The organism is Pseudomonas sp. B5(2017) (assembly GCF_002112825.1).
Classification (GTDB): Bacteria; Pseudomonadota; Gammaproteobacteria; order Pseudomonadales; family Pseudomonadaceae; genus Aquipseudomonas; species Aquipseudomonas putida_Z.
Genome location: NZ_NEIR01000001.1, coordinates 228,325 through 285,033 on the forward strand (window position 1 = coordinate 228,325; position 56,709 = coordinate 285,033).

The 56,709-nt window shown below is 62.6% G+C and carries 50 protein-coding genes (2 of these 50 cut by a window edge); 23 read left to right on the forward strand and 27 right to left on the reverse strand.

Going from position 1 to position 56,709, the window contains the following annotated elements:
• Window positions 1-430, forward strand: the 3' portion of a protein-coding gene (locus CAG00_RS01110; RefSeq protein WP_085663228.1) for a DUF4225 domain-containing protein. Its footprint begins 284 nt before the window's first position; only the last 430 of its 714 coding nucleotides appear in the window; its start codon lies beyond the left edge, outside the window; it ends in the stop codon at window positions 428-430.
• Window positions 431-823: 393 nt separating this feature from the next.
• On the opposite strand, the gene CAG00_RS01120 is transcribed toward CAG00_RS01110, so the two are convergent.
• The gene (locus CAG00_RS01120; RefSeq protein ID WP_085663229.1) at window positions 824-1,861 is read right to left on the reverse strand and encodes a sensor domain-containing diguanylate cyclase; all 1,038 of its coding nucleotides are present in this window, start codon (window positions 1,859-1,861) and stop codon (window positions 824-826) included.
• A 213-nt stretch (window positions 1,862-2,074) separates the two neighbouring features.
• Between CAG00_RS01120 and glsB the strand changes: the two genes are divergently transcribed.
• Entirely contained in the window at window positions 2,075-2,983 is a 909-nt protein-coding gene (gene glsB / locus CAG00_RS01125; RefSeq protein WP_085592323.1) for a glutaminase B, read from the forward strand.
• 975 nt (window positions 2,984-3,958) lie between these two features.
• On the opposite strand, the gene CAG00_RS01155 is transcribed toward glsB, so the two are convergent.
• Window positions 3,959-4,867, reverse strand: a complete 909-nt coding sequence (locus CAG00_RS01155) for a LysR family transcriptional regulator (protein WP_085663231.1) — start codon at window positions 4,865-4,867, stop codon at window positions 3,959-3,961.
• A gap of 136 nt (window positions 4,868-5,003) precedes the next feature.
• Between CAG00_RS01155 and CAG00_RS01160 the strand changes: the two genes are divergently transcribed.
• Entirely contained in the window at window positions 5,004-5,828 is an 825-nt protein-coding gene (locus tag CAG00_RS01160) for a phytanoyl-CoA dioxygenase family protein (RefSeq protein ID WP_025338554.1), read from the forward strand.
• An 80-nt stretch (window positions 5,829-5,908) separates the two neighbouring features.
• Entirely contained in the window at window positions 5,909-7,300 is a 1,392-nt protein-coding gene (locus tag CAG00_RS01165) for an amino acid permease (RefSeq protein WP_085663232.1), read from the forward strand.
• 155 nt (window positions 7,301-7,455) lie between these two features.
• On the opposite strand, the gene CAG00_RS28975 is transcribed toward CAG00_RS01165, so the two are convergent.
• Together CAG00_RS28975 and CAG00_RS01175 are read right to left on the reverse strand one after the other, a co-directional pair.
• Window positions 7,456-8,256: a DUF6708 domain-containing protein gene (locus tag CAG00_RS28975; protein WP_256578924.1), complete on the reverse strand. Its 801-nt coding sequence runs from the start codon at window positions 8,254-8,256 to the stop codon at window positions 7,456-7,458.
• A complete protein-coding gene (locus CAG00_RS01175) occupies window positions 8,253-11,471 on the reverse strand; it encodes a T6SS effector BTH_I2691 family protein (RefSeq protein WP_085663234.1) in 3,219 nt (1,072 codons plus the stop codon). The genes CAG00_RS28975 and CAG00_RS01175 overlap by 4 nt, the downstream gene beginning before the upstream one ends.
• Before the next feature lie 245 nt (window positions 11,472-11,716).
• On the opposite strand from CAG00_RS01175, the gene CAG00_RS28745 reads away from it, so the two are divergent.
• Together CAG00_RS28745 and CAG00_RS01180 are read left to right on the forward strand one after the other, a co-directional pair.
• The gene (locus CAG00_RS28745; protein WP_167506594.1) at window positions 11,717-11,884 is read left to right on the forward strand and encodes a hypothetical protein; all 168 of its coding nucleotides are present in this window, start codon (window positions 11,717-11,719) and stop codon (window positions 11,882-11,884) included.
• Between the two features lie 96 nt (window positions 11,885-11,980).
• Window positions 11,981-12,160 carry a hypothetical protein gene (locus CAG00_RS01180; protein ID WP_176240842.1) on the forward strand — a complete coding sequence of 60 codons (180 nt, stop codon included), beginning with the start codon at window positions 11,981-11,983 and terminating at the stop codon, window positions 12,158-12,160.
• 452 nt (window positions 12,161-12,612) lie between these two features.
• Here the strand turns inward: CAG00_RS01180 and CAG00_RS01190 are convergent, their stop codons facing one another.
• From CAG00_RS01190 to CAG00_RS01225, 7 genes are all read right to left on the reverse strand, one after another.
• Window positions 12,613-13,377 (reverse strand): hypothetical protein, encoded by a 765-nt coding sequence (locus CAG00_RS01190; protein ID WP_085663237.1) that lies wholly within the window; start codon window positions 13,375-13,377, stop codon window positions 12,613-12,615.
• Between the two features lie 64 nt (window positions 13,378-13,441).
• A complete protein-coding gene (locus CAG00_RS01195) occupies window positions 13,442-14,719 on the reverse strand; it encodes a bifunctional O-acetylhomoserine aminocarboxypropyltransferase/cysteine synthase (protein WP_013972022.1) in 1,278 nt (425 codons plus the stop codon).
• Between the two features lie 117 nt (window positions 14,720-14,836).
• The gene (locus tag CAG00_RS01200; RefSeq protein WP_085663238.1) at window positions 14,837-15,274 is read right to left on the reverse strand and encodes a hypothetical protein; all 438 of its coding nucleotides are present in this window, start codon (window positions 15,272-15,274) and stop codon (window positions 14,837-14,839) included.
• A gap of 63 nt (window positions 15,275-15,337) precedes the next feature.
• A complete protein-coding gene (locus CAG00_RS01205) occupies window positions 15,338-16,027 on the reverse strand; it encodes a hypothetical protein (RefSeq protein ID WP_046614039.1) in 690 nt (229 codons plus the stop codon).
• A gap of 180 nt (window positions 16,028-16,207) precedes the next feature.
• Window positions 16,208-16,924 carry an aspartate/glutamate racemase family protein gene (locus tag CAG00_RS01210; protein ID WP_085663239.1) on the reverse strand — a complete coding sequence of 239 codons (717 nt, stop codon included), beginning with the start codon at window positions 16,922-16,924 and terminating at the stop codon, window positions 16,208-16,210.
• Window positions 16,921-20,406 carry a DUF917 family protein gene (locus CAG00_RS28750; protein ID WP_176240843.1) on the reverse strand — a complete coding sequence of 1,162 codons (3,486 nt, stop codon included), beginning with the start codon at window positions 20,404-20,406 and terminating at the stop codon, window positions 16,921-16,923. The genes CAG00_RS01210 and CAG00_RS28750 overlap by 4 nt, the downstream gene beginning before the upstream one ends.
• Before the next feature lie 138 nt (window positions 20,407-20,544).
• Window positions 20,545-22,302, reverse strand: coding sequence for an OPT family oligopeptide transporter (locus tag CAG00_RS01225; RefSeq protein WP_085663240.1), 1,758 nt, complete (start codon window positions 22,300-22,302; stop codon window positions 20,545-20,547).
• Window positions 22,303-22,544: 242 nt separating this feature from the next.
• Between CAG00_RS01225 and CAG00_RS01230 the strand changes: the two genes are divergently transcribed.
• Window positions 22,545-23,738 (forward strand): ATP-binding protein, encoded by a 1,194-nt coding sequence (locus tag CAG00_RS01230; RefSeq protein WP_085663241.1) that lies wholly within the window; start codon window positions 22,545-22,547, stop codon window positions 23,736-23,738.
• 172 nt (window positions 23,739-23,910) lie between these two features.
• Window positions 23,911-24,072, forward strand: coding sequence for a hypothetical protein (locus CAG00_RS28755; RefSeq protein ID WP_024086757.1), 162 nt, complete (start codon window positions 23,911-23,913; stop codon window positions 24,070-24,072).
• Window positions 24,073-24,152: 80 nt separating this feature from the next.
• Here the strand turns inward: CAG00_RS28755 and CAG00_RS01235 are convergent, their stop codons facing one another.
• Complete coding sequence (locus CAG00_RS01235; RefSeq protein WP_085663242.1) at window positions 24,153-25,124, reverse strand: GlxA family transcriptional regulator; 972 nt, start codon at window positions 25,122-25,124, stop codon at window positions 24,153-24,155.
• Between the two features lie 130 nt (window positions 25,125-25,254).
• Here CAG00_RS01235 and CAG00_RS01240 point away from each other — a divergent pair, with 130 nt between their 5' ends.
• The gene (locus CAG00_RS01240; RefSeq protein ID WP_085663243.1) at window positions 25,255-25,896 is read left to right on the forward strand and encodes an HD domain-containing protein; all 642 of its coding nucleotides are present in this window, start codon (window positions 25,255-25,257) and stop codon (window positions 25,894-25,896) included.
• Window positions 25,897-26,078: 182 nt separating this feature from the next.
• Here CAG00_RS01240 and CAG00_RS01245 read toward each other — a convergent pair whose 3' ends face one another.
• The 3 genes from CAG00_RS01245 to CAG00_RS01255 form a co-directional block, all read right to left on the reverse strand.
• Window positions 26,079-27,128: a 5'-nucleotidase gene (locus CAG00_RS01245; RefSeq protein WP_085592344.1), complete on the reverse strand. Its 1,050-nt coding sequence runs from the start codon at window positions 27,126-27,128 to the stop codon at window positions 26,079-26,081.
• A gap of 84 nt (window positions 27,129-27,212) precedes the next feature.
• Window positions 27,213-27,704 (reverse strand): DUF1543 domain-containing protein, encoded by a 492-nt coding sequence (locus CAG00_RS01250; RefSeq protein ID WP_085663244.1) that lies wholly within the window; start codon window positions 27,702-27,704, stop codon window positions 27,213-27,215.
• Window positions 27,705-27,916: 212 nt separating this feature from the next.
• The gene (locus tag CAG00_RS01255) at window positions 27,917-28,831 is read right to left on the reverse strand and encodes a LysR substrate-binding domain-containing protein (protein WP_085663245.1); all 915 of its coding nucleotides are present in this window, start codon (window positions 28,829-28,831) and stop codon (window positions 27,917-27,919) included.
• 94 nt (window positions 28,832-28,925) lie between these two features.
• Here CAG00_RS01255 and CAG00_RS01260 point away from each other — a divergent pair, with 94 nt between their 5' ends.
• The gene (locus CAG00_RS01260) at window positions 28,926-30,101 is read left to right on the forward strand and encodes an MFS transporter (RefSeq protein WP_085663246.1); all 1,176 of its coding nucleotides are present in this window, start codon (window positions 28,926-28,928) and stop codon (window positions 30,099-30,101) included.
• 153 nt (window positions 30,102-30,254) lie between these two features.
• Here CAG00_RS01260 and CAG00_RS01265 read toward each other — a convergent pair whose 3' ends face one another.
• On the reverse strand, window positions 30,255-30,878 hold the full coding sequence (locus CAG00_RS01265; protein ID WP_015269931.1) for a glutathione S-transferase family protein: 624 nt from the start codon (window positions 30,876-30,878) through the stop codon (window positions 30,255-30,257).
• A gap of 197 nt (window positions 30,879-31,075) precedes the next feature.
• On the opposite strand from CAG00_RS01265, the gene CAG00_RS01270 reads away from it, so the two are divergent.
• From CAG00_RS01270 to CAG00_RS01280, 3 genes are all read left to right on the forward strand, one after another.
• On the forward strand, window positions 31,076-31,378 hold the full coding sequence (locus CAG00_RS01270) for a DUF3077 domain-containing protein (protein ID WP_025338583.1): 303 nt from the start codon (window positions 31,076-31,078) through the stop codon (window positions 31,376-31,378).
• 78 nt (window positions 31,379-31,456) lie between these two features.
• Window positions 31,457-32,179: a hypothetical protein gene (locus CAG00_RS01275; RefSeq protein WP_085663247.1), complete on the forward strand. Its 723-nt coding sequence runs from the start codon at window positions 31,457-31,459 to the stop codon at window positions 32,177-32,179.
• A 111-nt stretch (window positions 32,180-32,290) separates the two neighbouring features.
• Window positions 32,291-33,211, forward strand: coding sequence for a LysR family transcriptional regulator (locus CAG00_RS01280; protein ID WP_085663248.1), 921 nt, complete (start codon window positions 32,291-32,293; stop codon window positions 33,209-33,211).
• A gap of 472 nt (window positions 33,212-33,683) precedes the next feature.
• Here CAG00_RS01280 and CAG00_RS01290 read toward each other — a convergent pair whose 3' ends face one another.
• Window positions 33,684-34,988: an MFS transporter gene (locus CAG00_RS01290; protein ID WP_075044788.1), complete on the reverse strand. Its 1,305-nt coding sequence runs from the start codon at window positions 34,986-34,988 to the stop codon at window positions 33,684-33,686.
• 266 nt (window positions 34,989-35,254) lie between these two features.
• On the opposite strand from CAG00_RS01290, the gene CAG00_RS01295 reads away from it, so the two are divergent.
• From CAG00_RS01295 to CAG00_RS01305, 3 genes are read left to right on the forward strand one after another with little or no spacing between them, the layout of a single operon-like run.
• Window positions 35,255-36,418: an iron-containing alcohol dehydrogenase gene (locus tag CAG00_RS01295; protein WP_085663250.1), complete on the forward strand. Its 1,164-nt coding sequence runs from the start codon at window positions 35,255-35,257 to the stop codon at window positions 36,416-36,418.
• 21 nt (window positions 36,419-36,439) lie between these two features.
• Window positions 36,440-36,754: an NIPSNAP family protein gene (locus CAG00_RS01300; protein WP_013972037.1), complete on the forward strand. Its 315-nt coding sequence runs from the start codon at window positions 36,440-36,442 to the stop codon at window positions 36,752-36,754.
• Between the two features lie 33 nt (window positions 36,755-36,787).
• On the forward strand, window positions 36,788-37,564 hold the full coding sequence (locus tag CAG00_RS01305) for an SDR family oxidoreductase (RefSeq protein WP_085663251.1): 777 nt from the start codon (window positions 36,788-36,790) through the stop codon (window positions 37,562-37,564).
• Window positions 37,565-37,703: 139 nt separating this feature from the next.
• On the opposite strand, the gene CAG00_RS01310 is transcribed toward CAG00_RS01305, so the two are convergent.
• The 5 genes from CAG00_RS01310 to CAG00_RS01330 form a co-directional block, all read right to left on the reverse strand.
• On the reverse strand, window positions 37,704-38,639 hold the full coding sequence (locus tag CAG00_RS01310; protein WP_025338590.1) for a cyclase family protein: 936 nt from the start codon (window positions 38,637-38,639) through the stop codon (window positions 37,704-37,706).
• Window positions 38,640-38,737: 98 nt separating this feature from the next.
• Window positions 38,738-39,280, reverse strand: a complete 543-nt coding sequence (locus tag CAG00_RS01315; protein ID WP_085619236.1) for a WYL domain-containing protein — start codon at window positions 39,278-39,280, stop codon at window positions 38,738-38,740.
• 107 nt (window positions 39,281-39,387) lie between these two features.
• Complete coding sequence (locus tag CAG00_RS01320) at window positions 39,388-40,374, reverse strand: zinc-binding dehydrogenase (protein ID WP_085663252.1); 987 nt, start codon at window positions 40,372-40,374, stop codon at window positions 39,388-39,390.
• 217 nt (window positions 40,375-40,591) lie between these two features.
• Entirely contained in the window at window positions 40,592-41,389 is a 798-nt protein-coding gene (locus tag CAG00_RS01325; protein ID WP_085663253.1) for an SDR family NAD(P)-dependent oxidoreductase, read from the reverse strand.
• Between the two features lie 86 nt (window positions 41,390-41,475).
• The gene (locus CAG00_RS01330; protein WP_085663254.1) at window positions 41,476-42,399 is read right to left on the reverse strand and encodes a LysR family transcriptional regulator; all 924 of its coding nucleotides are present in this window, start codon (window positions 42,397-42,399) and stop codon (window positions 41,476-41,478) included.
• A 379-nt stretch (window positions 42,400-42,778) separates the two neighbouring features.
• Between CAG00_RS01330 and CAG00_RS01340 the strand changes: the two genes are divergently transcribed.
• The gene (locus tag CAG00_RS01340; RefSeq protein WP_025338595.1) at window positions 42,779-43,972 is read left to right on the forward strand and encodes an MFS transporter; all 1,194 of its coding nucleotides are present in this window, start codon (window positions 42,779-42,781) and stop codon (window positions 43,970-43,972) included.
• A gap of 30 nt (window positions 43,973-44,002) precedes the next feature.
• Entirely contained in the window at window positions 44,003-45,109 is a 1,107-nt protein-coding gene (locus tag CAG00_RS01345) for an alkene reductase (RefSeq protein ID WP_085663447.1), read from the forward strand.
• 202 nt (window positions 45,110-45,311) lie between these two features.
• On the opposite strand, the gene CAG00_RS01350 is transcribed toward CAG00_RS01345, so the two are convergent.
• Entirely contained in the window at window positions 45,312-45,707 is a 396-nt protein-coding gene (locus tag CAG00_RS01350) for a hypothetical protein (RefSeq protein WP_023662326.1), read from the reverse strand.
• An 88-nt stretch (window positions 45,708-45,795) separates the two neighbouring features.
• The gene (locus CAG00_RS01355; protein WP_085663256.1) at window positions 45,796-46,704 is read right to left on the reverse strand and encodes a LysR family transcriptional regulator; all 909 of its coding nucleotides are present in this window, start codon (window positions 46,702-46,704) and stop codon (window positions 45,796-45,798) included.
• Between the two features lie 291 nt (window positions 46,705-46,995).
• Here CAG00_RS01355 and CAG00_RS01360 point away from each other — a divergent pair, with 291 nt between their 5' ends.
• The 3 genes from CAG00_RS01360 to CAG00_RS01370 are packed head-to-tail and all read left to right on the forward strand — an operon-like array spanning window position 46,996 to window position 50,591.
• Window positions 46,996-48,300 (forward strand): MFS transporter, encoded by a 1,305-nt coding sequence (locus CAG00_RS01360; RefSeq protein WP_039613369.1) that lies wholly within the window; start codon window positions 46,996-46,998, stop codon window positions 48,298-48,300.
• Window positions 48,301-48,330: 30 nt separating this feature from the next.
• Window positions 48,331-49,572: a Zn-dependent hydrolase gene (locus CAG00_RS01365; protein ID WP_085663257.1), complete on the forward strand. Its 1,242-nt coding sequence runs from the start codon at window positions 48,331-48,333 to the stop codon at window positions 49,570-49,572.
• The gene (locus tag CAG00_RS01370; RefSeq protein WP_085663258.1) at window positions 49,572-50,591 is read left to right on the forward strand and encodes a histone deacetylase family protein; all 1,020 of its coding nucleotides are present in this window, start codon (window positions 49,572-49,574) and stop codon (window positions 50,589-50,591) included. Before CAG00_RS01365 ends, CAG00_RS01370 begins: the two co-directional genes overlap by 1 nt.
• Before the next feature lie 104 nt (window positions 50,592-50,695).
• On the opposite strand, the gene CAG00_RS01375 is transcribed toward CAG00_RS01370, so the two are convergent.
• The 3 genes from CAG00_RS01375 to CAG00_RS01385 form a co-directional block, all read right to left on the reverse strand.
• A complete protein-coding gene (locus CAG00_RS01375; protein WP_085619215.1) occupies window positions 50,696-50,962 on the reverse strand; it encodes a hypothetical protein in 267 nt (88 codons plus the stop codon).
• Window positions 50,959-52,707 (reverse strand): S-type pyocin domain-containing protein, encoded by a 1,749-nt coding sequence (locus CAG00_RS01380; protein ID WP_139832698.1) that lies wholly within the window; start codon window positions 52,705-52,707, stop codon window positions 50,959-50,961. Before CAG00_RS01380 ends, CAG00_RS01375 begins: the two co-directional genes overlap by 4 nt.
• A 523-nt stretch (window positions 52,708-53,230) precedes the next feature.
• Window positions 53,231-54,655: a PLP-dependent aminotransferase family protein gene (locus tag CAG00_RS01385; protein ID WP_015269943.1), complete on the reverse strand. Its 1,425-nt coding sequence runs from the start codon at window positions 54,653-54,655 to the stop codon at window positions 53,231-53,233.
• A gap of 322 nt (window positions 54,656-54,977) precedes the next feature.
• On the opposite strand from CAG00_RS01385, the gene CAG00_RS01390 reads away from it, so the two are divergent.
• On the forward strand, window positions 54,978-56,387 hold the full coding sequence (locus CAG00_RS01390; protein ID WP_025338600.1) for an amino acid permease: 1,410 nt from the start codon (window positions 54,978-54,980) through the stop codon (window positions 56,385-56,387).
• 129 nt (window positions 56,388-56,516) lie between these two features.
• Window positions 56,517-56,709 carry the 5' portion of a trans-aconitate 2-methyltransferase gene (tam, locus tag CAG00_RS01395; RefSeq protein ID WP_085663260.1) on the forward strand. The gene runs 584 nt beyond the window's last position, so the window shows 193 of its 777 coding nt (coding positions 1-193); its start codon is at window positions 56,517-56,519; its stop codon lies beyond the right edge, outside the window.

Below are 56,709 nucleotides of genomic sequence, written 5' to 3' on the forward strand. Positions count from 1 at the left end.
GACCGCGGGGATTTTGCAAGTACATACAGGTGCCGCGGTGTGCGGCTTTTCTCTTGGTGTCGGTTGTTTGATTGGCGGGGTGCCAATGATGCTGCATGGCGCAAACAATATTTACGAAAATGGACTGAATATATTCTTGGGGCAGAGAGGTACTGTTGGGCCTATACGAAAGGCCTACCAGAGAGTGGCTGTGGCGGCAGGCGGCACAGTGTCCGACGGAAACGTGGCTTATGGAACTTTAGATCTCGGATTGTCTGCCTATAATGTCGGTCGGTTGGTTTTGAAGCCGGGGGCCTGGAGGCTGTTTCGCTACGTAAGGGCAGATAAAACCCAAGCCTTGAAGACAATGAGCACTCATTCTATTGTTTTCGAGGTTGGTATAGACATGTTGACAGGTGAACAGGTAAGAGTCGAACTGAGGGATAGGTGATGGCATGGTTATTCATTTTGTGCACCGTGTTCAGTGTGTGTGGTGCATTCATTTTGCGTGCCAAGTGCTCGGGGCCTCATCTCGGTTATGGGCTATTCTGTCTGTGCTTGCTATATAATATCTTCTTTGTTGTTACATATATGAGGATATTGGAGTTCCAACAGTTTTTATTTTTGGGATATCAGCCTGAATTCCTCAAGAAAAATATCATGGTGGGGTGGGTTGCTCTGGTAGGTGTGTTCTTACACTGTGGAGCAATGCCCACTAGGGGCGCTACGTAGAGCAACTGGGTTGCGCATGAGCAGTTGACTCAGGCCAGGTTGAACGCTTCGCGGGCACACCTGCTCTCACAGGGTGCCGGATAATAGGTTTAAAGCTCGGACCATGCCCGTCTCAGAATGGCGGCGCTACATATACAACCCGGTTTCGTCCATTCTGTTTAGCGTCATACAGTCCCCTGTCAGCGCGTTCCAGTGCGTCATCCAGCGTTTCACCCTTGGCAAACAGGGTGCACCCTACGCTGACGCTCACCTTCAACTGGCCACATGGCAACTGCATCGGGCTGGCACCCACCTGTTCGCGAATCCGCTCAGCAATCCGCGTCAGTTCTTCGCTGTCTTTAACATGCAAAATAGCGACGAACTCCTCACCCCCATGGCGCACCAGCAGGTCATCGGGGCGAAGTGCTGCACGCAGGCGGCGGGCAGATTCGCAAAGCACTTTGTCACCGCCGCCATGGCCGTACTTGTCGTTGATGGATTTGAAGTGATCCAGGTCGGCATAAACCGCACCCAGTTGTGAGCCGTTCAACTCTGCCAATCGCCGTTCATGGTCTTCAAACGCCGACAGCGCGCCGCGGTTCCATAGTTGCGTCAAAGGGTCGAGCAGGGCTTTGCGCTGCTCGCGATCCATTTCAAGCCGCAGATCGCGGTTCACCTGCGCCAAGGTACGCAGCTGCAGATATCCCTCGGCGAGCGTGGCCAGGTCCCTGAAATTCGCTTGTTGAGCCTCGCTGAGCACGCGCGGGTGGGGATCGAACATGCACAGCGTGCCGATGGCTTTGCCGTTGCCGGCGCGCAAGGGGTGGCCGGCGTAAAAGCGGATGTAGGGCGGGTTGAGCACCAGCGGGTTGTCGATGAATCGCCCGTCGCACTTGGCGTCGGGCACCATCAGGGTACCCTCGCCGAGAATGGCGTAGCCGCAAAAGGAAATACTGCGCGTCGTCTCGCTTGCCTCAAGCCCTATGCGGGCCTTGAACCACTGTCGGTCCTGGTCGATCAGGCTGATAAGCACAGTGTCCACATGGGCCAGGTCCTGGGTAAGCCGCACCAGGGTATCAAGGTAATGCTCGGCTGGTGTATCGACCAGGTTCATGTCATCGAGCGTGCGCTGGCGAAGCGCTTCGTCTGCGGGTAAAGGGCAAGCTGGCATCGTTGGTCCTCCATTCCCTGGTTGGCTGCTTTTGCACCTGGCGGGGGCGCGTTCTCTATACCGTCGAGACAAGCACAGCATAGGTTATAGCGTGGAGCCTAGGGCTGCAGGTGCGGCTGGCCATTTCTTGCCGAGAGTGTGATTTCTTTCGCTCGATAATCGTCAAGATTGCTACCCCTTCGCCGTCGTCTGGGGACTGATACAGGGCCTTTCATGCAAACGCTGTTGAACGAGATTCTCGAAGAAGTACGTCCCTTGATCGGCAAGGGCAAAGTGGCTGACTACATTCCTGCGCTGGCCGATGTGCCAGCGAACCAGCTGGGCATCGCGGTCTATGGCAACGATGGCAGCTATTACTGCGCAGGCGACGCCCTGGTGCCGTTCTCGGTGCAGAGTATTTCCAAGGTGTTCAGCCTGGTGCAGGCGATTGGGCACTCGGGGGAGGCCATTTGGGAGCGGCTTGGCCATGAGCCTTCTGGCCAGCCGTTCAACTCGCTGGTGCAGCTGGAGTTCGAACGCGGTCGGCCGCGTAATCCTTTTATCAATGCGGGTGCGTTGGTGATCTGCGATATCAACCAGTCGCGCTTTGCTGCACCCACTTTGTCGATGCGCGATTTTGTGCGGCGGCTATCGGGCAATCCGCACATCTCGATCGATGCTCGCGTTGCCGATTCGGAGTATCAATTCCGCGCGCGCAATGCGGCCATGGCTTACCTGATGCAGTCGTTCGGCAACTTCCATAACGAGGTGGAGACGGTGCTGCGCAGTTATTTCAGTTATTGCGCGCTGCAAATGAACTGCCTTGATCTGGCTCGGGCGTTCTGTTTCCTGGCTAACGATGGGTTCTGCAAGCACAGCGGTGAGCAGATTCTGACCCGGCGCCAGACCCAGCAGGTGAACTCGATCATGGCCACTAGCGGGCTGTATGACGAAGCAGGGAATTTCGCCTATCGGGTGGGGTTGCCGGGCAAGAGTGGCGTGGGGGGCGGGATTGTGGCGATCGTGCCGGGGCAATTCACCGTGTGCGTGTGGTCGCCGGAGTTGAATGCGGCGGGTAACTCCCTGGCCGGGATGGCGGCGCTTGAGTTGCTGAGCTCGCGGATTGGGTGGTCGGTGTTCTGATCGGCGGGCTCGCTTGTTGTGCGACGCGGCGGTGTGGCGGTTTACTTACCTGTGAAGAATACAACGCGGTGTATGGCACCGGCTTCGCCGGTGTTCGCGGGTGAACCCGCTCCCACAGGTACTGTGGCTGCGTTGAAGGCTGTGGTGATCTTGTGGGAGCGGGCGAGCCCGCGAAGAATCCAACGCGGTGCATGGCACCGGCTGCGCCGGTGTTCGCGGGCATGCCCGCTCCCACAGGTACTGTGGTTGCGTTGAAGGTTGTGGTGAGCCTGTGGGAGCGGGTTTACCCGCGAAGAATGCAACGCGGTGCATGGCACCGGCTGTGCCGGTGTTCGCGGGCATGCCCGCTCCCACAGGTACTGCGGCTGCGTTGAAGGCTGTGGTGAGCCTGTGGGAGCGGGTTTACCCGCGAAGAATGCAACGCGGTGCATGGCACCGGCTATGCCGGTGTTCGCGGGCATGCCCGCTCCCATAGGTACTGCGGCTGCCTTGAAGGCTGTGGTGATCTTGTGGGAGCGGGCGTGCCCGCGAAGAATCCTGCGCGGTGCATGGCACCGGCTGTGCCGGTGTTCGCGGGCATGCCCGCTCTCACAGGTACTGTGGTTGCGTTGAAGGTTGTGGTGAGCCTGTGGGAGCGGGTTTACCCGCGAAGAATGCAACGCGGTGTATGGCACCGGCTGTGCCGGTGTTCGCGGGCATGCCTGCTCCCACAGGTACTGCGGTTGCGTTGAAGGTTGTGGTGAGCCTGTGGGAGCGGGCGAGCCCGCGAAGAATGCGACGCGGTGTATGGCACCGGCTGCGCCGGTGTTCGCGGGTGAACCCGCTCCCACAGGTGCTGCGGCTGCCTTGAAGGCTGTGGTGATCCTGTGGGAGCGGGCGTGCCCGCGAAGAATGCAACGCGGTGCATGGCAGCGGCTGTGCCGGTGTTCGCGGGCATGCCCGCTCCTACAGTGGAGCTTTCTTGAGTGAACGAACTCAGGCCCCTCCACCAGCTATCTCCCGAGCAACCCAGCCCTTGAACGCCTCCGCCACCGGCGATGGGTGCATCGCGCCTGATTGGGCCAGCACCACTTTTTGCGGTGATACCTCTTCCAATAATGGCCGGCATAGCAGCGGTGTGCCGTCATAGCAGTGGTCCCCGGCGGGCCGGGTGCATGACAGGGCAACCCCGTAGCCATGCGCGACGAGGCCCCGTTGCATCTCGAAGGTCTGGGTGTATTGCTGAGTGCGCGGTTGCAGGTTATGCGCCCAAAACAGTGAAAGAAAATACTCACGCGTTTGTGCGATGTCCTCAAGAATCAAACACTCTTGCGCCAGCTCATGCAGCGGTATCTCGGCCAGGTGGGCCAGGCGGTGATCAGTGGCGATGAGTGCGTAGGGCTTCAACTCAGCCAGTACCTGGCGGGGCAGCAAGGGATCAAGGCCAATGTCATAAGTCAGCGCGAGCTCGGCTTTACCGGCGCTCAAGTGGCGGTGTACGCCTGCCAGGTCAGTCTCGAAAAGCGTTACCTCGACATCGGGATACTGCTTGCGAAAACTCGACAGCAGCCGCGGCGCGTAATAGGGGCCCAGGTCTTGAAAGCAGATGAGCGACAGGTTGCCGCGAAGCGAGCCGCGCGTGGTATCCGCGTTCTGATTCATGGCAATGGCCATGCCGATGATATCGCGTGCCTGGGCCAGTAAACGCGTGCCCGCTGACGTCAGCTCCAGCCCGCGGCTCACCTGGCGCCGGAACAGTCGCTCGTTCAGCGCCTCTTCCAGCTGGGCGATCGCTACCGAAACCGATGGCTGTGAAACGTGCCGGGCTCTGGCCGCAGCGCTGATGCTGCCGTGCTCGGCCACGGCGACGAAGTACTCGAGCTGCCTGAACGAGAACCCTATCATCTTTTCCTATACTCGGGATTAGGAAATATATTCTTTTCCTATTAAGGCTGAAAAGCAATACTCGCGGTGCACCTTGCTTATTCCGCTTGAAACTGGCAGTGGTGCTGTTGCCCAATAAAAAGACCAAAGGGTGCTTATGAAACAGTCCGCCGAATTTCAACTGAGTGACGAAACCATCGAGGCGTTCCAGCGTGATGGTGCTGTCTGCGTACGTAATTTGTTCACGCCGGAAGAAGTTGCACTGCTCGAAACCGGCATCGAACAGAACCTGAAAGCCCCAAGCGAGCGCGCTAAAGTGGCAAGCCGCCCCGATGACCCGGGTTGGTTCTTCGAAGACTTCTGTAATTGGGGGGATATTTCGGCCTATCGCCAGTTCATCTTCGAGAGCAGGGTAGGTAGTGTTGCAGCGCAACTCATGAACAGTGAGACAGCCCGGCTTTATCACGATCACCTGCTGGTCAAGGAGCCGAACACGCGCCAGCGAACGCCCTGGCATCAGGACCAGCCGTATTACAACATCGACGGGCGCCAGAACTGCAGTATGTGGATGCCAGTCGATCCGGTCTCGAGAGAATCCACCCTTGAATTCGTAGGGGGCTCGCACCTTGGGCCATGGCTGATGCCGCGCAGCTTCCTCGACAGCCAGGCGCAATGGTTCCCTGAAGGCAGCCTTGCAGACTTGCCGGATATCGAGGCCGATCGCAGCGCCTGGAACATCCTCGGCTGGGAGCTCTCACCAGGCGATGCGGTGTTCTTCCACATGCTCACCCTGCACGCCTCTGGCGGTGTCGGGGGCAATCGTCGGCGTCGTGCCTTCTCGGTACGTTTCCTGGGCGATGACATTACTCACGCACCGCGCCAGTGGAAAACTTCGCCACAGTTTCCTGGCCTCGAAACGCAACTCGCCAGCGGTGCCCAAATGAACCACGAGCTGTTTCCTGTGCTGTGGCCAAGGGCTTGATGATTGGAATGCTGCGTGCCTGATAAAACCGCACGGCATTAGCGTTGTGCGGACCTGATAATAAAACCAAGAAGGTATCTATGAGCGCTCAATCTTCACACCAGTTGAAGCGGGGTCTCTCTACCCGGCATATTCGTTTCATGGCGTTAGGTTCTGCTATCGGTACGGGGCTGTTCTATGGCTCGGCATCGGCAATAAAGTTGGCAGGGCCTTCGGTTTTGCTGGCCTATCTGATAGGTGGCGCAGCCATTTACATGATGATGCGCGCCCTTGGCGAAATGGCGGTTCATAACCCGGTGTCAGGTTCGTTCGGGCACTATGCCGGCCAGTATCTGGGGCGCTACTTTGGCTTTCTGACAGGTTGGAGCTACGCGTTCTCGATGCTGGTGGTTTGCCTGGCAGACGTGACGGCCTTTGGCGTTTACATGGGGCTGTGGTTCCCTGAAACACCTGCCTGGATCTGGGTGCTTGGGATAGTGTTCTTAATCGGGGCGCTGAACCTGTGCAGCGTGAAAGTGTTCGGGGAAATGGAGTTCTGGCTGTCGTTGCTGAAGGTGACCGCGATCGTTGCCATGATTGTGGCAGGCGCGGCTGTGCTGCTGTTGGGTATCCAGTTGAATGACGAGGCAGGCACGGTTGCCGGAGTCTCGAATCTGTGGAACAACGGCGGGTTCTTCCCTAATGGCGTCAGTGGGATGATCGCTTCGTTCACTGTCGTGATGTTCGCCTTTGGCGGGGTCGAAATGATCGGCATCACCGCAGGCGAGGCAAGGGACCCGAAGCGCGTGCTGCCCAAGGCTATCAACTCGGTGCCTCTGCGCATCCTGCTGTTCTACATTCTTACCCTGTTCGTACTCATGGCTATTTACCCTTGGACCAGCATTGGCAGCCACGGTAGCCCGTTCGTGCAGATCTTCAGTGGTCTTGGCATCAGTTCAGCGGCCACCGTGTTGAATATCGTGGTGATTTCAGCTGCTGTTTCGGCGATCAATAGCGATATCTTCAGTGCTGGACGGATGATGTACGGAATGGCTCAGGACGGCCAGGCGCCAGCCGGTTTTGCATCGTTGTCGCGTTTCGGTGTGCCGTGGATGACGGTTGCGGTGATGGGCGTCGCGCTGCTTCTGGGCGTGGTATTGAACTACCTGGTGCCGGAAGACCTGTTCCTGGTTCTTGCGGCGGTGGTCACGTTCTCCATTGTCTGGGTCTGGTTGATGATCCTGCTTTCTCAAGTGGCCATGCGGCGCGGCATGAGCAAGGAGGAGGCGGCTGCACTGGATTATCGTGTGCCGCTGTGGCCGGTAGGGCCAGCTTGCGCGATTGCTTTCATGGTGTTCATTTTTGGCGTGCTCGGTTGGTTCCCGGCCAGCCGCACAGCCATGTATGTCGGGGTTGGCTGGTTGGTGCTGCTATCCCTGGGTTACTGGTTGTGGGGTGTGCGTGCTCCACGTCATGTGTCGGCCAGCGCTTGAGGCATTGAACCAAACTGTGGGAGCGGGCTTGCCCGCGAAGAATCAAACGCGGTGGCTGGCACCGGCTACGCCGGTGTTCGCGGGCATGCCCGCTCCCACAGGTACTGCAGCTGCCTTGAAGGCTGTGGTCTAGGCCCCCGGGGGCATCGGCCCTGTCATTCAGATGGGGCAGTACGGGACTCACGGTCAATGTCCTCCGGCCAATGAACCTTGGGTGCCAGGCAATGCATGTGGCTCAGGCCATCGTCATCGTTCCAGTCACGGGGTGGGTGCACGAACTTCGGCAGGGCTTCGGGGCCTTGCTGCATGAATAGCCGGGCGATGGCCCAGTAGGCTTCGCCTTGGTAGAGGTCATAGGTGAAGAACACGCGGTCGATGACTTCGTTGGTTTCCGGGTTGCGGACCGACAGCATGACGTTTTCGATCAGGCCACCGTGGCCGGGGGCGTAGACTCGGTAGACTTCGGCGGTTACGTCGTCCCAGTTGTAGGCGACCGGTTTGACGCCCCAGCGTTTGCGGCTGAAGATGAAGATGCGGTCATATCGAAACTCATAAATATATATTTTTTGGCGTAGTCGATTGAAGCGAATTGGCTCGTCTCTAGGGGCAACCAGATCAAGCCTGACATAGGCAGTCAAAGCCCATAATGCTAGCGGAAGAAGAGCTATTGATATGTTTGTAAGCCAGTCGCGCGGCCAACTGCCATGCAAAAGGCTCCAGTATAAGTAAAGCGTAATTCCTAAAGCAAATAGCAAGCCCGGAACCCCAATCAAAAATATAACACCTCGAAGAATGGTGCTGCTCCGCGGTAACTCGAGATATATATCATCGAAATAGTTTGGCGACGGCTTGACACTCGCCCACACTTCCCGCCACTTTGAAACTTCATGCACCGTGGGAAGGTCATGGCTCCAGCCTAAAGCGCGCTCGCACAAAACTTTATCATCACGCTTCACTCGCTAATCTCCCTGGCACAAATCTCAATGTACCCACTTGGTAGGCTCCGATCCGGCCAGTACATGACCAACAGCGTAGCTGCCTCAATTGTGTGTTTTCCTATAGTCGCCATGAGCGCTATCGAGCCCGAAATCTCTAACTGGCTGAGTTCAGTAGAATAAGGTTTTCGCTTCTCGCTAATTGAATAATTGCAGTCGTGGTCTGGTATTCGTGGAGGCGCGAAGCTCGAAAATGAAGAGGACGGCGAGAGAAATTCTTCAGAGCTCGCAAAAAAATTGCCCGAAGCAATAGTTTCCCCGCCAATGTAATCAGGGTGATTACCGTCACCGTGACGATGCGCAATCAATTTCCAGCGATATCCCGAAGAACGCTCGTCGTACATAGGCAAAGCGATCAAGAATTTCAGTTCCTTAATTATTTCCGTGCTTGTCAAGCCACCGATTTTCGGAAGCCCTGGATCAGTTGCCAAGCGCGACTCAAAATTCAACTTCGCCTGAACGCCTAGCGTGGCAGCATTGAGTTCGGCAAAAGCGATATCCGCTTGTTCTGGAACATTCCAATGAATGGTCGGTTTTTCGTCTGCTTTTCCAAAGCAGCACCGCCTTACCCAGCGCTCCAGATCAGTTGATTCATTTTCCTGAGCGCGTTTGCTTAGTTGATAAGCAGCAAGCGTGAAGGCGATCGCCAATCCCAGCGGGCCGAAAACCAAGGGATAGAGTACTGCGAATCCGAAAGCGACAGTGCCAAGAACATACAAACCGGCCGAAATTAGATGTCGCTGGTATGCGGCATCATCACCCGCAGCGGCAGCTCGCCTGGTCGCATTGATTGCTTGAGCCGCATCAAAGACCCCTGCAACCGCACTCACCAAAGCACCAAGCCTTATCAAGGTCCCCCCACTGGCTGCAACACCCTTTGCCCACCCCAAATTCAATGGACCAGCACTTGATCTCAAAATGAGCCCAATCAGTTCGATTTGCCCTCCCAACAGGCCCAACTGCGATCCTTGCAACGCCAACCTGGCCTCAAACGCCTTCGGCCCAATCTCCGTCTCCGCCTTTTCCTGATTCCTGCCCAGGCTGTCCTGCTGCAAATACAACCCGCCTATCGCCAGCAATAACTCCCAACTACCTGCCACACCACGTAAACCGGAGAACCCGGTCCGTACTAACCTGGCAGCCTGCTGCGATGTGATCTGCATCCCTTGAAACAACTTGCGCGCATTTGTCTCCAGCGTCCCTGCTGCCACCGAGATATCCACCAAGGCAAGCTGCGCCGCGCTGCTCGCCTGGGTCACGCCCATGCTGGCCTCCTTGAACAACCGCCCATGCACTTCCTCGGCCTTGCCCTCGACCCACACCGTCACGCTGATCATCGAATTGGTGAACCGTGGATCGAGCACGGCCAGGCTCATCAGCCCGTGCTGGATGATCGGCCGCACCTTGCGCATGGCCTTCATCGAGCCAAACTCGAAGTCATCGATATTGCGGCGCATCCGGTCCCGCGCCTCGGCGATCGACGCATTGGCCTTGTGCTGCAACTCCCGGAGGTGGGCGCTCTGCAAGGCGTAGTACTCGCCCAGCTTCATCTTCACTTCCAGTTCGATCAGGTGGACGCCGTTGTAGAGAAACTGCGTGGCACTGTTCAAATGCCGCACAGCCTTTTGAATACCAGGTGACAAACATGGCGCCAGCCGCTGACTGGCCGCATTGAGCGCGCCCTGCGTTTCGGCAATGGCCTGCTTGAGGGTATTGCGCGTGCGCAGGCCGGCGTCATCGCTGGCGATGATCTTGCTCAGCATGCCGTAGAGCTTGTCGCTGTCGTTCCAGTTGATCGCTTCTGTGGCGGAGAAACTGGGCAGCAGTCCGGCCAGCAGAGAGCGATCCCGCATCAACAACGCGCGGTAGGGCGGGCTGTCAGGGTCCTGCAGCCATTTCAGCCAGAGCAGTTCGCTGGTGCCGGAAGCGGGAACATGCGGTTCAAGGCGGGGGACGACAGCTTCCGTAACCCCACCGCCCAGGCACAGGGCCATGGTCTTGGCGTAGGCCACCCCGGACTCACGATCATTACCGTCGTAGTCGTACGCCTCGGCCACCTTGAACATGGGCGTATCGAACAAGGCAACGTACGCCTGCGCGTCCTTGTCGATGTAACGCTGAAACTCACGTTCCTGCTGCTCATATTCAGCCTGGAACGCGGCCCGCTGCGGTTCGTGGTAGCGCTCTTCAAGCCGCTCGTCACTCTCCTGCTGCGCACGCTCGACCAACAGCTGCCGCTCGACTGCCGGGTCGGTGAACACCGGCGGCCCATCACCCGTCATCGGTTCCAGCGACGGCACCTTCTGCGCCGCCCATTCCCTGTGCGTGGCGCGAATGATCTGCAGGATCTGCGAGGTCTGCAGCTGATAGGCGCGCATCGGTTCTTCACGCCAGGCCTGACGCTTCAGTACCCAGTTCAGCCGCTGATGGTTGTACTCCTGAATCAGCCCGACGGTGTCGTCGAGCACCACTGCCAGCACGCCGTTTTCCAGCTTGTGCCGGTTGATCGCATTGACCAGATACCCTCGCAGGGCGAACCGGCGCAACCAGCGGCTGTGGAAGCCATGCGCACTGTCGAAGGGGGCACAGCCATGCTGGGCGTACTCGAACACCTGCTGGTCGACCCCAAGCTTATCGGGCGTCATGGCGATGCCCAGCAGTTCGGGATTGTTGCGCGCCTGAATCAGGTCCAGGCCCTGGAAGCGATGCGCAGGCGACGCGCCGCTCTTGTAGGCGTTCAGCACGCTCACCGGCCAGGCATCACTGGAAAAGGCCAGCCAGGCGCTGGTGTACCTGCCGGTATCGAGGTTGAGAAAGGCCGAAGGAATGTCGTGATCTGCGTTCACGCATTTTTCGGGCAGCGGCGAAGGCGGGCCATCTGGCGGCTCGTAAGGGTTGAAGCGGCGCAGATGACCTTGCTCGCTGACGGCATAGGCATGCCAGACCTGCTGGTCGAGCAGCACATACAGGAAGCCCCTGCGCAAGGTGCGCAAGCCGATCTTTGTCGAGATATGCCGGTTATCCGCCACGGTGGAGACACACTCGGGGCGGGTATCGGGCACCAGGGCGCGACGCAGCGGCAGGATCGGCAGGCCCTGGCGCTCGCAGAACATGCACTGGTCGTGCGGCAGCCCGGCTTCGGCGATCGCGAGGGCAATACGTTGGCTGATGGTCATGAGCGATCCTCGTGTTGGACAGGTCCTTGTCGACCTCTGAACACTAACGGGGAATCGCTTTCTAGAGAGGCATTGGGCTTCCTAAAAGCTTGTAGGAAACGTCTCTGAATAATGGTTTAGCTCTATATGGGGCCATGATCGGTACCCCGGCCTTTTGCGCCACCTGTCGAACCCAAGGCACTGCTGCTGGCCGTTTTCCGTCCGATCTGTATGCGCGATCAATGCGCAAACCCAGGAGAACTTCCATGGCAAACGATCAGAATGACCCCGGCCTCGAGCAAACCGAATCCCAGCCCGGCAGCGGTGACGGAGAGATCCCGCTACCTTCGGATGACGAAGGCCCGATCGAGGAGGAGATGGAGGACGTGCAGGCCAACAATTCGGTTTCTGCCGAGCACCCGCAGCCTCGCTGACGGAATTGCCCGGAACGAATGCGGTTCACACCTTTTCTTACGAGGTATGCAGCGATGAGCCCCGATCCGAATGCACAAGGCGGCACGAACCTGGACATGCCCACTTCACCTGACCTGGCCGTTGACCCCGACCGCCCGACCATACCCGACCCTGACGACGACCCGCTCATGAACGAAGAAGAGGGTGGTGATTGGCAGGAGGAAGACAGCTTGGCTGATGACGGCAGGCAGAGCGTGGAGCAGCCTGCGGTAGACCTGGATCAGCGCAGGGAGTGACCATTGATAGGGCGGGGCCCTGTGGGAGCGGGTTTACCCGCGAAGAATCCGACACAGTGCATGGCACCGGCTGCGCCGGTGTTCGCGGGTGAACCCGCTCCCACAGGTACTGCGGCTGCCTTGAAGGTTGTGGTAATCCTGTAGGAGCGGGCATGCCCGCGAAGAATCCAACGCGGTGCATGGCACCGGCTACGCCGGTGTTCGCGGGTGAACCCGCTCCCACAGGTACTGTGGCTGTCTTGAAGGCTGTGGTGATCCTATGGGAGCGGGCATGCCCGCGAAGAATCCAACGCGGTGCATGGCACCGGCTACGCCGGTGTTCGCGGGCATGCCCGCTCCCACAGGTACTGCATCTGCCTTGAAGGCTGTGGTGATCCTGTAGGAGCTGGCTTGCCTGCGATGGGCTGCGCAGCAGCCCCAATGGACGCAGCCCTGGCATGCGCGCCGGCATATCACCCCCGTCGCAACGCAACCGCCAGCCCCACGGTCAGGATCACGGCACAAAGCATGGCCAGGCTGATGGCAATTGCGACACCCCAGGCATCGAGCAGCCCTGCCAATACCAGATAAAACGCAATCACCCCCACCGCCCCGATAGCATTGCCCCGCACCATCGCCGCCATTCCTGCACGGCCATTCTGCACATGGGCGAACACCACCAGCGGCCAGGCAATCACCGGGATCGGCGCCAGCATGCCGCTGGCCGCCGGGCCCAGCCAGTTGGCCAGGCTTGTGATGACCATCAGCAATGAAGTGGCAGACACCATGCGCAGAGGGATCTCCCAAAACCGCTGTCGTGGCCGGGCCAGGGCATCCGGCCTGGGCTCGCGGCCGCTGGCGCGTATCAGCACGCCAATCAGCACCAGCGCCACGGCAATCGACAGGTACAGGTTGCCCCCATGGGTAAACGCATAGGCCGCTACACCATAGAACAGTATCGCCAGCAATACGGCCGGGCCGATGCCGAGCCTGCGTGTGGCGAACAGGTAGAAGGTGTACGTGGCCTGCACCGCCGCCAGGCCGCCCAGCGCGCCGGGCACCGCACCCAGGGCGAAGGCCGTGCCCTGTTCCAGGCACAGGAAGGTCATTACCAGTGCCGAGGTGATCGGCAGGCCGGACAGCAACCCGCCGAGCAGGCCGCCCCAGCGACGCGAGGCGAGGGAGATGGCCCACATCAGGAGAGGGGTGACGATCAGCTTGAGGTAGAACAGGGTCATCGCAGGGCTATCCATATGTGCGAAAGGTGCGCCCGCCGTAGGCATTGGGTAGGGCGCAGATGAATCAACCGCGGCTGGCCTCCAGCGCCTGGGCCAGGTCGGCGATGATGTCGTCGCTGTGCTCGATGCCGATCGACAGGCGCACCATGTCCCGTGGCACGCCGGCCTTCTCCAGTTCCTCGTCGTTGAGCTGGCGGTGGGTGGTGGAGGCGGGGTGGCAGGCCAGCGACTTGGCGTCGCCGATGTTCACCAGGCGCACCACCAGCTGCAGCGCATCGATGAAGCGCGCGCCGGCCGCCTGGCCGCCCTTGATGCCGAACGACAGGATCGACGCCGGTTTGCCGCCGGTGTAGCGCTGGGCCAGCTCATGCTCGGGGTGGTCGGGCAGCCCTGCATATTTCACCCACGCCACCTGTTCGTGGGCTTGCAGGTAGCGGGCGACCTTCAGCGCGTTCTCGGTGTGGCGCTCCATGCGCAGGGCCAAGGTTTCCAGGCCTTGCAGGATCAGGAAGGCATTGAACGGCGACAGCGCGGCACCGGTGTTGCGCAACGGCACCACGCGGCAGCGGCCGATGAAGGCGGCGGGGCCGAAGGCTTCGGTGTAGGTGACGCCGTGGTAGGACGGGTCGGGGGTGTTGAGCAGGGCGAAGCGTTCCTTGTTGTCGGCCCAGGGGAACTTGCCGGAGTCGATGACGATGCCGCCAATGCTGGTGCCATGGCCGCCGATGTACTTGGTCAGCGAGTGCACGACGATATCGGCACCGTGCTCGAACGGCCGGCACAGCACCGGGGTGGCCACGGTGTTGTCGACGATCAGCGGCACACCATGGCGGTGGGCGGCCTCGGCCAGCGCGGCGATGTCGACGATATTGCCGGCAGGGTTGCCGATGGACTCGCAGAACACCGCCTTGGTGCGCGAATCGATCAATGCTTCGAGGGCGGCGATGTCGTCATGGGCGGCGAAGCGGGTGTGGATGCCCATGCGCGGCAGGGTGTGGGCCAGCAGGTTGTAGGTGCCGCCGTACAGCTTGGCCACCGAGACAATGTTGTCGCCGGCCTCGGCGACGGTCTGGATGGCGTAGGTGATGGCCGCCATGCCCGAGGCCACCGCCAGCGCGCCAACCCCGCCCTCCAGGGCGGCCATGCGCTGCTCGAGCACGTCGTTGGTGGGGTTCATGATGCGCGAGTAGATGTTGCCGGCCACCTTCAGGTCGAACAGGTCGGCGCCGTGCTGGGTGTCGTCGAAGGCGAAGGAAGTGGTCTGGTAGATCGGTACGGCCACTGCCCGGGTAGTCGGGTCGGGGCTGAAGCCTGCGTGGATGGCGAGAGTTTCCAGCTTCATGCAATCGTTCCTTGAGCGTGGGTGGAGCGATCGAGCATGTGGCGGGGGGAGGGCGTGGGTCAAGCGTGAACGCGCGATGGGCTGCCCGGCAGCAGCCCATCGCGTTCAAAGGTGCTTCTACTGGTCCTGGCGGCGTACCTGCATCAACCACTGCCCCAACTGCCAGGCGCCGCCTACCGCGATCAGGCCCGCCACTGCGCGCCAGTCACGGAAGAACAGTCGCATCGCGTTGATGGTGGGCGGTGCGTCGCTACTGCGGACGTAAATGCGGATCCGCGAGGGTTGTGGTGCGGGATCGGTCTCCACGCTGTCGTGTTGCGACAGCGAAGCTGGGCTGACGCCCTCCTGGATGATCAGGTAGTCACGGCCCTGCTGCGCCACATGGGCGTTGATCTTTTCCTTCTTCAACTGCTCGACCAGGCCTTTGGTGACGCTTTGGATCTGCTGATCCACGGTATGGACGAAGTCCAGTAACTGGGCGCCACTCACCTTTGGCTCGGCGGTAAACGCCAGCGGGCCGGCGTTGATGGTGGCGATTTCTATGGGTTTGTTCATTCTCAGCTCCTTGCCGAATCCGGCGACAGCAGGCCGGCGCGCTGCTGCGCGCCGGCCGCAGCTTCAGGCGTGTTCCAGAACCCTGCCAAGGCGCTCCTGGCGGGCAGCGATCAACCGTTGGGTTGCCTCGTAGGAGACCTTGGTCACTTCGGAGTAGGTGATGGTCAGTTTTATATTGGCGCCGTCCATGCGCGCAGTTGCGGTTGCGCAGTTCATGCCACTGGGGAACTTGATCTCTCTTGGGCCGACAACGACGTTGCTGCTGATGACTTCACCCAGCTGTACTTTCTGGAACAGCCCCAGGTAATAAGTGGGTGTCACCTTGAACTGAGCCTGGCCGCTACCGACCACATCCGGCTTGAACACCGAACCCTGCCCGCTCATGCCGATACCCAGGTTGGCAGGCAAGTTCGATTTGTTGTTGATCTGGATGCTGTCTCCGGGCGCCGAGCCGCTACCCAGCACCAGTTGCTGGACGTTGTCCTTGAACACACAGTCCCAGACCGATCCGAGCTGCGTCGACAGCGTCTGGCTGGCCTTGTACACCCCGACGCCACCGACCTGCCGATAGTTGGCGATCACCACGTTGTAGTCGATGGTCCACTCCACCCCGCTGAAGCCCTGGGTGGGCACGGTGGTCTGCTTCCAGGACACGCTGTCGAGCCCTACCGAGCTTGGCAAGGTCTGGTAGACCGCGAGGGTCCAGGTATCGTTGGTCTGGTTGTCGAAGTCTACATAGTAGTCAGTGCTCATGATGCTCTCCTTGTCATGTGGGCCGAGCGTGTGGGGTCACGCGCTCGGCCCAGTGACAGGAGCATCGATCATGCCAGGCTGGTGATCGCTTTCCTTTCAACCAGTTAGGCCGAAAAGCAGGGGTACAGGTGGACGTTTTCGTCCACCTGGGGGAGCCCATGGCGGACGTATCCGGCCACCTCAGCCAAGGGGCGCCCTGGCGTAGCACAAACGGCTCGGTCGCACCTTCATTCGCACCAGCGACAGCAGGAAGCCGAAGCCACACTGGTTGGGGTCCAGCACCGGTACGTAGCAGCCAAGGTCCTGCTCGATAAGCTTCGACAAGCGCTCGGCGACACCCATGAAGCCGGTACAGCCGAGCAACAGTGCCTGCGCGCCATCCTCGTTGATGGCAGCCAGCCCGGCTTGCAATGCCTTGACCAGTACCACCTCCACATCACCCAACTGGGCTACCGGGCAGTCGATGGCTCGGATCGAGGCAAAATTGATGCTCTGGCCATAATTGGCCACATGACCGCGTTGCAGGGCCAGGGTGCTCTGCAGGATGGTGATGATGGAAAACCGCTGACACAACCCCAGGGCACTGAACGCGGAGGTGGGGAAGCCGCCAATGATCGGGATATCGATCACTTCGCGGGCAGGCTCCACGCCGCACATGTCGAAATCGCTCAGCCAGATGCCGTCGAACCCCTGCTGCTCAAGCTGTTGGGCCAGGCGCACCACCGCCAGGGCGTTCTCGGTGAGGTTCAGCCGGTTCTGGATACACGGGCTGCCCTGGTCGATGTTGTACACCTGGACCTCGACGTCCGGGGGCACCACTGGGGCTATCGAGGCCAGCAGGCCCTCGTTGTAGTTGCTGCTGTTGACCGGCGCGAGAACCGCAATACGCAGGCTCATGGTCGTAACTCCTGCAGTTGCTCGATGCTTCGGTAGGCGCCCATGTAACCCAGGTCTGCCAGCAACTGCTCGAAGCTCCACGCGATCAATCCACCGGGTTGGCGTAGCGGCGCCGCCGCCTGCCAGCCGATCAGGCAGGCACCGCGCCCGGCATAGCTCGGGTCCAGCGAGCCGTCGGCGCGCACCAGGTCGCCGTTGGAGGCCAGTGCCGGCCCCGGCCCTTCGAAGAACCAGGCAATGCTGTCCGGGGCCATGGCCAGCGGTTGCGGCTGGTGCTTGTCCCACAGCAACAGCGACTCGTTCTCGTAGCACAGGCGCAAGCTGCCTTCCGGGCTGTCGAGGTCGATGCGGCCGATGTCAAAGCCGCCCTGGGTAGTCACGCCGGCGTGGGTCAGGCGCGCATTGCGGGACAGGCAGCGGGCCATCAGGCCGAACTGGCCAAGCCAGTCGAGCACGGCCTGGCAAGTGTGCAGCTGCCCCGCAGCCAGGGCTCTGCCCAGCGCCAGGGCGCGGCTGAGGGTGCCGCGCAGCGGCAGCGCGGAAGGCAGCTGGTCGGGGCTCATGCACCATAGCGCCAGGCCACCGAACTCACCGAACGCCGGCGAGCCGACCACAGGGCGCAACATTTGCTCGGCGATCACATTGGCGTTTTCAGCGTACCCCTGGGCCTTGGCCGGCGGCGTCACATTCAGCTCCACCACCAGTCCGCCCTGGCTGACCACGAACGCCGGCCGCGGCGGTATACCGGCAGCAGCGAAGGTGAGCATCGGCAATGAGGGCACCGCGCGCCCGGCGCCGTCCGCATCGATCACCGCCAGGCCCAGCTTGGCGGCGGCCAGGCACGCAACCAGAAAGCCCAGCGCGCCGCTTTCCGGCGGCACGACATAGGCAAGCTCGCGGCCCTGCTCATTCAGGCGCTGGCGCAAGCATTCCAGGGCCTGAATCGGCCCGAGGGGGTACTGGCAACGCCCGATCGTTTCCGGTGCACCCATGTACGCCACTACCGCGGCGTCGCCGGCACGGGCCTCATCCACCGTGACCACCCTGACGCGGTCGCGCGGGTAGAATTCCCCGACATTGAACGCGGCCAGCAAGTGCCGGGCCGACGCCAAGGTGCCGCCACCACCACTGCCAAAGAAACAACCACCGTTGATCAACGCTTGCAGATCCTTGTGCTCCAGCTCAAACGCCATGATCGTGCTCCTGCTTTCGGGTTGAGGGGGGCAGCTCGACAAACGTGCCAGCCAGCTACGCACGGTGCTGGCGGGCGGGTAGTCCAGTTGCGGGTCGAGACCGCGTAGCGCGCGCACCAGGATCGACTGCACCTGGGCGCCACGTTCGCTGCGTTCGAGCAACCGGGCCAATTCCAAGGCGGCGTGCAGCCGCGCCGGCACCACGCCGAGGGTCAGTGCGGTGGACAAGGCGACGCGCAGGGTCGCCTCGGCTTCGCGGTCGTCACCAAGCGCCAGCAGCGCCCGGCCGCGTAACAGCATCAGTTCGCACAGGTAGGCGCGCTCCTGATGGTCCTGGGCCAGGTCGAGGGCGACATCCACCAGTTCCAGGCAGGCCTCTGCACGCCCGCCCAGCAACAGCACTTCGCCGCGCTTCCAGGCCTGGAAACCATGGAACAACAGGCCGCCGTTACGCAGTACATGCTGCTGGTAGCCTTCGGCAATGGCCTGTTCACCGGCTTCGTACTCACCCGATATGCCCTGGTGATAGCCGCGCAGGATCATGCCCACGCCCCGGTAGAAGGAGAACTCGTGGCGCGCACTGAGCAGCTCCAGCTCGCGGGCCTGGCGCCCGAGTGCATCGCGCTCGCCCAGCACTGCGGCGAGCCAGGCCGCGCCCTGCAGGGCGACCGCGCGGTTGAAGGGGTTGTCGACCGCCTGCTCGGCGCGGGACTGCAAGCGGGCCAGCGCCTGGCGCGCCTGGCTGAACAGGCCCAGCTCGAAGGCGGCCAGGCCTTCGAAAGTGCGGGCCAGGCCCACCAGGTCCAGCCCTTGGTTCGATGGCCAACTGGCCTGGTCGTCCTCCAGCAGCCTGCCGCGCGTCAGGCAGGCCAGGCTTTCCTCGAAATCGCCAAGCCAGAACAGGGTGTTGGCCATGGCCAGGTGGGCCTCGATGCGCAGTGCTTCGCCACCGGCTATCTGCGCCTGCTGCAGCATCTGTTGTGCCGTAGCGCGGGCCTCTGCCAGATCCAGGCCCATCAACAGGGTGGTCCACAGCCCGAACGACACCGACGCCATCTCTTGCGCCTGGCCTTGGCGCGCGGCCAAGGCCTGGGCGTCCCGGTAGCTGGCCAGGCTGGTGATGCTCAACCAGCCCTCAATACTGCGAAAGCTAACTCCCAGTAACCGGTGCAACTCAAATTGCAAACGCCACAGGTCTTTGCCCTCGTAGACCCGCTCGGCTACTTCCAGGCCTTTCTGCAAAGGGCCCAGGGCGCCGCGGAAGTCCGCCCCGTCGATCAGCTTGCGGCCTTCGGCCAGGTAGCGCTCCACGGTCAGGCGCAAGTCCTGGCGCAACCGGACCCGCCGCTCGATCACCTTGCGATTGACCCCCAACAGCTGCGCCGCAGCACTCTTGTTGCCGTTGCAGCGGTTCAGCGCATGCTCGATCAGCAGTGTTTCCACCGCCGCCAGTTTGTCCGGCCCCTCAAGCCCGAGCAGCGCTTCGGCCAGCTCTACGGCAAGCGCAGAGGCGGGCGAGGGCGGTGCCAGCAACTGCTCGAGGGTTTCCCGGTCGACCAGTGGTGACGGGGCCAGGGTGCCGATGCGATCGATCGAATTGCGCAGTTCGCGCACATTGCCGGGCCAATCTCGCTGGCACAGCAGCTCCAGCGCTGCGGCATCGAAGTGCAGCGGTCGCCGTTGCTGACGGCAGAAGTGCTCGATCAGGTCCGGGATGTCCTCCCGCCGCTCGTTCAGCCCCGGCAGTTCGAGCTCGAACACCGACAAGCGGTAGTACAGGTCTTCGCGAAAGCGCTCCTCGGCCACCAGGCGCTTGAGGTCACGGTGGGTGGCCGCCACCACCCTGCCGCGGAAGTGCCGGCTCTCGCTGCTACCGAGCGGCCGGTACTGCCCGGTTTCCAGCACCCGCAGCAGCTTCGGCTGCAGGGCCAGGGGCAGTTCGCCGATCTCGTCGAGGAACAGAGTCCCCGTCCCAGCCATCTGCAGATGGCCCATGCGCTCGCCAACCGCGCCAGTGAACGCGCCGCGGGCATGGCCAAACAGCTCGGACTCGAGCAATTGCTCGGGGATCGCCCCGCAGTTGAGGTCGATGAACGGCTTGCCCGGCGCGCTCAGGCGGTGCAGTTGCTGGGCGATGACTTCCTTGCCGGCTCCCGTCGGGCCGAAGATCAGCACCGGCCGGTCGCTCTGCGCCACCCGCCGCAGCAGGGCTTGCAGCGCCTGCATGGCAGGCGAACGGCCAGGCACGCCGTCCTCGTCGCCCGGGTGCGTGGTGCACAGTGGCTCCATGAGAATCCATCCTCGTTGGGGTGAGCCAGGCAATGAGGTATAGCAGAGCGACGCGGCCGCTGCTGTGTGTCCGGGTGGCCACCGGTCAGAACGTCGTAAATGGCGCGTGGGTGCAGCATGGCTGCGCCATGCCAACCACTACAGCATCCGCACCATCTCCCAGAACGATGCCGCCACCCCGGTAATGCTTTCCCCGGCAATCAGCCCCGCTGCGGCCGTGATCGCAAACCGCTCTGTAACGCTCGGCCAACGGCAACCGACCAGCCAGGTAACCACCGCGCCGAGTCCCATCATCATGCTGATCGATGCCGGCAGTATGAACGCCAGCCCCAGCGCGCCGGTACTCGGCAGCCAGCGCGCCACCCATTGCGGCAGCAGGCTGTCCAGCACGCCCAGCAGTACGCCTGTCGCGCTGCCGGCCACGATCGCCCAGCGCAACTCCGGCGACAGCGCCCCCAGCCCCTGCATCAGGGTCTGGGCCACGGCCTTCCAGGTCGCCACGGCCGGTGCGGGCCATTGCTCGGTAAGCAGCAGGGTCTGCGGATCGGGAATCAGCACCAGGTACACCAGCACGCCCGCCACGCTGCCGATGAGAATGCCCAGGCACTGTGCAATCAGTTGCTTGTATGGCGTGGCGCCGATCGCCTGGCCAACCTTGAAGTCGTTCATCAGGTCGGTGGCTTGCCCGGCCGCGCCGCCGGCAGTGTTGGCGCTCATCAGGTTGATGGCCACCTGGCCCGGGGCGACCAGGCCAAAGCTGAGCTGCGACAGCTTGCCGATGGCGCCGATCGGCGCAATACCGGTGGCACCGACCACGCGCGCGGCGACCACCGCAAGGCATATCGCCAAGGGAATACTCAGCAGCGCCATCCACCAGTCGATGCCGAACAGCAACGCCTGTAGCGCCACCACCAGCGCAATGGACAATAACAGCCCGCACGCAGGCGCCAGGGAAAACCGCCCACGGGCGTGCGCTGCCCGACTTGCCAGCGGGGCGGTGGGCCTTTGCCGGGGCATTTGCAACAGGCGGACCGACAATGAAGTCAGGGTCGCGCATACCATCAGGCTGACGCCCGGCCACAACAGCCATTCCACCAGGGCAGCGAACTGTGGGCTGCTGGCGTTCGGGGCCAGCACCACCAGGGCATGGTCGAACAGCCACGGTGCCAGCCCGCCCCAGGCCAGCGCGGCGCCGAACAGCAGCGTAAGGCCCACGCGGATACCGATGATGCCGCCGAAGCCGACCAGCATCAGCGAAGGATCGAGCGTGAAGGTCAGGCGCTCGAGCGCAGGCGAGGGTGCCCAGCGCGGTATCGCCCAGACGAACCCGTCAATCCACTTCACCAGCCCCGACAGCAACGCGGCGCTGCACAGCACCTTTATCCGCATCATGGCTTCGTGGCCGTGGCGGTAGATCTGCTGCAATGTCTCCAGGGTCGCCATGCCCTCAGGGAACTTCAGGACATGGTCATCGAGCAGGGCGGGGCGCAGATACCAGGCGATCCAGATGCCCAGGAAGCTCACGGAGAACACCCAGGCCATCATCGGCAGCGGGTCCAGCTGGTGACCGGTAAGCAGGGTATAGGCGGGGATCGGCGCGACCAGCCCGCCAGAAACGATGGACGCGGCGGCCGAGGCCACGGTCTGGTTGATGTTGCTTTCGTGCAGCGTCCATGCGGGCCGTCCCTTCCTGCGCCCCGCCAGGCCCTGCCACAGGGCGAAGCCGACCAGCAAGGCGATGATCGACATGTTGAACGACCAGCCGATCCGAAGGCCCGCGTACACATTCGAGGGCGTCAGCAGAATGCCAAGCACTACGCCGGTGAGCACCGCCCGCAGGCTCAGTTCACGTTCGATGCGAGCCTGGGGAAGGGCGGTGGACGGGGCATCTCTCATGGCAATCCCTTGTCGGAGTGGTAAGCGCGCTTTGCACAACTGAGCCACTGCTGCCACAAAGGTTCACTGTCGCTACTGGTTGTGAAAGGTGCCCAGCAACAGCCCGGAAGTGCTAGCGGCAACACCGTCGGGTCTCAAGGAAAGTGCTGTGCACAGGGGCTCGCTTTTGCTGACATTGCCGAATCAAGTGAAATTAGTTAAGTTATCTAAATTCGATAACATCCCTAAACTCGGTATAAGTCATGGACCCGATCGCTAATCCCTATTCCCCGGGAGCAGGCGCGCCGCCGCCGGCATTGGCTGGTCGCGACGCATTGCTCAAGCAGGTAAGCATCGCAATCGCCCGCATTCGCCGGGGCCGAGCGGCGAAGAGCGTGCTGATGGTCGGCTTGCGCGGCGTGGGCAAGACTGTACTGCTCGAAAAAATGCGCATTGAAGCCGAGGCCGAGGGTGTTCATGCCATACGCATGGAGGCGCCGGAAAACCGTTCGCTACCCGCACTGTTGGCGCCTCAATTGCGCCTGGCGCTGCTTCGCCTGAGCCGGGTGGAAGCGGCTCGGGACCTGGCTCAACGGGGGTTGCGAGCCCTTGCCGGTTTTGCGAAGTCGTTGAAGGTTGCCTACGCGGACATAGAAGTAGGCCTGGACCTGGAGCCAGAACCTGGCTTGGCTGATAACGGTGACCTGGAAGGCGACCTGGCGACCTTGCTGGAGGAGGCCGGCAAGGCCGCACAGCGCGCCGACACGGCGCTGGTGATGTTCATCGACGAGTTGCAGTACGTTGCCGAAGATCAGTTGGCCGCGTTGATTACAGCCTTGCATCGCTGTGCCCAGGGCCAGCTACCTGTCACGCTGGTTGGGGCTGGCCTGCCTCAATTGCGGGGGCGTTGTGGTAACGCGAAATCCTATGCGGAGCGACTGTTCGATTTCCCTGAGATCGGCCCGCTTGCTCCTGAGGCCGCAAGGTTTGCGGTAGTACGGCCTGCAGAAGATGAAGGCGTGGAATTCGAAGAGGCGGCGCTGGGAAGTGTGCTGGCACATTCACAGGGCCATCCCTATTTCCTGCAGGAGTGGGGCAAGCATTCATGGGATGTAGCCACGCAGAGCCCCATCACCAGCGCTGATGTCGAAACTGCTTCAGAGCAGGCGATTGCCACACTGGATGAGAGCTTCTTCCGGGTGCGCTTTGACCGCCTGACGCTTGCGGAAAAGAAGTACCTGCGTGGCATGGCGGATCTGGGGGCCGGCCCTCATCGTTCTGGTGATATCGCGGCCAGCCTGGCGCGTAAGGTTTCCACGCTTGCACCGCTGCGCAGTGCATTGATCGAGAAAGGGATGATCTACAGCCCGAACCACGGTGATACGGCGTTCACGGTGCCGCTCTTCGATGAGTTCATGCGGCGTATCATGCCGGGCGATGATTGGCGGATGGGCTAGCCTGCTTTACAGGCATGCAAGCCGCAATCACAGGCAACGGTCCTCCCTGATTGCCAGTACGACTGTAAAGATATGCAAAGTTTCCCCGGGCCATCACGCTGCCGCTCTAGAATCCGCGCGCTGCCGAACCTGGCAATGGCAGGCAGCAGATCTAGCCTTGTGGAGCGTTCAAATGAAGTCGAAACACCTTTTCCGCGCAGCCCTGGTTGCGGCGCTGGTATCGGCCTTGTCAGGCTGCTGGATGTTCATGCCGCCGGGTGGTGGCGGTGGTCATGGTGGTGGCCACGGTGGCGGCGGTGGCTTTGGCGGTCATCAGGGCGGTGGCCCTCGCTAAGCTGACCTTGCGACGGAGCGCACAGCCTCGGCCGGGACGCTAAAGCGTACCCGGCGCGAGCGCACACACCTCGGTTCAGCTCACCCCGACCGCCCAAACCGCTTGCGATACTCCGCCGGCGTCACCCCCACATGCTTCACGAACGCCCGCCGCAACGTATCCGCATTGGCAAACCCGCACAGCGCCGCCACCTGCTTCGGTGCCTCTCGCCCAGCCTCCAGCCGCGCCCGCGCAGCATTCACCCGCGCCAGCTCCACCCACGCGGCCGGGGTCATGCCCACATCACCCTGAAACACCCGTGCAAAATGCCTCGGGCTCAGCCCAACCCGCGCAGCCAGGCTGGCAACCCCGTGGTCCAGTGCAGGGTTGGCGGCCACGTAACGCTGCAACCCCTGCAATGCCGAACGCCCAACCGGTGATGTCCCACCTTGCCGGCTGAACTGCAGCTGCCCGCCAGGCCGCTTGAAGTACATCACCAGGTGCCCGGCAACTTGCTTGGCAATATGCCGCCCCAGGTCTTCTTCCACCAGGGCCAGCGCCAGGTCCAGCCCGGCCGTTACCCCCGCAGCGGTACGCAGGTTGCCGTCATGCACCTGAATGGCGTCGGCATCCACCTGCACCCGCGGATAACGCTCGGCCAGCGGCTGCGCCACGGCCCAATGGGTGGTCACACGCCGGTCATCCAGCAACCCGGCAGCCGCCAGGGCAAACGCCCCCGTGCACACCGAGCCGTAACGCCGGCAAGCGCCCGCGCGTTGTCGCAGCCAGTCGAGAATGCCGGGGCGCAGGTACTGCTCGGCAGCCTGCGGCGTGCCGGCGACCAGCAAGGTGTCGATGGCTTCCAGGTCTTCGCCGATCCAGCCGTCGGCGACCAGGCGCGTACCGGAAGAGCTCACCAGCGGCCCCGGTTCGCAAGCCAGCAACAGCAGGCGATAGGCGTCACGGCCGGCCTGGCGGTTGGCTTCGGCGAACACATCGAGCGGGCCGCAGGCATCCAGCAGTTGTACGCCGGGCATGGCCAGGATGGCGACCGTGATGGGGGCAGAGGGCATGGTGGCTCCGGGCGTTGCGCCGCAAGTCCGTAATCCGCCGACAATGGCAGTATCTGGCGCTACAAGTCAATTGAGGACATTGGCTCACAGCAGCAGACTGGGCTCGTCATCAACCCACCCAGGAGCGACCATGTACTCATCTATCGCTGGTATCCAGGTGCCCGCCAGCGCCATGGCTCGGGAAATCACCGAGCTCGTCCGTGACACGGCTTCCCCTTTGCTGTTCCACCACTCCAGCCGGGTGTTCTACTTCGCGGCCCTTGCCGGGCAGCGGCTGGGACTGCGCTACGACAGTGAACTGTTGTACGCAGGCTGCATGTTCCATGACATGGGCCTGACCCATCAGCACAGCAGCGATTGCTGCCGCTTCGAGGTGGACGGTGCCAATGCGGCGCGCGATTTCCTCCAGCGCCACGGTGTGGACGAGCGCGATGTCGAGCGTGTGTGGACGGCGATCGCGCTGCATACCACGCCGGGCATTCCAGAGCACATGCACCCGCTGATCGCCCTGGTCACGGCGGGGGTAGAGACTGATGTGCTGGGGTTGCACCACGAAGGGCTGGGGATTGCCGCGCGGGACGCCGTGGTCCAGGCGCACCCGCGTGGGGAGCGGTTCAAGGAGGCGATCATCCAGGCGTTTTATGACGGGATTCGGCACAAGCTGCAGACCACGTTTGGCAACGTGAAGGCGGATGTGATCGCGGACAAGGAGCCTGCATTCCGGCCTGGGAATTTCTGCAGCGTCATTCGGCAGTCCTGCTGGGCGAGCTGAGTAAAGCGGGCGGAGGATGGCACTGGCGTTGCGCAGGTATTGCGCATTACATCAAACCGGTGCGATCGAAGTGGGAGCAGTTGTCTTGCTCACATTCTAAAAGTTGGCGCGAACCCCTGTGGGAGCGGCCTTGTGTCGCGAAAGGGCTGCAGAGCAGCCCCAGCAATTTCAACTGTTGCGCATCAATCCTGGGGCCGCTTTGCGGCCCTTTCGCGACACAAGGCCGCTCCCACAGGTTCAGCGACAACCTCGGGAGCAACGCTGTACCTGTGGGGCACGTCGAGCGCAGAGTCTGCCACCGAACGCTCGCGATTCGCCACCCCGAACGGCACATGCACCATCGGCAAATCCCCCGCCGGCGATTGCAAATGGCTGCGCTGGTCATCAAAGAACACATGCGGCTTCAGTATCGACAGCACCCTGGGTTTTTCCATCCCGCCCAGAAAGAAGCACTCGTCCGGCGATACGCCCCAATCCTTCAACGTCGTCACCACCCGCTCGTGCGAAGGGGCATTGCGCGCCGTCACGATGGCAATCCGCAAGATGCGCTTGTACGCCGGGTCCTCGGCCAACTTGCGGTCTTCGAGCATGCGAATCAGCGAAAGCTTGCGGTACAGGTCCGCCAGCGGCCCCGGCGAATGCGGGATGCCCTTGCGCACGCGTTCATGCTCCTGAAACTCGTCCAGGTTGTCGTCGCGCTTGTACACGCGCTCGGCCTCGTCATCGGCAATCACCCCGTCAAAGTCGAAGGCTACCCGCAGTTCGGTGTCGATCTCGTCATCGTAGATGCGTGTCGGCAGCACCCGCCCGGCTGGGTAGTTGGCGTCGATGGCTTTCTGCACATCTTCCTCGTTGGCGCTGAGAAACAGCGAGGCATTGAACGCCGGGATGTACTCGTAGGGCGAGCGGCCCGACATGAACGCCGCGCGGGTGATGTCCAGCTGGTAGTGGCTGATCGAGCGAAACACCCGCAGGCCGGTTTCCGGCGAGTTGCGCGACAGCAGCACCACCTCCACCGGCAGCTGCTCGGGGAAGGCCTGGTTGATGCTCAGGAAGCGGCGAATGAACGGGAACGCCACGCCCTTGGGGAAGGGTTCGTCCAGGTTCTGCTGCTGGTGCTGGCGGTAAGCCTCGACGCCCTGGGTCTGGTAGATGTCGTCCGAGACGGTGAGGTCGAACAGCGCACTCGAAGCAACGCCGATGACCAGTTTCTGTTCGATGGGGTAGGGCATGAAGCAACTCCTGAGCGTGAGCTGAAGGCAAGTGTACCCGTGCGCTGTGACGAAAGCCCTCAGTACCAACAGGCGCTATCGGCATCAGATGAGGATGTAGTCGCTACGCACCATCAGCGGCTCATGCGCCCCTTCGACCAGGTGCACGAACTGCCCTGCCACCTGGTCGATCGCCAGGCAGTCGTCTACATCCAGCAAGGCATCGGTATGCGGCTTCAGCCAGCCCGCCTGCATGCGTTGCTTGCCCAGGGCCTTGGCCTCGGTCTTGCTGTGGGCGGTGACCAGCAGGTAGCGGTGGGCCTCGCCGAACACTGCGCGTTCATAACCACCGAGGTTGATGAAGTACAGGCGCAGGGCACCGGGGGCGGGGGCGTGCGGGCGCAGTTCGATGCGCTGGCCGTCGACGCCATGCACTTCCAGCCACGAATCGATGTGCAAACCTTTCGGGCTGCCGAACCAGGCCTGGCGCAACTGCGGGTAGGCCTGTTCGAAGGTGTCGGCCATGGCGAACACCACATCGTGAACTTCGATCTTGGCGCCGGGGTGGCGGCCTCCGAGCATGACGACGTAAAGCATGGGCGGTCCTTTGCATGGTGGATGTAAAAGTGCGGCATTGTACTGCCAGAAGCGGATGCCGCTTTCATGGAACTGCACAGGACTCATTGAATTAGCAGGGCCCCTGTGGGAGCGGCTTTAGCCGCGAACACCGGCGCAGCCGGTGCCAGGCACTGTGTTGGATTCTTCGCGGCTAAAGCCGCTCCCACAGGGTACGCGTACCGTTTGCGAATTCAGTTCTCTGCGCAACAGCTCCGGCCTGACAGTTGCTCCACCAGAAAATCCACGAACACCCGCACCCGCGCCGGCATCGCCGGGCCGCCGACGAACACCGCATGGATCGGCTCGCGATCACCCGGGTTGTACGCCTCCAGCAACGGCACCAGCTGCCCGTTGGCCAGGTCGTCGGCCACGGTAAAGGTACCGATGCGCGCCACGCCGGCGCCGAGCCTGGCCAACTGCGCCAAGGCCTCGCCGCTGCTGCATTCGATACTGCCCGTCACCTTCAATGAAAATGCCTGCCCGTCGCGGCGGAACGGCCAGTCGGGCGCGGCGCGGCGGAAGTTGAAGCGCAGGCAGTTGTGCCGGGCCAGGTCTTCCGGCACAAGCGGCGTACCGCAGCGCGCCAGGTACTCGGGCGAGGCGACGATCACCTGGCCGGTTTCGCCAATGGCGCGGGCGCTCAACGAACTGTCCGGCAGGTGGCCGAAGCGCAGCGCCACGTCGGCCTGGCCGCCAAGAATGTCGGCCACTTCGTCGCTGAGGGTAAGGTCGACCAGCACCTGCGGGTAGCGCGCGCTGAACGCCGCCAGCAACGGCACCACGGTCAAGCGGCCATGGCCCAGTGCTGCGCTGACCCGCAAGCGCCCGCGTGGCACGCCCTGGTCGGTGATGGCCTCTTCCACTTCGAGCATGTCGGCCAGCACCCGCCGTGCACCACGCAGGTACGCTTCGCCTTCGGGCGTGAGGGTGATCGCCCGGGTGGTGCGCAGCAGCAGGCGGGTGCCCAGGCGCTGTTCGGTGCGCGCGAGGATGCGGCTCACCGCCGAAGGCGTCAGGCCCAGCGCCCGAGCGGCTGCGGACAGGCTGCCCTCGTGGGCCACCTTGGCAAATATTTCCATCTCTCCGGATCTTCCACTGAAGTCCATTTGTGCCTCTTCAGCAAAGGTGGTTCGCAAAAATGCAGTCTAGTGCGGCTCGCCTTCGGATCGTAGCATTTGCAGCACAGATAAGGAGCTTGCCATGCGTATCAATCCACCTCTTGTCGCACTCGCCATCGGTGCCTTCGGCATCGGGGTCACCGAGTTTGCCCCCATGGGCATGTTGCCCAGCATCGCCACCGACCTTGGCGTCTCCATCCCCGCAGCCGGGCTGTTGGTCAGTGCCTATGCGATCGGTGTGCTTATCGGTGCACCGCTGATGACCCTGGCCACGGTGAAGATCCCGCGGCGTTACCTGCTGATCGGGTTGTTGGCCATCTTCACCCTCGGCAACCTGATGTCGGCCCTGGCCAGCGACTATGCCAGCCTGCTGGTCGCCCGTGTGGTCACCTCGCTGAACCACGGTGCGTTCTTCGGCATCGGCTCTATCGTCGCGGCCAGCGTGGTGCCGCCCGAGAAGCGCGCCGGGGCCGTGGCCGCCATGTTCATGGGGTTGACCCTGGCCACCATCGGCGGAGTGCCGCTGGCGACCTGGTTCGGTGAAATGCTGGGCTGGCGCACGGCATTCTGGGGCATCGCCGGGCTCGGGCTGGTGGCAATGACCACCCTCTGGTACGCGCTGCCCAATGTGCCGTCGCCCAAGGGTGGCGGGGCCATGGCCGAAATCCGCGTGCTGGGCCGCGGGCCGGTGCTGGCGGCACTGCTGCTGACCGTGGTGGGCTCCAGTGCGATGTTCACGGTATTCACCTACATCGCGCCGATCCTGCAGAGCGAGGCGGCAGCGTCCACCACCTTCGTCACGGCCATGCTGGTGTTGTTCGGTGTCGGCCTGACCTTGGGCAACGTGTGGGGTGGCAAGGCGGCGGACCGCTCGATCGACCGTACCCTGATGCTGTCGCTGGCCGTGCTGATTGCGGTGTTGCTGGTGTTCCCGCTGGTGATGGACTGGCCGCTGCCGACTGCGCTGGCGATCCTGGTATGGGGCGCTGCCAGCTTTGCCCTGGTGCCGCCGCTGCAGATGCGGGTGATGGAGGCGGCCAAGGATGCGCCCAACCTGGCGTCGGCGGTGAACATCGGGGCGTTCAACCTGGGTAACGCGATTGGTGCGGCGCTGGGTGGGGCGGTGATCAATGCCGGGCTGGGGTATTCGGCGGTTTCCCTGGCGGGGGCGGCGATGGCGGCGGTTGGGTTGGTGATGGTATTGATGTTTGCCTGGCGTGGGCGGGCGGTGGCATTGGGGGATCGGGCAGCGGTGTAAGGGCTTGAGATCCTGGGGGCGCTTTGCGCCCCTTTCGCGACGCAAGGCCGCTCCCACAGGGAAGGCGCTGGCAGTACTTGTGGGAGCGGCCTTGTGTCGCGATGGGCTGCAAAGCAGCCCCACGGTCTTGCCCCGGTCGTCAATCTGTTGCCATCACGGCGTACCGTTACGGCCATGCAGGTGATAGGCCGGGCGCTCGCTCAGCCGCTCGTAATAATCGCGCACGGCCGGCAGGTGCGGGTGCTCGAACGGCGTTTCGAACCAGCGGTTGACCGACAGGCCAATGGGGATGTCGGCCAAGGTGAACTGGCTGCCGGCCACATAGGCACCGGTGCTTGCCAGCTGGCGGTCGAGAATGTGCATGTAGCGCGCCCAGTCCGCGCAGCCGGCGGCCAGGGCCTGTGGGTCCTGGTGGGCGGGCGAGTGCCTGACCAGCGACATGAACGCGTAGCTCCAGGAACGGTTGAGGTCCGAGGCCTGCCAGTCGATCCACTGGTCGATCCTGGCCCGCGCCTGCGCCTCGCCCGGGTAGAACGCGGTGGCGCCATAGCGCGTGGCCAGGTAGCGGATGATGCTGTTGGACTCCCACAGGGTGAAGTCACCATCCTGGATCACCGGGATCATGGCGTTGGGGTTCAACGCAAGGAACTCGGCGCTGTCCGTGGGCTTGAAGCCCGCCCCCCAGTCTTCGCGCTCGAACGCGACCTCGAACTCGGCGCAGGCCCACAGGACTTTTCGTACATTGATGGAGGAGGCTCTGCCCAGTATCCGTAGCATGGTGTTCATCCTTGTGGGGGGAGATTGATCGTCCGTCACTGCCGGTTGCCGGTCAAGAGCCTGAGTGGTGGTGGAGCATCCCCTTTGTAGGTTCCTTGTAGTCCATTTCCGAAAGTAAGCCTTTCCACCCCCAAGGTTATTGTGGCGGGGCAGGCAGCGCCCTAGTCTCGGCACGCTCGTAACCCCGAGGAATGGACATGGACAAAGACACTCCGAAAGAAAGCAGCAACCTCAATGTAGTGCGTGCAGCGGGCCGTTTTGGCAACGGCGGCGCCGAACTGGTGCAGATGAACGCGCAGCTGCCAATGCGTACGGCGCTGATGGAGGCCTCGAGCATCATGGGCTGCATTACCGAACTCACCCGCAAGGCCATCGACCGGCCCGGTGACCGCAAGGCGATGATGCAGGCCACGTATTACCTGGCAGGCATGGCCAAGGCGCTGATCGACGGCCAGTTGCAGCAGTTGCGCCAGGCTCGGGGAGGCGAGCAGGAGCCTTAGTCAGGCTTGCCTGGGGACCATGAACTTGGCACCCTTGGCCAGTTTGAATCTCTGTATCACGACAGAAGGAAGTTCGCATTGAGCTGGGACAAGGTGGGGAAACTCCTCGTAGCCGTGCTGCTTGGCCTGATGGTCCTGTTGGCCGCCTATGGGTTGCTCAGGGGCAACCCGCGCCTGGAGGCATCGCTGACCTATGCCTACCTCACCTATCCCAGCCAGTTCAGCGAACGCATCACCAAAGCCAGCGAGCAGCTCAAGTACGAGCAGTTGCAGGGGCGTATCAATTCAATCAGCGAGAGCGGGCTGAGCCACGATCAGGTCGAGCGGCTGATCGAAATGGCCCAGGCGCCGTATGCCCAGCTGTTCGCCAAGCCCTTCGAGGCCGGGCTGGTCGACCACCGTACCGGTCTGCTCATCGAGCTGCGCAACAGCGGTGATGCGCAGGTGCGCCAGGTGAAAATCCGCCTGCCGGCGAAAGGCCTGGTACAGGTGCGCGATGCAGCTGGCAATGACACCATCCTGGAAACCTCCACCATGCAAGCGGACATCCCCGTCATCGAGCCGGGTGGCGCGTGCAAGGTATGGGTGTATTTCGATGCGGACTACTCACAGATCCGCCAGGGCGGGGTCAGCATCAGTCACGCCGATGGCAAGGCTGACATACAGGTTTACCGCGAGGTCATCGGTTTCCCGGCCTGGGTGGCCCGTTACAGCCGCGAGCTGATGGTGCTGCTGGGCGTATTGGCGGCCAGCGTGCTGGGTCTGGGGTATGCCTGGCTGTCGCGTCGCCGCGTGGTGTGAGCTTGCCGGGTGTGTCTTCAGGGCAAAGGACATTTGCCGCAAACTCAACAATCGCGCGTTGACAACCCTCTATAGTGCTCGGCATTACAAGACCCATGCCGAGCCTGCCCGATGATCCCCTCGCTGGACTCCATTTTTTCCCGCCTGCGCCTGCGCCAGTTACGCCTGCTCATCGAACTGGACCGTTGCGGCTCCCTGCACAAGGCGGCGGAGGCCATGGCGATTTCCCAGCCCGGGGCCACCAAGGCCTTGCGCGAGGTGGAAGAGGTGCTGGGTGTGCCGTTGTTCCAGCGCCTGCCCAGCGGCCTGGTGGCCAATGACGTAGGCCGTTGCGTGGTGCGATATGCGCGATTGATTCACAGTGACCTGGGGCATTTGCGCGAGGAGGTGCTGGGCATCGTCCAGGGCCAGGGTGGGCGGCTGGCAGTGGGTAGCATCATGGGTGCCATGCCGACCCTGGTCGGTGCCCTCGGGCGGTTGCGCCGCAAGCAGCCGCAACTGGCGGTGGAGATCGCCGAGAACACCAGTGCAAACCTGCTGGCCCAGCTTGATGAAGGGCGCCTGGACCTGGCCATCTGCCGGCCAGGGCTGGGCCGCAACGCGGCGGACTACGCCTTTGTCGAACTGGCCCAGGAGCCGCTGGCGGTGGTCGCGCACCCTCAGCACCCGCTGGCCGGTGCGGCGGCGCTGGAAGTTGGCGACCTGAGCCAGTATCGCTGGATCGTCTACCCGGCCAACATGCCCATGCGCCAGGCGCTGGAGCGTGAGTTGAGCGAGGCGGGGGTGGAGGTGCCACGCTACCCGCTGGAAACCTTCTCCACCTTCGCCACCTTCATGCTGCTGGAAGACGACCCGACGCTGGTGGCGGTGATCCCCAGCGCCGTGGCGGCGTTTGCCGAGCAGCGCGGGTTGCTGGTGTCGCTGGCAGTGCAGCTGCGGGCACTGAGCGAGCCGTTCGGGATCGTGCACCGGGTAGCAGCGCCGCTGTCGCCGGCGGCGCGGTTGCTGGTGGAGGAGCTTACGGCCGGTTGAGCCCTGTTGCGGCCCCCTATGGGAGCGGGTTTACCCGCGAAGAAGACGACGCGGTGGATGGCACCGGCTGCGCCGGTGTTCGCGGCCACGGCCGCTCCCACAGGTACAGCGTGAGCCCGAAGCCTGCGCCGTCACTGTGGGAGCGGGCATGCCCGCGAAGCAGGCGACGCGGTGGATGGCACCGGCTGCGCCGGTGTTCGCGGCCACGGCCGCTCCCACAGGTACAGCGTGAGTCCGAAAGCCTGCGCCGTCCCTGTGGGAGCGGGTTCACCCGCGAAGCAGGCGACGCGGTGGATGGCACCGGCTACGCCGGTGTTCGCGGCCACGGCCGCTCCCACAGGTACAGCGTGAGCCCGAAGCCTGCGCCGTACCTGTGGGAGCGGGCAAGCCCGCGAAGCAGGCGACTGGTGGATGGCACCGGCTCTGCCGGTGTTCGCGGCTGAAGCCATGCAGGGATCTCGCAATCTAGGTCTCAGAACTGCCGCTCGCGGTAATCGATCAAGCTGGAAAACACCGCAATCAACACCGCAGCCACCACAAAGAAGATCAGCGCAAAGAAGTAATCCCCGGTGAACTGCACGATCAGCCCGATCACGATCGGCACCAGCACTCCGGCCATGTTGCCGCAGAAGTTCATGGTGCCACCCAGCACGCCGGTGCGCGACGGCCCGCCGATGATCGCCGGCAGGCACCAGTACATCCCGCACCAACGGATGAAGAACATCGCCACGCACAGCAGGCTGATCACCGCGACGGTCTCGCCCACATAGGCTGCCGCCAGGATGCACAGCGCCGCCACCAGCGCCGAACCGCTGAACATGGTGCGCATCACCAGGTTCGGCGAGGCACCGCTGGCCCGCCAGCGGTCACCGATCCAGCCGCCGATCAGTTCGCCGACAAACCCGCACATGAAGATCAGGAAGGTCGCCCCGCCCATGGCCGAAATGTTCAGGCCATGGGCTTTGTGCAGGTAGCTCGGCATCCAGGTCAGCAGGCCGTAGAACACTGCCAGGATGCAGCTGTAGCCGGCGAACATGGCAAAGATCGAACGGTCCTTGAGCAGCTCGCGCAGCGGCAGCCTGGCCTTGGCTGCCGCGGCATGGGCGCTGGCGTTGCCTTCGGTGATGTGGCGCAGCTCGGCCTCGTTCACCCCCGGGTGCTCGCTGGGGTGGTTGCGGATGTACTTCCACGCCAGGATGCCGGCCAATACGGTGCCGACCCCGGCCACCACGAAGGCCAACCGCCACGAACCCAGCCAGGCAATCAGCCCGGAAATCAGGATCGCCCCCAGGGCGCTGCCCAGCGGCGCGCCGCCATCCACCAGCACCGCGCCACGGCCACGTTCGTTAGGCGTCAGCCAGGCGCCATTGAGCTTGGCCCCGGCGGGCATGATCGGCGACTCGGCCACGCCCAGGCCGATACGCGTCAGCAGCAGTACCAGCCAGTTGTGCGAGGCCGCGCCCAGTGCCTGGAACAGGCCCCAGGCCACAGTTGCCGCGCCAATGATGCCGCGGGTGTGGAAGCGGTCCAGCAGCATGCCGCCAGGGATCTGCATCAAGGCATAGGACCAGAAGAACGCACTGAGCATCAGCCCTTCCATGGCCGGCGTCAGGTTGAATTCGGGGGCGATCAGCGGCAGCGCCACCGACAGCGAGGCGCGGTCGATGTAGTTGATTGCGGTCAGCAGCAACAGGATCAGGAAGATGCGCCAGCGCACCGTGGTCATCGGGGCCGCAGCGGGCAGCGCCAGGTCGGCCGGGGAGGGGATGGTCTTCATCGCAGGAGCTCGTTGTTGTGATTATCGGGAGGCGTAGCAACTACGCAGGCCGATTGTTGGAGCGCTGCCGGCAGTGCAGGTAATGAAAAGAGCTGATCCGCCAATAACGCCTGCTTATTACCCAGGCAGGGGATAAGCAGTGGTTATTGGCGGATCAGCTCTTTTCATTATCGGCGGCCCTGGCCCGCGCTCTAGATTGCCCCGGCACGGCCCGCCAGCGTCACGACGGGCACAACAAGAACAACGCAGTTGCCTGAGGACCCCTCATGAGCCAATTCCAGTTCCATTTCCCCACCATTGCCAAATGTGGCGCGGGCCTGGCCGACCAGGCCGGTGCGCTGCTCAAGCCGTACGTGGACGGCACCCTGCTGGTAGTCACCGACCAGGGCCTGATCGACGCTGGCATCCTGGCCGGCTTCTTCGCCTCGCTGGAGCAGGCGGGCATCGACTACCAGCTGTTCTGCGCCGTTGAAGCCAACCCCAGCACCGACGTGCTCGACGCTGCCGTGGCGCTGCTGAAAGAGCGCAACTGCACCGCCGTGATCGGCGTGGGCGGCGGCAGCAGCATCGACACCGCCAAGGGCGTGGCGGCGATGGCCACCAACCCTGGCAACATCCTCGACTACGAGGGCTACGACAAACTGACCCAGCCGCCGCTGCCGATCTTCGCCATCCCGACCACCTCCGGTACCGGCAGCGAATGCACGGCGTCGACCGTGTTCACCAACAAGCGCACGCTGTTCAAGACGGTGATCGTCAGCCCGCGGCTGTTCCCGCGCCTGGCCATCCTCGACCCGGCACTGACCCTGAAGCTGCCTGCGGCCATCACCGCCGCCACCGGCATGGATGCCCTGACCCACGCCATCGAGTCGTATGTGTCGCGCCAGGCCAACCCGATCAGCCAGGCCATGGCCCTGCAGGCCATCCGCATGATTGCCGGCAGCCTGGAAAAAACCTACTTCGTCGGCACCGACATGGCGGCCCGCGAGCAGATGCTGCTGGGCTCGTTTCTGGCAGGGGTGGCGTTCTCGCAATCCAAGCTGGGCAACGTGCATGCCATTTCCCACACCTTCGGCGGGGTGTTCAACATCCCCCATGGCATCGCCAACGCCGCCCTGCTGCCTTACGTGATCAAGTTCAACCTGCCGGCCTGCCCGGAGCGCTTCCGCGACATCGCCATTGCCCTGGGCGCCGATGTGACCGGGCTCAGCGTGGAGCAGGCCGCGGCACGCACGGTGGATGCGGTGGTGGCCCTGAACCAGGCCATCGGCATTCCCGCGACCATCCGTGAACTGGGCGTGGACCTGGAGTTCCTGCCGCAGATGGTCAGCGACTCGATGCGCAGCGGCAACGTGCTGGTCAACCCACGCCTGACCACCGCGCGCGATGTCGAGCGCCTGATCACCGACGCCTACCACGGCAACCTCTGAACCTTTTACGGAACCACGACCATGTTCTATGAAATGCGTACCTACACCCTGCACATCGGCAAGATGAAGCAATACCTGGAGCACTTCGAAAAGGAAGGCTTGCCGGTGATCTCGCGCTACGCCAAGCTGGTGGGCTGGTGGTACACCGAGATTGGCGAACTGAACCAGGTGGTGCACATCTGGGCCTACGAGAGCCTTGACGACCGCATCGAGCGCCGCGCCGCCCTGTACCGCGATGCGGACTGGCTGGAGCGCTTCATCCCCGTGGCCTTCCCGATGCTGGTGCGGATGGAATCGAAGCTGTTGATGCCTGCCGCGTTTTCGCCGATCCAGTGACCCTGTAACTGCATTGCATCAAGGAGCAACCCAATGGATCTAGGCATTACCGGCCGCTGGGCCATCGTCTGCGCGGCCAGCCAGGGCCTGGGCAAAGGCTGCGCCGAGGCGCTGGGCAAAGAAGGCGTCAACCTGGTCATCAATGCCCGTACCCAGGCCACCCTGGAGCAGACCGCCGCCGAGTTGCGCGCGGCTTGCCCGGGCATCGAGGTGCGCACCGTGGCCGGTGATGTCGCCGACGCCGAGGTGCGCCAGGCGCTGCTGGCAGCCTGCCCGCAGGTGGATATCCTGGTCAACAATGCCGGTGGCCCGCCCCCGGGCGACTTCCGCGACTGGGGCCGCGAGGACTGGCTGAAGGCACTGGACGCCAACATGCTTACCCCCATCGAGCTGATCAAGGCGGTGGTCGATGGCATGGCCGAGCGCGGGTTCGGCCGGGTGGTGAACATCACCTCCGGTGCGGTGAAGGCGCCGATCGATATTCTTGGCTTGTCCAATGGTGCGCGCAGTGGCCTGACCGGCTTCATCGCCGGCCTGGCCCGTCAGCAGCGCCTGGCGGGCAGCAACGTGACGCTGAATAACCTGCTGCCTGGGGCGTTCGACACGGCGCGCCTGCGGAAGACCTTGAAGGCGGCAGGTGGCGATGTGGAAGCCACCGCCCAGTCGCGACGCAAGGCCATCCCGGCGGCGCGCTTTGGCAGTGCCGGCGAGTTCGGCGCTTACTGCGCGTTCCTGTGCAGTGCGCATGCCGGGTACATCACCGGGCAGAACCTGTTGATCGATGGTGGGGCGTTCCCCGGTACCTTCTGAGTCGCCTGACTGAACGCAGGCCCCCTGTGGGAGCGGGTTCACCCGCGAACACCGGCGAAGCCGGTGCCATGCACCGTGTCGCTTTCTTCGCGGGTGAACCCGCTCCCACAGGTACCGTGTCAGCCCTCAGGCGCGGCGATCAGTGAATCGCCACGGGGTTGATGTTCACCTGGGTCGAGCCCTTGTACAGGGGCTGGCCCAGCACGAACAGGAACTCGAACGCCTTGTCCTTCACCAGCGCGCGGGTGTCGATCAGCTCCAGGTTGTAGATGCCGCGCTTGGCCAGCATGAACTGGTTGACCGGGAATTCTTCACCGGTCGGGTTCGGGTACACCTCCGAAGCCCAGGTATCGCCACCAAAGGCGACAATGCCCTGGTCAGCCAGCCACTCGGCCGCCGGCAGGTCGATGCCCGGTTCGGTGGCGAGGAACTGCTGGTTGTCCTTGCCGATCAGTTCCAGCCAGCCGGTGTTGAACAGCACCACGTCACCCTTGCGCAGGGTAATGCCTTCTTTCTTGAGCACGGCCTTGATGTCGTCGACGGTGAACGAGGTGCCGCCCGGCACGATGGCCTTGCCGTAGTGAGCGGTCATGTCCAGCACCACGCCACGGGTGACCATTGGCGGTACTTTTTCCACGCCCAGCTTGGTCACGCCTTCGACCGTGACGAAATCGGCAGCCTTGTTGCCGTTGTAGTAGACGTTGTCGATACCGATGTGGCCGATGCCGTTGAGCTGGGTGCCGACGCCGGTCCAGCCGTTGACCAGTTCATCGTTGAAGCTGAACTTGTTGCGGCCCAGGGTCTGGCCGGCCTGTTCGCCAGGCTGGATGTTGTACAGGTGGAAGCTGCGGTGGCGGAAGGCCGGCAGGTCTTTGCTCACCGGTACGGCCAGCGGGTAGGTCTTGCCGGTCTTGACCAGGCCGACCGCCTGCTTGACCACTTCGGGGGTGAGCAGGTTGGCGGCGCCGATTTCATCCTGTTTGCCGTAGGGCGAGGTCTGCCAGTCGGCGGCCAGGGTGGCCTGGGCAGTGGTCGCCAGGGCGACGGCGAGCAGCAGGGGCTTGAAGCGTTTCATCGGGTACTCCTGATAGTGAGGCGTTGTCAGGAGCAGATTCTGCGCAGGGCCAGCTATGGGAAAAAGCGGCCCGGGGGACAATGACTTTTGCTTGCCGGTCAACAACCACCCTCGTGCAGCGCCAGGCTCTGGCGCAACTGCTCGAGCATGGCCTGGCGCAGTGCCTGTGGCGCCTGCACGCGGATCGAGCCGGCTTGGGACAGCAGCCAGCCCATCAGCGCACGGTTGTCGTCGACGGTGGCTACCAGGGTGGCGCCGCCGTCCGCTTGCAGCGTCAGTTGCATATCTGCCGACAGGGGCGCCGCTTCCAGGCGCCGGGCCAGCGCATCATCGACCCAGGCGTGCAATTCAACCTGGTCCGGGGGTATGAGCGCATCGGGCTGCAGCTGCTGCGCCTCACCCAGGTTCAGGCCCGGTTGCCAGTACCAGCCGTAGGGCATGCCTTTGCTGTTGCACTGCAGCGGGAACAGCGCCGCGAGTTCGACCAGGTCGCGTTCGACGGTGCGTTTGCTGGTGATATGGCCCACGGTTGTCAGGGCGGCCTGCAACTGGGTGGAACTCATCCCCGGGTGGCGGCCGGGCAGCAGCTTGAGCAGCTGCCATTGGCGGGCGATGGTGTGACGGGTAGGGTGGCTGGGCAAAGGGCTCGTCCTTGAAGGCAGGCACGAGGCCTGCCTGAGCAGTGGCGTTTAGCTATTGCCCAGCATACCTTGTCGTAGAATGGGATCCAAGTTCTCGCACACGGCGTTCAGTCGAGGCGCGTCACCCATTTGCCTGCGCCTTGGCCCTCTTTCAGCTGCCGCAGAGCTTGTGGCAGTGCCGAGAAGGCGAACTCGCGGCGCTGTGGCGCGATCAGGCTGCCATCGGCGACGGCCTGCAGCAGGCGTTCACCGGCCACGCGCAGGGCTTGACGATCTGCCAACCGGCCATGGGCATGAATGCTGTTGAGCGCCACTTCATGCAGCGAGATCGCCGTGCCGAAGGCGGGCGTTGGCGCGGTTTCCTGGCGGTCCTGGATGCACACCAGGTGGCCGTTGTAGCCGAGCAGGTGGGCAAGGCTACCGGCATGGGCGCCGCTGACGGTGTCGAACAGGGCATGCAGCGGGCGCTCGCCCAGGGCGGCCTGCAGTTGGTCCTGCCAGTCGGCGTCGTGGTAGTCGAACACCCCACTCACACCAAGGGCCTTGAGCGTGGCGTGATGGCGTTGGCCGGCACTGGCCCACACGCGCAGGCCTCGTTGCGCGGCCAGTTGCGCGAGGTAGAAGCCCACCGCGCCACCGGCGCCGATCACCAGCACGTCGCAGCTGGCACCTTCGGGCACCTTGGCCAGGGCCTGCCAGGCGGTCAGGGCGGGGCAGGGCACGGCGGCCGCGGCGGTGTCGCCGAGCGCACTGGGGATATGCATCACCAGGCTGGCATCCAGCAGGCAGTGCTCGGCAAAGCTGCCGTCACGCGCCAGCGATTGGTGGTAGGCAACGCGGCTGCCCAAAGGCATGTCGACGCCTGCGCCAACGGCGACTACCACACCGGCGCCATCCACGCCCGGGACCGTGCCTTGCTGCCAGGCAGGGTGGCCCCACTCGCAGATTTTCCAATCCACCGGGTTGAGGGCAATGGCGCGGTTGGCCACCAGCACCTCACCGGGGCCGGGTTGTGGCAGGGGTTTACGCAGCAGTTGCAGGCCGTCGAGGCCGGCGTTCGGGGTCCAGGCCCAGGCTTGATGATCGGTTGGCATGGTACGGGTCCTTTCGAGACGGGTGTGGGCGGCAGGCTAGCGGGGATCGGGCGGGGGAAACAGCTGCAGTGAGGGCAAGGTGTTTTGATTTCAGGGCAAAAGTCTGGGGCCGCTTTGCGGCTCATCGCGACACAAGGCCACTCCTGCAGGAGAACGCGTTTCCTTGTAGGAGCGGCCTTGTGTCGCGATGGGCTGCAAAGCAGCCCCCAGGTTGAACTCAGATAGCCAGGCTGTCGACTACACCACCATCGACCCGCAGCGCTGCACCGGTGGTGGCGGACGAGTATGGGGAGGCGAGGTACACCGCCAGGTGGGCGACTTCGTCGACATCGGCGGCGCGTTGGATGATCGAGCTCGGCCGAGCAGTACGCACGAAGTTGTCGGCTTCTTCACGAATGCTGCGCCCGGACGCCTGGGCTGCATCAGCCACCAGCGCGGCCACGCCGTCGGTCAGGGTCGGGCCGGGCAGCACTGCGTTCACGGTTACCCCGGTGCCGGCCAGGCGCTTGGCCAGGCCATGCGATACCGCCAGGTTGGCAGCCTTGGTGACGCCGTAGTTGATCATGTCGGCAGGGATGGCGATGCCCGATTCCGAAGAGATGAACAGGATCCGCCCCCAACCTTTCTCGACCATGCCCGGGGCATAGTGGCGGGCCAGGCGCACGCCGCTCAGCACGTTGGTGTCGTAGAAGCGCGTCCACTCGCTGTCGGCCACGTCGAAGAAGTCGACGTCGTCGTAGATGCCCAGGTTGTTGACCAGGATATCGGCCCGTGGGTGGGCGGCGAACAGGGTTTCGGCACCGGCGGCGGTGCCCAGGTCGGCAACCACGCCGTGGATCTGCCCATGGCCGCCTTGCTCGCGCAGTTCGGCCAGGGCGGCATCCAGCGACTTCTGGCTGCGGCCGGCAATGACTACGTCAGCGTTGGCGCGGGCCAGGCCGCGGGCGATAGCCAGACCAATACCGCCGGTCGAGCCGCTGATGATGGCGGTGCGTCCGCCGAGGTCGATGTTCATGGAATGGCTCCTGTGGGTGAGTTGCATCGATAGGAGCCATCCTAGTGAAGCGCAGTAAGACTGTAAAAGACGTAATTAGACTGAGTTCAGACCTGCCTGGACTTATCAATCCCTTGCTCGGCCAATGCCAGCACCCGCTCGCGGAAAATGCCCACGATCGGCCGCAAGTCGACCTGGTGCCAGACCGCCCACAACTGCTCGCTGGGCTGGAACCAGTCCAGCTGGCGCAGCACCACGGTAGGCCCGGCGCTGGCCGACAGGCTGCTTTGCACCATGGCCAGGCCCAGGCCGGCGGACACCAGGCCGAGCGCGCTCAGCGGGTCGTTGGCCTCCAGCGACAGGCGCGGGGTGAAGCCGGCATCGCCACAGCGGGCGATGAAATCGTCACGCTTGTGGCCCTGGTCGGGCTGCCCACCGGTGATGATCCAGTCCTGTTCGTGCAGGTCGGCGGGGGTCAGTTCGGCCTTGCTGGCCAGCGGGTGCGCGGCCGGGATGGCCAGCAGCAATGGGTCGTCCAGTACCGGCTGGCCGCGCAGGTCGGGGTCATTCTTTGGCGGCGGCTCGCAAACCAGGGCAATGTCCAGGCTGCGCTGACGCAGGCCTTCGAACTGTTCGTTGGGGGTCATGTTGTACAGCGCAATATGAATGTTCGGGCGCTCGCCACGAATGGCCCGCACCGCGCCCGGCAACACGCCGGCGTGGATGGCGTGGTTGACGTAACCGATGCACAGCCCGCCTTCCTCGCCACGGCCCAGGCGCTTGCCCAGCGATTCCAGGCGCTCGGCATGCTTGAGCAGGCCGCGCGCTTCGGCCAGGAAGGTGCGCCCGTCCCTGGTCAGGTACAGGCGCTGGTTGCGCCGTTCGAACAGCGCCAGGCCAAGGTTGTCCTCCAGCTGGGCGATCTGCCGGCTGAGGGGGGATTGGGAAATATGCAGCTGCTCGGCGGCCCGGCCGACGTTCTCGCATTCGGCGACGGCTACGAAGTAGCGCAACTGACGTAGATCTTGCATGAGACCTCCTGGGACTTAACTATTAATAATTATGACTTGGGCGGTCTCGATCTTGCCAGCGTGCCATGCGTTCACTTCGTCGGGTTGATGAACGCGGTCAATTGTGGGAGCGGCCTTGTGTCGCGAAAGGGCTGCAAAGCAGCCCCAGCAATATACGTCTTTGCGCTGAACCCCTGGGGCTGCCTTGCAGCCCTTTCGCGACACAAGGCCGCTCCCACAACTGACCGCGCAGGCTGGAACATTAAAGTTGACCCGCTCGCAATAGCTTCAGGATGACCTTTGCCTTCAAATCAAAACTCATTGTCCCGTCCCCACCTTTTTCCCATCCCCACGTCCCTCGAGAATTCACCCATCCCAACCTTCCACAGGTGATTCTCAAATGCCTCTCGCCTTGTTAGCCCTGACCCTGGCGGCCTTCGCCATCGGCACCACGGAGTTCGTGATCGTCGGCCTCATCCCGACCATCGCCAATGACCTGGCGGTCACCCTGCCTTCGGCCGGCCTGCTGGTCAGCCTTTACGCCCTCAGCGTCGCCATCGGCGCGCCTCTGCTCACTGCCATGACAGGCCGCGTCCCGCGCAAGCTGCTGCTGGTCGGCCTGATGGCGCTGTTCACCGCCGGTAACCTGGTGGCCTGGCAGGCGCCCAGCTACGAATCGCTGATCATGGCGCGCATCCTCACCGGCCTGGCCCACGGGGTGTTCTTCTCGGTCGGCTCGATCATCGCCACCAGCCTGGTGCCGAAAGAAAAGGCCGCCAGCGCCATCGCCACCATGTTCAGTGGCATGACCGTGGCCTTCGTCACCGGTATCCCGCTGGGTACCTTCATCGGCCAGCACTTCGGCTGGCGCGTGACCTTCCTGGTGGTGGCTGCCTTCGGCCTGGTGGCGCTGCTCGGCGCACTGCTGTTCGTGCCCAAGCGCATCCAGCACAGCCAGCCGGCACCGCTGCTGCGCCAACTGCGGGTGATGCTGCAACCGCGCCTGCTGCTGGTGTATGCCATGACTGCCGTGGGTTACGGCGGCTCGCTGATCGCCTTCACCTTCCTTGCCCCGATCCTGCAGGACATCGCCGGCTTCGGCGCCAACAGCGTCGCCCTGGTGCTGCTCGCCTACGGCGTTTCGGTTGCCCTGGGCAACATCTGGGGCGGCCGCCTGGCCGACCGCAAAGGCCCGGTCAAGGCACTGTCGATCATCTTCCTGCTGCTGGCCGTGGTGCTGCTGGCGCTGACCTTCACCGCGCCGCATCCGGTGCTGGTGGTAATCACCGTACTGGCCTGGGGCGCGGTGGCCTTCGGCAATGTGCCGGGCCTGCAGGTGTACGTGGTGCAGCAGGCGGAAAAGGTCGCCCCCGACGCAGTCGACGTGGCTGCCGGTTTCAACATCGCCGCCTTCAACCTGGGTGTGGCCGGTGGCTCCTGGGGCGGTGCCCAGGTGGTGCAACAGCTCGGCCTCGGCCACACCCCATGGATTGCCGCGCTGGTCACCCTCGGTGCCTTGGCCCTGACCCTGTACAGCGGCCGCCTCGACCGCCGCGTACCTGCCCAGCCACAACCTGTCGTCAGCCGCGCCTGACCCCTGATTCGCCTTACGGAGATGCTCATGATGACTCAAGATCCGCTGTTCCAACCCCTGCAATTCGGCGCCCTTAACCTGCCCAACCGCGTGCTGATGCCGCCGATGACCCGCTCCCGCGCTGCACAGCCTGGCGATGTACCGACCGCGCTGATGGCCGAGTACTACGCACAACGCGCCAGTGCCGGGCTGATCGTCAGTGAAGGCACCTGGATCTCGCCACTGGGCAAGGGTTACGCCCGCACCCCGGGTATCCACACCCAGGCGCAGATCGACGGCTGGCGCCTGGTCACCGAGGCGGTACATGCCGCAGGCGGGCGCATCTTCGCCCAGCTCTGGCACGTCGGCCGCCTCAGCCACAGCAGCCTGCTCGGCGGCCAGGCACCGGTGTCGTCCTCGGCGATGCAGGCCGAAGGCGTGAACGTGTTCATCGACAATGCCGACGGCACCCCAGGCTTTGTCCAGGCCTCCAAACCACGCGCGTTGAGCGAAGCGGAAATTGCCGAGATCATCGAGCAGTACCGCCAGGCTGCGCGCAACGCCATGGCAGCCGGTTTTGACGGTGTCGAGTTGCACGCGGCCAACGGTTACCTGGTCAACCAGTTCCTCGATTCCGGCGCCAACGACCGCACCGACCGCTACGGCGGCTCGTTGGAAAACCGCCTGCGTTTCCTCGACCAGGTCACCCGTGCGCTGGTCGAAGGCACCGGCGACGCCCAGCGCGTAGGTGTACGCCTGGCGCCGCTGACCACGCTCAATGGCTGCGTCGATGCCGACCCGGTCACCACCTATACCGCAGCGGCCAAGCGCCTGGGCGAAATCGGCATCGGCTACCTGCACATTGCCGAAGCCGACTGGGATGACGCGCCGGACATGCCGGTGGACTTCAAGCAACAGCTGCGGGCGGTGTTCCCCGGGGTGATGGTGTATGCCGGCAAATACACCGGCGAACGTGCACGGCGCGCGCTGGAGGAGGGCTGGGCTGACCTGATCGGCTTCGGCCGGCCATTCGTGGCCAACCCGGACCTGCCGGCGCGGCTGAAGCTAAATGCGCCCTTGGCCGAGCACGAACGGGCCACGCTGTTTGGCGGTGATGCCCATGGCCTGACCGACTACCCGGCACTGGCAACAGCCTGACTTCAGGTTCTACTTCTGTAAGAGCGGGCTCACGCTGTACCTGTGGGAGCGGCTTTAGCCGCGAACACCGGCAACGCCGGTGCCATTTACCGTGTCGCCTGCTTCGCGGGTGAACCCGCTCCCACAGTGACCGTGCAATTTCGAGGTAGGGTGTAAAAAAGCCGGCTGCACTGAAGTTCCTGCAAGACCGCCATTCTCTGTTCTATTCCATCAGCATCACAGCGTTGGCGTATTTTTCCTGGTCCGGTGTGAACGTTGTCAGCATGCCGGTGTGATTACAGGTCAGGGTGAGCTCTGTTCGCGTATCGATGAACAGATCCTCGCCGCGAAGGCCCTGCCATTGCGCCAGGTACTTGAACGAACCGTACTTCATCGGTTTCTTCAAAGCGCGATCATGGCCACCTTTCCAACCTAGCACCGGGAGTGCGCCATCGGCGCAGTGCCGGGCAAGTTCTGGTTGGGCCAGAGCCCGCTCACGGCCAATCTCCCAGCAGCGGATCAAGCCCTCGTCGGGCCCCTTCCATGCTTCTTCCCAGGTGATCAAGGGGCGGATGGGGTGATGAATGGGGCGTCGAATGACCCCGGTAGCTCGATCCATGACTGAGATTGTCCGTAATGTTCAGTTGGCCTGGATGCTACTAATTGGCCACTATCGTGTCCAGTGCTCGCCGACCCCAGCTCTGCGTTCAGTCAAGGCTCTGCTGCAACGCCTCGATAAACACCTCTTCTGCCCGGCTGAAGCGTTGCTCCCTGTTCCACAACAGGTGGATATCCACATCGGCAATCCCTTCCTGCGGCGGCAGCTTCCACAGCAACCCGGCGTCTACATCCGGCGCTACCACATGCTCGGGCAGGCAGCCTATGCCAAACCCGGCAATCACCAGCCGGCGTACTTCTTCAAGGCTTGGTGACGATGCCACGATCCGCCCGGCAAACCCTTGCTGGTCGCGGAAAATGGTCAGTGGCGACAGCATGCCGCCAATCTGGTCACTGGTGAAACTGACGAAGTTCTCCCGCTGCAGGTCGCCTTCGTCCTGGCCAAACAGGGCATGGTGCTTGCCACAGAAGAACGCATAGCGCTGGCGCAGGAACAACCGTTGCTCCAGCCGTGGCTGCGCCCGCCGGTTCAGGCTGAGGCCCGCCGTGGCGGTTTTTTCCTGCAGGGCGGCGACGATGTCGGAGCTGCGCATCACGTCGATCTCCAGCTCCACCCGCGGGTGCTGGCGGTGGAAGTCGGCGAGGAAGTCGTCGAAGTGTTCGTTGACGATACGGCTGATCATCAGCAGGCGTACCTTGCCCACCAGTTCGTCCGCCGGCTGCTCCAGCAAGCCGCCGATCTGCGACATCTGCCCATAGACCTCGCCAGCCAGCTGGAACAGCTGCTCGCCCATTTCCGTCAGCACGAAGCGCGGCCCGCGGCGGGCGATGAGCTGGCGGCCAAGCTGTTCTTCAAGGCGCTTGAGCGCCTGGCTCACTGCCGGCTGGGTGAGGTGCAGGCGGGCGGCCGCACGGCTGATGGACAGCTCCTGGCCGATGACCCGGAAGGTGCGCAGCAGGTTCCAGTCGAGGCGGTCGTTGAGCAGACGGTCGGGCATGGCAGGGCTCGATAATAAGCAAGGCTAATATTTCGAATAATAAATAGAAAATTGACTAATCATAGCCCCGGGCCGATAAATCGCAGGTATCGAGGCCTGTCGAATCGGTGTTGGCTTCTTCGCGGGTAAACCCGCTCCCACAGGTACTGCAGCGCTTGCAGACCTTGTGCAAGCCCTGTGGGAGCGGGTTTACCCGCGAAGAAGCTGACACCAGACCAATAGGCCAAGCGCCACAAGAGCGCCCCCGTGCCCCCAACAACTCCTGCCAGAACAACAAGCAAAGGAGCCCCCATGAAGCCCACCGCTTCCCCCCAGCCACGCCGTGCTGCCGCCGCCGCGTTCATTGGTACCATGATCGAGTGGTACGACTTCTACATCTACGCCACCGCCGCCGCCCTGGTGTTCGGCGCGCTGTTCTTCCCCTCCGACAACAGCCTGTTCAGCACCATGGCCGCGTTCGGTACCTTCGCCGTCGGCTTCTTCGCCCGGCCGCTGGGTGGCATCGTCTTTGGCCACGTGGGCGACCGTATCGGCCGCAAGAAGTCGCTGGTCATCACCTTGCTGATGATGGGCATCGTCACCGTGGGCATCGGCCTGCTGCCGACCTACGCACAAATCGGCGCCAGCGCGCCGGTACTGCTGATCCTGCTGCGCATCGTCCAGGGCATTGCCGTGGGCGGCGAGTGGGGCGGGGCGGTGCTGATGGCCGGTGAGCATGCACCCAAGGGCCGGCGCAACTTCTTCGCCTCGTTCGCCCAGTTGGGCAGCCCGGCGGGCCTGATCCTGTCGCTGCTGGCCTTCGGCGCGGTCACCCGCCTGCCGGAAGAAGACCTGATGAACTGGGGCTGGCGCGTGCCGTTCCTGGCCAGCGCGCTGTTGCTGCTGGTGGGCCTGGCGATTCGCCTGGGGGTGAATGAGTCGCCCGAGTTCATCGCCAGCCGCGAGCAGGCGGAAAAGGCCCGGCGCAAGGAGCAGGCCCCGGTGTTCGAAGTGCTGCGCACGGCCTGGCGCCCGCTGTTGCTGTGCATCGGGGCCAATACCTTGGGTATCGCCGGGGTCTACTTCACCAACACCTTCATGATCAGCTACACCACCACGCAATTGCACCTGGAGCGCTCCTTGATCCTGGAGTGCCTGTTCTTCGTGGCGATCATCCAGTTCTGCGTACAGCCGTTGGCTGCCTGGCTATCGGAAAAGATCGGCGCCACCCGCTTCCTGGCCCTGGTCGCGCTGCTGGCGATGGCCTCGCCTTACCCGATGTTCGTGCTGGTCAGCTCGGGCCAGGGCCCGTTGATCGTACTCGGCATCGCCCTGGCCGCCGCGTGCATGGCGTCGTTCTACGCGGTGATCGCCGGCTATGTCAGCGGCATGTTCGACACCCGCGTGCGCTACACCGCCATTTCCCTGGCCTACCAGATCTGCGGCGCCATCGCGGGCGGCCTGACCCCGCTGATCGGTACCTGGCTGGCCCACACCTTCACCGGCCAATGGTGGCCGATGGCGGTGTTCTACACCCTGATCGCCACCATCTCGCTGGTCTGCGTGCTCGCCCTGGCGCGCCAGTACGCCCGCAGCCAGCGCCTGGAACTGGCCTGATCGAACCGCTTTTTTCTGGAGTACCCGCACATGTTGAAAAGCAATGGCGAACGCCTGTGGGCGAGCCTGATGGCCATGGCCGAAATCGGCGCTACCGCCCGTGGCGGCAGCTGCCGCCTGGCCCTGAGCGACGAGGACAAGGCTGGCCGTGAACTGTTCAGCCACTGGTGCCGCGAAGCCGGCCTGACGCTGACTGTGGATGCCATCGGCAACCTGTTCGCCCGCCGCGCTGGCAGCGACCCCGATGCAGCGCCGGTGATGATGGGCAGCCACCTCGACACCCAACCTGAGGGCGGCCGTTTCGATGGCGTCTACGGTGTGCTGGCAGGCCTTGAAGTGGTGCGCCGGCTCAATGACCTGAACATCCAGACGCGCAAGCCGCTGGAGATCGCCGTATGGACCAACGAGGAGGGCGCCCGCTTCACCCCGGCCATGTTCGGTTCGGCGGTGTTCACCGGTACCCTGGCGCTGGACGAAGCGCTGGCCATTCGCGATGCCGATGGCATCAGCGTCGCCGACGAACTGCAGCGCACCGGTTACGCCGGCCAGCGCCCGCTGGGTGGCCGAGTCGATGCCTATTTCGAGGCCCACATCGAGCAAGGCCCGATCCTTGAAGACAACGCCAAGGCCATCGGCGTGGTCAGCGGCGGGCAGGCTATCCGATGGCTCGACGTCACGGTCGAAGGCTTGGCCGCGCACGCCGGTACCACGCCGATGCCACTGCGCAAGGATGCCCTGTATGGCACCGCGCGGATGATCCAGGCAGTCGAGCAACTGGCTGCCGCTTTTGCCCCTGAAGGCCTGACCACGGTGGGTGAACTGTCCATCGCCAAGTCCTCGCGCAACACCATTCCGGGGCTGCTGCAGTTCACCGTCGACCTGCGTCATCACCGGGATGAAGCCATCGAGGCGATGGAACGCGAGCTGACGTTGAAGCTGCAAGCCATCGCCAATCAGCGCGGGTTGCAGGTGCGTATCGAGCGCCACTGGATCAGCCCGGCCACGCCATTCGATGCCGATTGCGTAGCCGCCGTGCAGCAGGCGGTGGATGGCCTCGGCTATGCCCAGCAGTCGATCGTCAGCGGCGCCGGCCACGACGCCATCCTGCTGGCCCGCTACTGCCCGACCGCCATGGTGTTCATCCCCTGTGTCGGCGGCTTGAGCCACAACGAAGCCGAAGACGTATTGCCCGACGACGCCCGCCAGGGTGCCGATGTACTGCTCAATGCCGTGCTGGCCCGCGCGGGCATTGTCGAACAAGGAGAAGCCTGATGCGTTGCTACTTCCACCCCGAACAACTGCTGCACCACCCACGCAGCTACTACTCGCGCGGCGCCATGCGCACCCCGCAGGAAGTCCCCGAACGCGCCCAGCGCCTGCTGCAGGCGGCCAAGGATCTGGGTTTCGACATCCGTCAGCCTGAGGACGCCGGCCTCGAACCGCTCAAGGCAGTGCATGGCGAGGCCTACCTGGCCTTCCTCGAAGAGGCCCATGCGCGCTGGAAGGAAGTGCCCGAGGACTGGGGCGACGAGGTCATGTCCAACATCTTCGTGCGTGAACCCAACGCCCTGCGCGGCATCCTCGCCCAGGCCGGGCGCTACCTGGCTGACGGCAGCTGCCCTGTAGGCGAACACACCTGGCGCTCGGCCTATTGGTCTGCGCAAAGCGCAGTGGCCGGTGCCAAGGCCATTCTCGACGGCGAGCCGGCGGCCTATGCCCTGTGCCGGCCGCCAGGCCACCATGCGCGCTTCGATGCAGCCGGTGGTTTCTGCTACATCAACAACGCCGCTGTCGCTGCCCAGGCCTTGCGCAGCCGCTACAGCCGCGTGGCCATCCTCGATACCGACATGCACCACGGGCAGGGGATTCAGGAAATCTTCTACGACCGCCGGGACGTGCTGTATGTGTCGGTGCATGGCGACCCCACCAACTTCTACCCGGGTGTGGCCGGGTTCGCGGACGAGCGTGGCAGCGGTGCGGGGGAGGGGTACAACCTCAACTTGCCGATGGCGCATGGGGCTAGCGAAGCGGACTTCATGGGCCAGCTGGAGATCGCGCTGGCTGCGGTGAAGGACTTTGGCGCCGAGGTGCTGGTGTTGTCGCTGGGGTTCGATATCTACGAACTCGACCCGCAGAGCAAGGTGGCGGTGACGACTGAAGGGTTTGCGGTATTGGGCGAGCGGATTCGGGCGATGCGCTTGCCGTGCCTGATCGTGCAGGAAGGGGGGTATCACCTGGAGAGCCTGGAGGCGAATGTGCTGGGGTTCTTTGCTGATAAAGCAGATTGGTGATAAGTGCTATATGCCGGCAGCTGTGTTGTCGCTGCCGGCGTCTGTGATGATACTCGGTCTCGGTGAACGAGGATGTACGTGCTGGGCTCTGGAATCAGTTCTGCTTATAGCTCATATCTTTTTTGGGTCAAGAATTCAGGCTCTCGCCAGTTTGGACCTTTGATATAGCCATTTCCACCACGCTGTATCAAACCTTCGTCACTCATTTTCTTAATCAGGTTAATGAGTTGTAGGCAGTCGCCAATGTTCACCCATCCATTTCGATTGTATAGATTGTCGAGTCGTGGATGAGAAATGCCATTTTGCCTGACAAGCCACAGAATTATATCGGTGGGGCTTTCGTTGGTGATTATTTCGCTAATAGTGTTCATTTGTTCTCTCGTGCGATCTGCTGGTCATCTGCTTCAATTGCTTCTGGTGTGTAAAGCAGTTCGAGCTCCGAGGTGAGTTGGTAGTCTTCCAGTGTTGCAGCGTGTGTATTGTTCCATGCTTCACCATCATCGTTCGGCCTGATTTTATCTGGTATTTCAAGGGTGCGAAAGCGCTCCAGCTCCCTTATCTCATGTGTGTAAAAGCGCTTGTCGGTGTCCGTTTCTTGCAACTTGCCCTGTAGGATTTTTTCCAGCCTGTTGATCATGATGTCATTTGCATCGGACGGGCCGAAGCGGCTTGTGTGTAATTTGACTAATCCGATGCCTGTCGCTGTGATTTTGACCTCGCGCCAATCCAGTCGCTCGATAGGTCCACCTGCTTTGTCTGGATTATAAGCTCGCCCGCTATAAGTGCCTATGGTTGTTGCGTCGGGATAGGGAGAATTGAAAACTACGTACAGTGGTGGCAGACCAGATTCTGGCGGGAAGCAGTAAATACAGTCTTTATAATTCGGTGGTTCATAGGCAGGGAGCGGTGTCGCTTCTATCCATGCGGGTCTGAGATTGACCCCCTCATAGGGGTCCGACAGTATCGGGTCACTGGGGGTTGTAGTTGACGACCCGTTCTCGGTATGAATGGGGAAGCTGAGCCTGATTGGAAAATCACTCGATGGAATCGATGTGTAGCTATTGCCTTCTTTATCCATTACTAAGGGGCGTACAGGCACCTTTTTTTCAGCACTTGTGGAGTTTGCGCGGTTCGTAAGTGTATACGTGTCCAGATTGGCATTTATTCGTAGCGGTGATTCGATTGTCCCGTGCTTAAGCGCAATGTCATGAATATTCGTAGGCAAATCAGGAATGAGTAGTTCAGCAGGCATGCTCAGGGCTGAGTCATGGTACAAATCAGCGTTTCCTAATTCTGATGAATAAAAAAATAAACCTATGCCCAGCCTGAAGATCGGGGTTGCAGTAATGCCCAGTGTCTTAACTTTCTCTATTCCTCTAAGGATATGGCTCTGAAGGCTGCCGAATCTGATTGGGTTGGTTGATATTGTGGTTAATGTTGAGCTTAGCACTATTCCGGAGTTGGGTTTTAAGGTGATGGAATTGCCTTGACTGTCTTTGTTGTGGTTGTTTCTTAATATTATTATGGTTTTCTGCTGGAGGTTTTCGTATTCCTTTTTTATTTTTTCAAGGCAGCGATTTAGTACTATTTCAATTTGCGCGGCAGTAATGCTGCTCATTAAAAAGTACAAATCTTCCTCGATCATATAGAAATCTTGGTCGTGCCAGCGGTTAAAGTGAACGACGTTTTCGAAATGCAGTGCTGCTTCGTCAATGCCTATTGTATATATGTGTTCTGCTAAGTATAGGTTGATATTGCGGATGGCTTGTTTGTGGGTTTTGTTATAAAGGAGCAGGAGGAATTTCTTTTGGGCGTAAAGTTGGCTTGCCTGGTCTGGGTAGGATTGTCTTATGTCTGAATAATGTTTATTCAAATAGTTCTCAAATCCAGGAGTGCTCACTGGGCAGGTAGCCTCGATTTCCTGTATCACATTTTTCGCAATGGTCGTTGCGTTGTCGCTGAGCGCATCATATGAAAGCGATGCTATGTTCGGCGGTGTTATAGGTAGTGTGAACGGGCTGTCCCAAGAAAGGATGTCCTCAAAGTCATATGTAAAAGGCGCGGCTGAGTATATTTCTTGCAGTTCCTGGCTTGTTAGTGTTCTGCGTGAGGTCACGTCTATTTCCCTTGAAGAAGCCTTGAGGTACTAAACCTTGAGGCTTTCGCAAGAAGGGCGGCAGGTGGAATAGATGCACTGCTATTGAGTAGCGAGCGCGACACCAACAGAAATCGTAGATGCCGATGGCTGGTGGGTGTAAGAAGATGGGTTAAGCTGTTGGATCAAGGGAGTTAGACATCTAGTTTTTGTTATAGGCACTCGTTGGCTGAAGTATCCCTGAGGTTTATGGAATAGGTGACGCAGACTGCGGAGGGAGTTGGCCTGCACCTGTGGCAGCGGGCATGTCCGTGAAGAAGCCAGCGTGGCTCAAGCGTGGAGTGTGCAGCTATCGGTGGCAGGCGTAGGCTGGGGGAACCAGAATCTTCGCATCAGGCGCCATCCCTTGGGCAATCCCTGCACAGACTGCAAGCACCAGAGAATCCCCCTGTTCCCCTGTTCCCCCCCCCCCACTGCACGCCTAGGCCTAGTTGATGTGCAGAGCGGCGCTCGATCTCACAGGTGCTGAAAAGGTTGCGGCGAACTACACCCCACCCCGCCGCACATGCTTCACCAACACCTTCTCCAGCAACTCCCACATCGCCGGCTCGGTACTGAACGCCACGTTGAACCGCATCCACCCGGTCGCTTTGGCATCGACCATGAACAACTGCCCAGGCCCCAACATGATGCCTTTCTCCAACGCATCATCCAGCAACGCCGCGCTGTCTGGAATCGCCGGGTGGCGGGTCCAGATATACATCCCTTCATCCGACTCGATGAACAGCTCGAAGCCCAGCCGATGCAGATGCCGGCCAACTTCCTGGTGCGCCTCGGCCAGCCGCTGGCGCAGGCGCTTGAGGTGCTTGCGCCAGCGCCCGTCGATGATCGCGGCATACACCACGCGCTCCATCACCTGCGAGGTGGTCAGGCCAGAGCGCATTTTCAGGTGCAGCAGCTTCTGCATCAGCTCGGGGTTGGCCAGCATGTAGCCGACCCGCACATTGGGCGAAATGCTCTTGGAGTAGCTGCCCACGTACACCACCTGCTGCAGGTGGTCGAGGCTGGCCAGGCACGGCTGCGGTTCGGCGACCATGTCGGCGTACAGGTTGTTCTCCACCAGGCGGAAGCCGTGCTGGCTGGCCAGTTGCAGCAGGCGGTGCAGCTGCGGTAGCGGCGTGCGCGAGCAGGTCGGGCTGTGCAGGTGCGGCTGGGTGAAGAATGCAGTGGGGCGGTGATGGGTGAGCAACTGTTCCAGCTGGTTCAGGTCGTAGCCGGCCGGTGTGCGCGGCACGCCGACCAGGGTCGCGCCCTGGGTACGCAGGATGCTCATCAGGTTGGGGTAACCGGGGTCGTCCACCAGCACCACGTCGCCCGGGCGCACCAGGGTGCGCGCGGCCAGGTCCAGGGCCTGGCTGGCGCCATGGGTAAGCATCAGCTGCGCCGGGTTGGCAACGATCGACAGTTCCTGCTGCAGGTTCTGTGCGGTCAGTGCACGCAGCTCCATCAGACCCATGGGGTCGCCGTAGCCCGACAGCTCCAGCGGGCTGCCGGCCACCTGGCGCAGGCCGCGGCGCAGGCCGTCTTCGTACATCCAGTCGTTGGGCAGCCAGCCGCAGCCTGGCTTGAACGGCAACTGGCGGATTTCGAAGATCTGCTGCAGGTACCACTCGGAGTTGAACGTTGGTCGACTGGTGTCGGCCTCGGCGTTGTGCGGGTCGAGCAATTCGCCCGCCGCGCGGTTGACGAAGAACCCCGCATTGCCCCGGCTCACCAGCAGGCCCTGGGCGACCAGACGGTCGTAGGCCTCGACCACGGTGAAGGTGCTCACCGAATAGCTCGCGGCAAAGGCGCGGATCGAGGGGACCTTGGCGCCTGGCTTGAGGGTCTGGTTGTCGATCAGCTCGCGCAGCCCGTCGATGATCTGGTTCACCAGCGGGGTCGAGGAGTCTGGATGTAATTCGAACATTTGGGCCTTCAGGTTGCGTATCGCCCGGCGTTTGCAAGGTGTATTGCAAGGGCGACCTGTACAGTGCAGTGCGAGTTTCATGCCACTGTGCATGGCTCTCTGCGTCGGACATTTTTACATTAGGTGTCAGATATCGCCACCTAAAGCATGTTCAGTTCGCTCCAGGCGCCTGCCCTGGGGCGCGTCAGCAGGCCGCCATGGAAGGCCTGCGTGTGTTCGCTCACACCATCCTGCGCGCATTAGCACTGATGTACGTGAAACCGCCAGCCATCGGGGTTTCACAGTTTTCCTTGGATAAAAAGAAGCACGGGGTACACAACTGATGGACGCAACATCCACAACCACCACCGCGAAAAGCGGGCATGAGAGCAAGCTCAGTGCCTCGCTCAAGTCGCGCCACCTGACGATGATGTCGATCGCCGGGGTTATCGGCGGCGCCTTGTTCGTCGGTTCCGGCAGCGTGATTCACAGCGCCGGCCCAGCTGCTGTGCTGGCCTACCTGGCAGGCGGCATCCTGGTGGTACTGATCATGCGCATGCTGGGTGAAATGGCGACTTCCTCGCCAGACACCGGTTCGTTCTCCACCTACGCCGATCGCGCCATCGGCCGTTGGGCCGGTTTCACCATCGGCTGGCTGTACTGGTGGTACTGGGTCATCCTCATGGCCTGGGAAGCTTATGTGGCGGGCAAGATCCTGCATGGTTTCTTCCCCGACGTCAGCGTCAACGTGTTCGTGCTGGCCACGACCCTGTTGCTGATCACCGTCAACTTCTTCAACGTCAAGCACTACGGTGAGTTCGAGTTCTGGTTCGCCTTGATCAAGGTGATCGCGATCGTCTGCTTCCTGATCGTGTGTACCGCTGCCGTGCTGAACATCTGGCAGTTCGGTGAAGTGCGTGGCATCAGCCACCTCACCGCCGAAGGCTTCATGCCCAATGGCATCACCACCGTGATCGGTGCCTTGCTCGGGGTGATGTTCGCCTTCCTCGGCGCGGAAATCGTCACTATCGCCGCTTCCGAAGCCAAGGACCCGGCCGCGCAGATCGTCAAGGCGACCAACTCGGTGGTCTGGCGTGTGTGCCTGTTCTACGTGGGTTCGATCTTCCTGATCGTCTGCCTGGTACCGTGGAACGATCCGCACCTGGGCGTTTCCGGCTACGGCGCCTACCGCCGCACCCTGGAGCTGTTGGGCGTGCCGTATGCCGAGCTGCTGATGAACTTCGTGGTGCTGACCTCGGTGAGCAGCTGCCTGATCTCGGGTCACTACACCGCTTCGCGCATGCTGTTCTCCCTGGCCCAGCGTGGCGACGCGCCGTCGTTCTTCAAGATCACCCGCGCCGGCACCGGTGTACCGGTGTACGCGATCATGGGTTCGTGCGCCGTGGCCGTGGTGTGTGCGCTGATCAACTTCAGCGAGACCCTGCGCCCGAAAGACGTGCTGGAAACCCTGATGAACACCACCGGCATGATTGCCCTGCTGGTGTACCTGGTGATTGCCTTCTCGCAGCTGCGCATGCGCCGCAAGCTGATTGCCGAAGGCAAGGAAGTACGCCTGAAGATGTGGCTGTTCCCATGGCTGACCTACCTGGTGATCGCGTTCATCGTGGCCGCCCTGGTGACCATGGCCTTCATGCCTGACTACCAGATCCTGGTGATTTCCACCGGTATCGCCGCGGCAATCGTGGTGGCGATGGGTGTGGTGCATCAGATCCGCACTGGCAAGCAGCACTAAGCGTCACTCGCTTCTCGAAACGGCCGGCTCCCTCAGGGACCCGGCCGTTTTGCGTTGTTGGGCCAGGGGTATATGGCCGCCTGTTACATGGCATATGCTGAATACATTGCCCGCCCAAAGGAGCTTCACATGGCCTGGTCCGCCACCCAGTATTCGCAATTCGAAGACGAGCGTACCCGCGCGGTGCGTGACCTGCTGGCCGCTGTACCGGCACGCCCGGTACGCCACGCCACCGACCTGGGCTGTGGCCCTGGCAATTCCACCGAGGTGCTGCTGCAACGTTACCCGGATGCCCAGGTGACGGCCCTGGACAGCGACCCGG

Bases quoted from the DNA above. Each gene is read 5' to 3' on its own strand.
- CAG00_RS01120 (WP_085663229.1), bottom strand. From the start codon at position 1,861: ATGCCAGCTTGCCCTTTACCCGCAGACGAAGCGCTTCGCCAGCGCACG.
- glsB (WP_085592323.1), top strand. From the start codon at position 2,075: ATGCAAACGCTGTTGAACGAGATTCTCGAAGAAGTACGTCCCTTGATC.
- CAG00_RS01155 (WP_085663231.1), bottom strand. From the start codon at position 4,867: ATGATAGGGTTCTCGTTCAGGCAGCTCGAGTACTTCGTCGCCGTGGCC.
- CAG00_RS01160 (WP_025338554.1), top strand. From the start codon at position 5,004: ATGAAACAGTCCGCCGAATTTCAACTGAGTGACGAAACCATCGAGGCG.
- CAG00_RS01165 (WP_085663232.1), top strand. From the start codon at position 5,909: ATGAGCGCTCAATCTTCACACCAGTTGAAGCGGGGTCTCTCTACCCGG.
- CAG00_RS01175 (WP_085663234.1), bottom strand. From the start codon at position 11,471: ATGACCATCAGCCAACGTATTGCCCTCGCGATCGCCGAAGCCGGGCTG.
- CAG00_RS28745 (WP_167506594.1), top strand. From the start codon at position 11,717: ATGGCAAACGATCAGAATGACCCCGGCCTCGAGCAAACCGAATCCCAG.
- CAG00_RS01180 (WP_176240842.1), top strand. From the start codon at position 11,981: ATGCCCACTTCACCTGACCTGGCCGTTGACCCCGACCGCCCGACCATA.
- CAG00_RS01190 (WP_085663237.1), bottom strand. From the start codon at position 13,377: ATGACCCTGTTCTACCTCAAGCTGATCGTCACCCCTCTCCTGATGTGG.
- CAG00_RS01195 (WP_013972022.1), bottom strand. From the start codon at position 14,719: ATGAAGCTGGAAACTCTCGCCATCCACGCAGGCTTCAGCCCCGACCCG.
- CAG00_RS01200 (WP_085663238.1), bottom strand. From the start codon at position 15,274: ATGAACAAACCCATAGAAATCGCCACCATCAACGCCGGCCCGCTGGCG.
- CAG00_RS01205 (WP_046614039.1), bottom strand. From the start codon at position 16,027: ATGAGCACTGACTACTATGTAGACTTCGACAACCAGACCAACGATACC.
- CAG00_RS01210 (WP_085663239.1), bottom strand. From the start codon at position 16,924: ATGAGCCTGCGTATTGCGGTTCTCGCGCCGGTCAACAGCAGCAACTAC.
- CAG00_RS28750 (WP_176240843.1), bottom strand. From the start codon at position 20,406: ATGGAGCCACTGTGCACCACGCACCCGGGCGACGAGGACGGCGTGCCT.
- CAG00_RS01225 (WP_085663240.1), bottom strand. From the start codon at position 22,302: ATGAGAGATGCCCCGTCCACCGCCCTTCCCCAGGCTCGCATCGAACGT.
- CAG00_RS01230 (WP_085663241.1), top strand. From the start codon at position 22,545: ATGGACCCGATCGCTAATCCCTATTCCCCGGGAGCAGGCGCGCCGCCG.
- CAG00_RS28755 (WP_024086757.1), top strand. From the start codon at position 23,911: ATGAAGTCGAAACACCTTTTCCGCGCAGCCCTGGTTGCGGCGCTGGTA.
- CAG00_RS01235 (WP_085663242.1), bottom strand. From the start codon at position 25,124: ATGCCCTCTGCCCCCATCACGGTCGCCATCCTGGCCATGCCCGGCGTA.
- CAG00_RS01240 (WP_085663243.1), top strand. From the start codon at position 25,255: ATGTACTCATCTATCGCTGGTATCCAGGTGCCCGCCAGCGCCATGGCT.
- CAG00_RS01245 (WP_085592344.1), bottom strand. From the start codon at position 27,128: ATGCCCTACCCCATCGAACAGAAACTGGTCATCGGCGTTGCTTCGAGT.
- CAG00_RS01250 (WP_085663244.1), bottom strand. From the start codon at position 27,704: ATGCTTTACGTCGTCATGCTCGGAGGCCGCCACCCCGGCGCCAAGATC.
- CAG00_RS01255 (WP_085663245.1), bottom strand. From the start codon at position 28,831: ATGGACTTCAGTGGAAGATCCGGAGAGATGGAAATATTTGCCAAGGTG.
- CAG00_RS01260 (WP_085663246.1), top strand. From the start codon at position 28,926: ATGCGTATCAATCCACCTCTTGTCGCACTCGCCATCGGTGCCTTCGGC.
- CAG00_RS01265 (WP_015269931.1), bottom strand. From the start codon at position 30,878: ATGCTACGGATACTGGGCAGAGCCTCCTCCATCAATGTACGAAAAGTC.
- CAG00_RS01270 (WP_025338583.1), top strand. From the start codon at position 31,076: ATGGACAAAGACACTCCGAAAGAAAGCAGCAACCTCAATGTAGTGCGT.
- CAG00_RS01280 (WP_085663248.1), top strand. From the start codon at position 32,291: ATGATCCCCTCGCTGGACTCCATTTTTTCCCGCCTGCGCCTGCGCCAG.
- CAG00_RS01290 (WP_075044788.1), bottom strand. From the start codon at position 34,988: ATGAAGACCATCCCCTCCCCGGCCGACCTGGCGCTGCCCGCTGCGGCC.
- CAG00_RS01295 (WP_085663250.1), top strand. From the start codon at position 35,255: ATGAGCCAATTCCAGTTCCATTTCCCCACCATTGCCAAATGTGGCGCG.
- CAG00_RS01300 (WP_013972037.1), top strand. From the start codon at position 36,440: ATGTTCTATGAAATGCGTACCTACACCCTGCACATCGGCAAGATGAAG.
- CAG00_RS01305 (WP_085663251.1), top strand. From the start codon at position 36,788: ATGGATCTAGGCATTACCGGCCGCTGGGCCATCGTCTGCGCGGCCAGC.
- CAG00_RS01310 (WP_025338590.1), bottom strand. From the start codon at position 38,639: ATGAAACGCTTCAAGCCCCTGCTGCTCGCCGTCGCCCTGGCGACCACT.
- CAG00_RS01320 (WP_085663252.1), bottom strand. From the start codon at position 40,374: ATGCCAACCGATCATCAAGCCTGGGCCTGGACCCCGAACGCCGGCCTC.
- CAG00_RS01325 (WP_085663253.1), bottom strand. From the start codon at position 41,389: ATGAACATCGACCTCGGCGGACGCACCGCCATCATCAGCGGCTCGACC.
- CAG00_RS01330 (WP_085663254.1), bottom strand. From the start codon at position 42,399: ATGCAAGATCTACGTCAGTTGCGCTACTTCGTAGCCGTCGCCGAATGC.
- CAG00_RS01340 (WP_025338595.1), top strand. From the start codon at position 42,779: ATGCCTCTCGCCTTGTTAGCCCTGACCCTGGCGGCCTTCGCCATCGGC.
- CAG00_RS01345 (WP_085663447.1), top strand. From the start codon at position 44,003: ATGACTCAAGATCCGCTGTTCCAACCCCTGCAATTCGGCGCCCTTAAC.
- CAG00_RS01350 (WP_023662326.1), bottom strand. From the start codon at position 45,707: ATGGATCGAGCTACCGGGGTCATTCGACGCCCCATTCATCACCCCATC.
- CAG00_RS01355 (WP_085663256.1), bottom strand. From the start codon at position 46,704: ATGCCCGACCGTCTGCTCAACGACCGCCTCGACTGGAACCTGCTGCGC.
- CAG00_RS01360 (WP_039613369.1), top strand. From the start codon at position 46,996: ATGAAGCCCACCGCTTCCCCCCAGCCACGCCGTGCTGCCGCCGCCGCG.
- CAG00_RS01365 (WP_085663257.1), top strand. From the start codon at position 48,331: ATGTTGAAAAGCAATGGCGAACGCCTGTGGGCGAGCCTGATGGCCATG.
- CAG00_RS01370 (WP_085663258.1), top strand. From the start codon at position 49,572: ATGCGTTGCTACTTCCACCCCGAACAACTGCTGCACCACCCACGCAGC.
- CAG00_RS01375 (WP_085619215.1), bottom strand. From the start codon at position 50,962: ATGAACACTATTAGCGAAATAATCACCAACGAAAGCCCCACCGATATA.
- CAG00_RS01385 (WP_015269943.1), bottom strand. From the start codon at position 54,655: ATGTTCGAATTACATCCAGACTCCTCGACCCCGCTGGTGAACCAGATC.
- CAG00_RS01390 (WP_025338600.1), top strand. From the start codon at position 54,978: ATGGACGCAACATCCACAACCACCACCGCGAAAAGCGGGCATGAGAGC.